Annotated in this window: 50 protein-coding genes and 3 pseudogenes (2 of these 53 only partly in view); 30 read left to right on the top strand and 23 right to left on the bottom strand. The window is 72.8% G+C overall.

Translation table 11 applies throughout. The annotated features are described in order from the left end of the window. The 9 genes from D9753_RS30665 to mug form a co-directional block, all read left to right on the top strand. On the top strand, window positions 1-122 hold the 3' end of the coding sequence (locus D9753_RS30665) for an ABC transporter ATP-binding protein (RefSeq protein WP_240468326.1). Its footprint begins 787 nt before the window's first position; only the last 122 of its 909 coding nucleotides appear in the window; its start codon lies off the left edge, out of view; the stop codon is at window positions 120-122. Window positions 123-125: 3 nt separating this feature from the next. Next, window positions 126-2693 carry an ABC transporter permease gene (locus tag D9753_RS30660; protein ID WP_121789949.1) on the top strand — a complete coding sequence of 856 codons (2568 nt, stop codon included), beginning with the start codon at window positions 126-128 and terminating at the stop codon, window positions 2691-2693. A 259-nt stretch (window positions 2694-2952) separates the two neighbouring features. After that, window positions 2953-3843, top strand: coding sequence for an LLM class F420-dependent oxidoreductase (locus tag D9753_RS30655; protein ID WP_121789948.1), 891 nt, complete (start codon window positions 2953-2955; stop codon window positions 3841-3843). 45 nt (window positions 3844-3888) lie between these two features. Beyond that, entirely contained in the window at window positions 3889-4314 is a 426-nt protein-coding gene (locus D9753_RS30650; RefSeq protein ID WP_121789947.1) for a GNAT family N-acetyltransferase, read from the top strand. Between the two features lie 186 nt (window positions 4315-4500). Then, complete coding sequence (locus D9753_RS30645; RefSeq protein ID WP_240468325.1) at window positions 4501-6012, top strand: hemolysin family protein; 1512 nt, start codon at window positions 4501-4503, stop codon at window positions 6010-6012. After that, window positions 6009-7028, top strand: coding sequence for a hemolysin family protein (locus D9753_RS30640; protein WP_121789946.1), 1020 nt, complete (start codon window positions 6009-6011; stop codon window positions 7026-7028). Before D9753_RS30645 ends, D9753_RS30640 begins: the two co-directional genes overlap by 4 nt. Before the next feature lie 104 nt (window positions 7029-7132). Then, complete coding sequence (locus tag D9753_RS30635) at window positions 7133-7921, top strand: SGNH/GDSL hydrolase family protein (RefSeq protein ID WP_121789945.1); 789 nt, start codon at window positions 7133-7135, stop codon at window positions 7919-7921. Between the two features lie 134 nt (window positions 7922-8055). Beyond that, entirely contained in the window at window positions 8056-9498 is a 1443-nt protein-coding gene (gene purB / locus D9753_RS30630) for an adenylosuccinate lyase (RefSeq protein ID WP_121789944.1), read from the top strand. Window positions 9499-9542: 44 nt separating this feature from the next. After that, a complete protein-coding gene (mug, locus tag D9753_RS30625) occupies window positions 9543-10106 on the top strand; it encodes a G/U mismatch-specific DNA glycosylase (RefSeq protein ID WP_163010971.1) in 564 nt (187 codons plus the stop codon). Here the strand turns inward: mug and D9753_RS30620 are convergent. Both D9753_RS30620 and D9753_RS30615 read right to left on the bottom strand, forming a co-directional pair. Further along, complete coding sequence (locus D9753_RS30620) at window positions 10067-10528, bottom strand: hypothetical protein (RefSeq protein ID WP_121789942.1); 462 nt, start codon at window positions 10526-10528, stop codon at window positions 10067-10069. The two genes, mug and D9753_RS30620, sit on opposite strands and share 40 nt — an antisense overlap. Before the next feature lie 175 nt (window positions 10529-10703). Beyond that, window positions 10704-11275, bottom strand: a pseudogene (locus tag D9753_RS30615) (ATP-binding cassette domain-containing protein); the annotation flags it as partial. Here D9753_RS30615 and D9753_RS38260 point away from each other — a divergent pair. The 3 genes and pseudogenes from D9753_RS38260 (at window position 11236) to D9753_RS30605 (ending at window position 13293) form a co-directional block, all read left to right on the top strand. Beyond that, window positions 11236-11364: a hypothetical protein gene (locus tag D9753_RS38260; protein ID WP_394346828.1), complete on the top strand. Its 129-nt coding sequence runs from the start codon at window positions 11236-11238 to the stop codon at window positions 11362-11364. The pseudogene D9753_RS30615 and the gene D9753_RS38260 overlap by 40 nt on opposite strands. A gap of 14 nt (window positions 11365-11378) precedes the next feature. Next, complete coding sequence (locus D9753_RS30610; protein WP_121789941.1) at window positions 11379-12035, top strand: response regulator transcription factor; 657 nt, start codon at window positions 11379-11381, stop codon at window positions 12033-12035. Between the two features lie 98 nt (window positions 12036-12133). Beyond that, window positions 12134-13293 (top strand): annotated as a pseudogene (locus tag D9753_RS30605) (ROK family protein). A 297-nt stretch (window positions 13294-13590) separates the two neighbouring features. On the opposite strand, the gene D9753_RS30600 reads toward D9753_RS30605, so the two are convergent. Further along, a complete protein-coding gene (locus D9753_RS30600) occupies window positions 13591-14352 on the bottom strand; it encodes a GntR family transcriptional regulator (protein ID WP_121789940.1) in 762 nt (253 codons plus the stop codon). 374 nt (window positions 14353-14726) lie between these two features. Between D9753_RS30600 and D9753_RS30595 the strand changes: the two genes are divergently transcribed. Next, window positions 14727-15965 carry an IS30 family transposase gene (locus D9753_RS30595; RefSeq protein WP_449455872.1) on the top strand — a complete coding sequence of 413 codons (1239 nt, stop codon included), beginning with the start codon at window positions 14727-14729 and terminating at the stop codon, window positions 15963-15965. A 35-nt stretch (window positions 15966-16000) separates the two neighbouring features. Here D9753_RS30595 and D9753_RS30590 read toward each other — a convergent pair whose 3' ends face one another. After that, window positions 16001-16885: an RNA polymerase sigma-70 factor gene (locus D9753_RS30590; protein WP_121789938.1), complete on the bottom strand. Its 885-nt coding sequence runs from the start codon at window positions 16883-16885 to the stop codon at window positions 16001-16003. Between the two features lie 180 nt (window positions 16886-17065). On the opposite strand from D9753_RS30590, the gene D9753_RS30585 reads away from it, so the two are divergent. The 3 genes from D9753_RS30585 (at window position 17066) to D9753_RS30575 (ending at window position 21185) form a co-directional block, all read left to right on the top strand. Further along, window positions 17066-17896 (top strand): alpha/beta fold hydrolase, encoded by an 831-nt coding sequence (locus tag D9753_RS30585; RefSeq protein WP_121789937.1) that lies wholly within the window; start codon window positions 17066-17068, stop codon window positions 17894-17896. Between the two features lie 130 nt (window positions 17897-18026). Continuing rightward, on the top strand, window positions 18027-19613 hold the full coding sequence (locus D9753_RS30580; protein ID WP_121789936.1) for an alkaline phosphatase D family protein: 1587 nt from the start codon (window positions 18027-18029) through the stop codon (window positions 19611-19613). A gap of 159 nt (window positions 19614-19772) precedes the next feature. After that, complete coding sequence (locus D9753_RS30575) at window positions 19773-21185, top strand: GNAT family N-acetyltransferase (protein ID WP_240468323.1); 1413 nt, start codon at window positions 19773-19775, stop codon at window positions 21183-21185. A gap of 258 nt (window positions 21186-21443) precedes the next feature. Here D9753_RS30575 and D9753_RS30570 read toward each other — a convergent pair whose 3' ends face one another. Then, window positions 21444-22703: a trans-sulfuration enzyme family protein gene (locus tag D9753_RS30570; RefSeq protein ID WP_121791370.1), complete on the bottom strand. Its 1260-nt coding sequence runs from the start codon at window positions 22701-22703 to the stop codon at window positions 21444-21446. 60 nt (window positions 22704-22763) lie between these two features. On the opposite strand from D9753_RS30570, the gene D9753_RS30565 reads away from it, so the two are divergent. The 6 genes from D9753_RS30565 (at window position 22764) to D9753_RS30540 (ending at window position 28914) form a co-directional block, all read left to right on the top strand. After that, the gene (locus D9753_RS30565) at window positions 22764-23249 is read left to right on the top strand and encodes an Lrp/AsnC family transcriptional regulator (protein ID WP_121789935.1); all 486 of its coding nucleotides are present in this window, start codon (window positions 22764-22766) and stop codon (window positions 23247-23249) included. Between the two features lie 51 nt (window positions 23250-23300). Beyond that, complete coding sequence (locus D9753_RS30560; RefSeq protein ID WP_121789934.1) at window positions 23301-24992, top strand: DUF885 domain-containing protein; 1692 nt, start codon at window positions 23301-23303, stop codon at window positions 24990-24992. A gap of 186 nt (window positions 24993-25178) precedes the next feature. Then, window positions 25179-25856, top strand: coding sequence for a hypothetical protein (locus D9753_RS30555; RefSeq protein WP_121789933.1), 678 nt, complete (start codon window positions 25179-25181; stop codon window positions 25854-25856). Window positions 25857-26015: 159 nt separating this feature from the next. After that, window positions 26016-26264 carry a ferredoxin gene (locus tag D9753_RS30550; protein WP_121789932.1) on the top strand — a complete coding sequence of 83 codons (249 nt, stop codon included), beginning with the start codon at window positions 26016-26018 and terminating at the stop codon, window positions 26262-26264. Further along, window positions 26254-27645, top strand: a complete 1392-nt coding sequence (locus D9753_RS30545; RefSeq protein ID WP_121789931.1) for an NAD(P)/FAD-dependent oxidoreductase — start codon at window positions 26254-26256, stop codon at window positions 27643-27645. Before D9753_RS30550 ends, D9753_RS30545 begins: the two co-directional genes overlap by 11 nt. A 33-nt stretch (window positions 27646-27678) precedes the next feature. Next, window positions 27679-28914, top strand: coding sequence for a cytochrome P450 (locus D9753_RS30540; protein WP_121789930.1), 1236 nt, complete (start codon window positions 27679-27681; stop codon window positions 28912-28914). A gap of 16 nt (window positions 28915-28930) precedes the next feature. Here the strand turns inward: D9753_RS30540 and D9753_RS30535 are convergent, their stop codons facing one another. Beyond that, window positions 28931-29407 (bottom strand): rhodanese-like domain-containing protein, encoded by a 477-nt coding sequence (locus tag D9753_RS30535; RefSeq protein ID WP_121789929.1) that lies wholly within the window; start codon window positions 29405-29407, stop codon window positions 28931-28933. Window positions 29408-29501: 94 nt separating this feature from the next. Here D9753_RS30535 and D9753_RS30530 point away from each other — a divergent pair, with 94 nt between their 5' ends. Then, window positions 29502-29948, top strand: a complete 447-nt coding sequence (locus tag D9753_RS30530) for an Lrp/AsnC family transcriptional regulator (protein WP_121789928.1) — start codon at window positions 29502-29504, stop codon at window positions 29946-29948. Here the strand turns inward: D9753_RS30530 and D9753_RS30525 are convergent. The 5 genes from D9753_RS30525 to D9753_RS30505 form a co-directional block, all read right to left on the bottom strand. Then, window positions 29945-32938, bottom strand: a complete 2994-nt coding sequence (locus tag D9753_RS30525) for an AAA family ATPase (RefSeq protein ID WP_121789927.1) — start codon at window positions 32936-32938, stop codon at window positions 29945-29947. The genes D9753_RS30530 and D9753_RS30525 overlap by 4 nt on opposite strands. After that, complete coding sequence (locus D9753_RS30520) at window positions 32935-34098, bottom strand: exonuclease SbcCD subunit D (RefSeq protein WP_121789926.1); 1164 nt, start codon at window positions 34096-34098, stop codon at window positions 32935-32937. The genes D9753_RS30525 and D9753_RS30520 overlap by 4 nt, the downstream gene beginning before the upstream one ends. 107 nt (window positions 34099-34205) lie before the next feature. After that, entirely contained in the window at window positions 34206-34832 is a 627-nt protein-coding gene (locus tag D9753_RS30515) for a YigZ family protein (RefSeq protein ID WP_121789925.1), read from the bottom strand. Between the two features lie 23 nt (window positions 34833-34855). Continuing rightward, a complete protein-coding gene (locus tag D9753_RS30510; protein ID WP_121789924.1) occupies window positions 34856-35431 on the bottom strand; it encodes a SixA phosphatase family protein in 576 nt (191 codons plus the stop codon). Then, a complete protein-coding gene (locus tag D9753_RS30505; protein WP_121791369.1) occupies window positions 35428-36168 on the bottom strand; it encodes a hypothetical protein in 741 nt (246 codons plus the stop codon). The genes D9753_RS30510 and D9753_RS30505 overlap by 4 nt, the downstream gene beginning before the upstream one ends. Before the next feature lie 142 nt (window positions 36169-36310). Between D9753_RS30505 and D9753_RS30500 the strand changes: the two genes are divergently transcribed. The 3 genes from D9753_RS30500 (at window position 36311) to D9753_RS30490 (ending at window position 39859) form a co-directional block, all read left to right on the top strand. After that, a complete protein-coding gene (locus D9753_RS30500) occupies window positions 36311-36718 on the top strand; it encodes a CoA-binding protein (protein ID WP_121789923.1) in 408 nt (135 codons plus the stop codon). Between the two features lie 215 nt (window positions 36719-36933). Continuing rightward, complete coding sequence (locus D9753_RS30495; protein ID WP_121789922.1) at window positions 36934-38571, top strand: APC family permease; 1638 nt, start codon at window positions 36934-36936, stop codon at window positions 38569-38571. Window positions 38572-38638: 67 nt separating this feature from the next. Then, window positions 38639-39859, top strand: a complete 1221-nt coding sequence (locus D9753_RS30490) for a 4-hydroxybenzoate 3-monooxygenase (RefSeq protein WP_121789921.1) — start codon at window positions 38639-38641, stop codon at window positions 39857-39859. A 25-nt stretch (window positions 39860-39884) separates the two neighbouring features. Here the strand turns inward: D9753_RS30490 and D9753_RS30485 are convergent, their stop codons facing one another. The 3 genes from D9753_RS30485 to D9753_RS30475 form a co-directional block, all read right to left on the bottom strand. Beyond that, window positions 39885-40442, bottom strand: coding sequence for a YbaK/EbsC family protein (locus D9753_RS30485; RefSeq protein WP_121789920.1), 558 nt, complete (start codon window positions 40440-40442; stop codon window positions 39885-39887). Between the two features lie 62 nt (window positions 40443-40504). Then, a complete protein-coding gene (locus tag D9753_RS30480; RefSeq protein WP_121789919.1) occupies window positions 40505-41077 on the bottom strand; it encodes a helix-turn-helix domain-containing protein in 573 nt (190 codons plus the stop codon). 131 nt (window positions 41078-41208) lie between these two features. Continuing rightward, a complete protein-coding gene (locus tag D9753_RS30475; protein ID WP_121789918.1) occupies window positions 41209-41973 on the bottom strand; it encodes an acyltransferase in 765 nt (254 codons plus the stop codon). 109 nt (window positions 41974-42082) lie between these two features. Here D9753_RS30475 and D9753_RS30470 point away from each other — a divergent pair, with 109 nt between their 5' ends. After that, the gene (locus tag D9753_RS30470; RefSeq protein WP_121789917.1) at window positions 42083-42610 is read left to right on the top strand and encodes a gamma carbonic anhydrase family protein; all 528 of its coding nucleotides are present in this window, start codon (window positions 42083-42085) and stop codon (window positions 42608-42610) included. A gap of 56 nt (window positions 42611-42666) precedes the next feature. Here the strand turns inward: D9753_RS30470 and D9753_RS30465 are convergent, their stop codons facing one another. Next, entirely contained in the window at window positions 42667-43311 is a 645-nt protein-coding gene (locus D9753_RS30465) for a DedA family protein (protein ID WP_121789916.1), read from the bottom strand. A 252-nt stretch (window positions 43312-43563) separates the two neighbouring features. Here D9753_RS30465 and D9753_RS30460 point away from each other — a divergent pair, with 252 nt between their 5' ends. Continuing rightward, window positions 43564-44592: a lysylphosphatidylglycerol synthase transmembrane domain-containing protein gene (locus D9753_RS30460; RefSeq protein WP_240468322.1), complete on the top strand. Its 1029-nt coding sequence runs from the start codon at window positions 43564-43566 to the stop codon at window positions 44590-44592. A 295-nt stretch (window positions 44593-44887) separates the two neighbouring features. Here the strand turns inward: D9753_RS30460 and D9753_RS30455 are convergent, their stop codons facing one another. Beyond that, complete coding sequence (locus tag D9753_RS30455; RefSeq protein ID WP_121789915.1) at window positions 44888-46903, bottom strand: ricin-type beta-trefoil lectin domain protein; 2016 nt, start codon at window positions 46901-46903, stop codon at window positions 44888-44890. 422 nt (window positions 46904-47325) lie between these two features. Further along, on the bottom strand, window positions 47326-47778 hold the full coding sequence (locus D9753_RS30450; protein ID WP_205614302.1) for a DUF4442 domain-containing protein: 453 nt from the start codon (window positions 47776-47778) through the stop codon (window positions 47326-47328). Window positions 47779-47906: 128 nt separating this feature from the next. Between D9753_RS30450 and D9753_RS30445 the strand changes: the two genes are divergently transcribed. Beyond that, window positions 47907-48920, top strand: coding sequence for a hypothetical protein (locus tag D9753_RS30445; RefSeq protein WP_121789913.1), 1014 nt, complete (start codon window positions 47907-47909; stop codon window positions 48918-48920). Window positions 48921-48959: 39 nt separating this feature from the next. Here the strand turns inward: D9753_RS30445 and D9753_RS30440 are convergent, their stop codons facing one another. From D9753_RS30440 to D9753_RS30425, 4 genes and pseudogenes are all read right to left on the bottom strand, one after another. After that, the gene (locus D9753_RS30440; protein ID WP_121789912.1) at window positions 48960-49805 is read right to left on the bottom strand and encodes a spermidine synthase; all 846 of its coding nucleotides are present in this window, start codon (window positions 49803-49805) and stop codon (window positions 48960-48962) included. Between the two features lie 83 nt (window positions 49806-49888). After that, window positions 49889-50797: pseudogene (locus tag D9753_RS30435) on the bottom strand (GTP-binding protein); the annotation flags it as partial. 352 nt (window positions 50798-51149) lie between these two features. Next, a complete protein-coding gene (locus D9753_RS30430) occupies window positions 51150-51377 on the bottom strand; it encodes a hypothetical protein (protein WP_121789911.1) in 228 nt (75 codons plus the stop codon). Beyond that, the gene (locus D9753_RS30425) at window positions 51361-51777 is read right to left on the bottom strand and encodes a hypothetical protein (protein ID WP_121789910.1); all 417 of its coding nucleotides are present in this window, start codon (window positions 51775-51777) and stop codon (window positions 51361-51363) included. Before D9753_RS30425 ends, D9753_RS30430 begins: the two co-directional genes overlap by 17 nt. A 401-nt stretch (window positions 51778-52178) precedes the next feature. Between D9753_RS30425 and D9753_RS30420 the strand changes: the two genes are divergently transcribed. After that, window positions 52179-52847 carry a hypothetical protein gene (locus tag D9753_RS30420; protein ID WP_240468321.1) on the top strand — a complete coding sequence of 223 codons (669 nt, stop codon included), beginning with the start codon at window positions 52179-52181 and terminating at the stop codon, window positions 52845-52847. Here D9753_RS30420 and D9753_RS36755 read toward each other — a convergent pair. Both D9753_RS36755 and D9753_RS30415 read right to left on the bottom strand, forming a co-directional pair. Then, complete coding sequence (locus tag D9753_RS36755; protein WP_163010834.1) at window positions 52844-53002, bottom strand: hypothetical protein; 159 nt, start codon at window positions 53000-53002, stop codon at window positions 52844-52846. The two genes, D9753_RS30420 and D9753_RS36755, sit on opposite strands and share 4 nt — an antisense overlap. Window positions 53003-53118: 116 nt before the next feature. Then, window positions 53119-56504 carry the 3' portion of an aggregation-promoting factor C-terminal-like domain-containing protein gene (locus D9753_RS30415; RefSeq protein ID WP_121789908.1) on the bottom strand. Its footprint extends 754 nt past the window's final position, so only the last 3386 of its 4140 coding nucleotides appear in the window; its start codon lies off the right edge, out of view; the stop codon is at window positions 53119-53121.

The raw sequence follows: 56504 nt of genomic DNA, 5'->3' as shown, positions 1-56504 counted from the left end.
ACGGCGCTCCGGGCCGGTCGGGCACCGACCCCCGCGGCTGCGGGGCTCCGGACCGGGCCGGTGCCGACCCCTGCGCGTCTCCGGGCCGGTCCGGCGCCGGCGGCACGACCGGGGAGGGCTGACCGGTGCTCAGGGCGACTCTGCGGAGCTTCCTCGCCCACAAGGGGCGGCTGGCGCTGTCCGCACTGGCCGTGGTCCTGTCCGTGGCGTTCGTCGCCGGCAGCCTGATCTTCTCCGACACCGTCACCCGCACGTTCGACCGGCTGTTCGCCTCCACCGCCGCCGATGTGACGGTCCAGCCGCGCGGGGACCTGCGGTCGGCCCGGGCGAGCGGCGCGGTGCAGACCGTGCCGGCCGCGCTGCGGGACCGGGTGGCGAGGGTCGCCGGTGTCGCGGCGGCCCGCGCGGACGTGTCGGTGCGGAACGTCGTGGTCGTCGACCGCCACGACAGGCCCGTCGGCCCGACCACCGGCGCCCCCACCGTCGCCGGTGCCTGGTACGCGACCGGCCGCAGCCCGGTGCGGCTGACCTCCGGCCACGCACCGCGCGGGGCCGGCGAGGCGCTGCTGGACGCGGACACGGCCGGCCGGCGGCAGGTACGGATCGGGGACGCCCTGACGGTGCAGGCGCAGCCGGGCACCTTCCGGGTCCGGGTCGTCGGCATCGCCACCTTCACCACGACCAATCCGGGCGCGGCGCGCATCTACCTGGACCCGGCGGTGGCCGGCCGGGAGCTGCTCGGATCGTCCGCGCGGGCCACCGGCATCTCGGTGGACGCGGCCGAGGGGGTGTCCGACGCGGAACTCCGACGGCGGATCGGAGCGGCGATCGGCACCGGGACGTACGCGCTGAGGACCGCCGGTGAGCAGGCCAAGTCGGCCGCGGCGGACCTCGGCACCTTCCTCGACGTGATCAAGTACGTGATGCTGGGGTTCGCCGGTGTCGCCCTGCTCGTCGGCGTGTTCCTGATCGTCAACACGTTCTCCATGCTGATCGCGCAGCGCACCCGCGAACTGGGCCTGCTCCGGGCGCTGGGCGCGGACCGACGGCAGGTACGGCGGTCGGTGCTCACCGAGGCACTGCTGCTGGGGCTGTTCGGCTCGACGCTCGGTCTGGCCGCCGGGATCGGGCTGGCCTTCGGACTGATCCGGCTGATCAGCGCGGTCGGGATGAACCTGAGGGGCACCGGGATGGTGATCGGCTGGGCTACGCCCGTCGCCGCCTACGTGGTGGGGCTCGGCGTGACCTTAGTGGCCGCCTATCTGCCGGCGCGGCGCGCCGCGGCCGTCTCGCCGATGGCGGCGCTCGCGGATGCCGAGGTCGCCGGCGTGGGCAGGTCGTTGCGTGGCCGGGCGATCGCCGGGGCGGTGGTCGGGGCCGCCGGCGCGGCGGCGCTGGCCGGATGCGCGGCGGCCACGCGGACCGCGCTGGCGGCCTCCCTGCTGGGGCTCGGTGTGGTGCTGACCCTCGTCGCGACGGTGGTCGCCGGGCCGCTGCTGGTGCGGCCGGTGATCCGGGTGCTGGGCTCGGCCTTCCCCGCGCTGTTCGGCCCGGTCGGCCGGATGAGCCAGCGCAACGCGCTGCGCAATCCGCGCCGTACCGGTGCCACGGCCGCGGCCCTGATGGTGGGCCTGGCCCTGGTGGGCGGGATGTCGGTGGCGAGCGCCTCGATGTCGGCGTCCTTCGACCGGCAGATCGACCGGACGCTGGGCGCCGACTTCGTCGTCCAGAGCGCCAACTTCACGCCGTTCACCGGGGAGATCGGCGACCGGGTGGCCGCGACGCCCGGTGCCGGGCTGGTCGTGGCCCAGCGGCTCACCCCCGTCGCCGTACGGCTGCCGGACGGCGAGCGGGTGAGGACCACCGCCACCGGGTACGGCCCCGGCCTGGACGACGTCGCGCACCTCACCTACGCGCGGGGCGGTTCGGCGGCGGCCCTGGCCGACGGGCACCTCGCGATGGACGCCGACTACGCCCGGGACCACGGCGTGCGGGTCGGCAGTGTGCTGCCCGTGGAGTTCCCGGGCGGTCGCCGGGCGGAGCTGACCGTCGGCGCGCTGACGGCCCAGCAGTCGGCCGAGTCCTTCGGCACCCAGGGCGGCGTCCTCCTCGGCCTCGGGACGCTGCGGACGTACATGCCGAACGGGCAGGACTCCGCTCTCTACGTGAACGCGGCCCCCGGTACGGGACCGGCGGACCTGCGGCCCCGGCTGGAGCGGGCGCTCAAGCCGTTCCCGCAGGTACAGGTGCGCAACCAGGCCGACTACAAGGAGCTGGTGCACAGCCAGATCGCCGTGCTGCTGTACCTCGTGTACGCGCTGCTGGGGCTGGCGATCGTCATCGCCGTGCTCGGCGTGGTGAACACCCTGGCGCTGTCGGTGGTGGAGCGGACCCGGGAGATCGGGCTGTTGCGGGCGGTCGGGCTGAGCCGGCGGCAGCTTCGCCGGATGATCCGGCTGGAGTCGGTGGTCATCGCGGTGTTCGGTGCGGTCCTGGGGCTGGCGCTGGGGCTCGTGTGGGGCGTGTGCATGCAGCAGGTGCTGGCGCTGCGCGGGCTGACGGCGCTGGCGATCCCCTGGGGCACGATCGTCGCGGTCGTGGTCGGCTCGGCGGTCGTGGGTGTGGTGGCGGCCCTGCTGCCGGCGCTGCGTGCGTCGCGGATGAACGTGCTGACGGCGATCGCCCACGAATGACCCCGTCGGCCGGCCGCTCGCCGATCCCTCACGCCCGCTGATCGCTCCGGTTGACCGTCCCGACGGACGACTCGGACGGATCACTGACGGGTGACCCGGACGGGGGGCGTGGCGGGGGCGTGGCGGGGGGGGGCGTGGCGGGCGGACTTGGAGGGGGGACTTCGACTGCTCACTACGGCTGATCGGTTCGACTGATCACTTCACCGCGGACGTGATGGAATCGGGACCGGCTCAAGTCGTTTTCTCCTGGGGAGAGTTCATGCCGCGCCCGTTCCGTTTCGGAGTCAACCTGCTCACGCCCGCGCCCGCCGCCGAGTGGCGCGCCAAGTGCCGCCGGGCCGAGGAGCTGGGGTACGACGTGATCCTCGTCCCGGACCACCTCGGCATGACCGCGCCGTTCCCCGCCCTGGTGGCGGCGGCCGAGGCGACCGAGCGGCCCCGGCTCGGCACGTTCGTGCTCAACGCGGGCTTCTGGAACCCGGCGTTGCTGGCCCGCGAGGTGGCGACCACGGACGCGCTGACCGGCGGCCGGCTCGAACTCGGTCTCGGCACCGGCTATGTGCAGACGGAACACGAGGCGGCCGGGCTGCCCTACGGTTCGCCGCGCGAACGGGTGGACCGCCTGCGGCACACCGTGGCGGAGCTGGACCGGCTGCTCGGCTCCCCGGAGCACCAGCCACGGCCCGCCCAGGACCGGGTGCCGGTGCTGATCGGCGCCAACGGCGACCGGATGCTGCGCCTGACCGCCGAACACGCCGACATCGCGGCCTTCACCGGAGCCCGGCCGGGGAAGACGCCCGGCTCACTGGATCCGCTCGGCGCCGGCGAGCTGGACGAGCGCGTGGCCCGCTACCGCGCGCTGGCCGCCGACCGGCCGGCGCCCGCCGAGCTGAACCTGCTGGTCCAGCAGGTGGCCGTCGCCGACGACCCCGAGCCCGCGCTGAGGCCCCTGCTGGAGCGGCAGCCCCGGCTGACCCTCGACGACGCCCTGGCCCTGCCCATCGTGCTGGCCGGTCCGCTGGAGGACGTGGTCGCCAAGGTGCGGGCGCAGCGTGAACGGTTCGGCTTCTCGTACGTGACCGTCCTGGAACCGAGCATGGAGGCGTTCGCGCCGGTGCTGGCCCGGCTGCGCGAGGAGGAGTCCGCATGACGGAAACCCCGGTACCGCCCGGACGGCGACCCGCACGATGATCGTATGAACGATTCGCGTATACGTGCCGCCGTGCCCGACGACCTCGACTCGGTCCTGGCCTTCTGGCGGACGGCCGCCGAGGGTACGAGCATCAGCGACGACCGCGCCGGGGTGGAACACCTGGTCGGCCGCGACCCCGGGGCGCTCCTCGTCGCCGAGCGGGACGGCGAGCTGGTCGGCACGGTGATCGCCGGCTTCGACGGCTGGCGGTGCCATCTGCACCGGCTCGCGGTGCACCCGCGGTGGCGGCGGCAGGGCATCGGCTCGGCGCTGCTGGCCGCCGCCGAGGAGCGCTTCGTACGCCTCGGCGGCCGGCGCGCGGACGCCATGGTGCTGGTCCGCAACGAGACCGCGCACCACACCTGGCAGGCCGCCGGATACGGGCCGGAGGAACACTGGCGGCGCTGGGTGAAGCCGCTCGCCGGCTGACGCGAGCGCCCCGGGGGAAGCCGCTCACCGAGCGGGACCGGACGCTTTTTTGCCCATCCTTTACTCTTGAGGGAGCACTCGGCCCACTATGAAAGGTTGTGAGCGTCCGCCCATGGGCGAGCCTCCCCGTGCGCGACCCCGCGCGTCCTCCCCTGCCCTGTCCGACCATGGGACGGGGGTGACCCGATGACCGAAGTGCTCCTCCTTCTGGTGGCGATCCTGCTGTCGATCGCCTGCGGCGCCTTCGTGGCGGCGGAGTTCTCGCTGACCACGGTCGAGCGGGGCGAGCTGGAGCGGGCCGCCGAGCGCGGCGAGCGCGGCGCCGCGGGCGCCCTGAAGGCCGTACGGAACCTGACCTTCCAGCTCTCCGGCGCCCAGCTCGGCATCACCGTCACCAACCTGGTGGTCGGCATGCTCGCCGAGCCGTCGATCGCGAAGCTGCTCGCCGGCCCGTTCCGGGCGATGGGTCTGTCCGCCGGCGCGGCGAGTTCCGCGGCGCTGCTGCTGGGCACCGCCCTGTCCACGGTGTTCCTGATGGTCGTCGGCGAGCTGGTGCCTAAGAACTGGGCGATCTCGTCGCCGCTGGCCGTGGCCCTGCGCGTGGGGAACGCACAGCGCTGGTTCAGCTCGGCGTTCCGGCCCTTCATCACCCATCTGAACAACACGGCCAACCATCTCGTACGCCGGTTCGGCTTCGAGCCCGCCGAGGAGCTGGCCTCCGCGCGCGGGCCCCAGGAGCTGGCCGCCCTCGCCCGGCACTCCGCCAAGGAAGGCTTCCTGGAGCCGGACACGGCCGAGCTGTTCGTCCGCACGCTGAACCTGGCCGACCTGACCGCGGAGAACGTGATGACACCGCGCGTCCAGGTCGTCGCCCTGGACCTCAAGGCGACCTGCGAGGACGTGGCGAACGCGACCCGGGCCACCGGCCTGTCCCGGTTCCCGGTCTACCGGGGCAGCCTGGACTCCGTCGTCGGCACCGCCCACATCAAGGACGTGCTGGCCGTTCCCGCGGACCAGCGGCGCCACCGCAGGGTCGCCCAGGTGATGCGCGAGCCGCTGCTGGTGCCCGAGTCCCTGACCGTCGACCGGCTGCTGGACCGGCTCGGCGGCCGGCGCACCATGGCCGTCGTGATCGACGAGTACGGCGGCACGGCCGGCGTGGCGACGCTGGAGGACATCGTCGAGGAGGTCGTCGGCGAGGTACGCGACGAGCACGACCCGCACGAGACGTCCGGTCTCGCCCCCGCCGGCGCCGACGGCGAGGGCCGGGCCCTGTACCTGGTCGACGGTGCCGCCCGCGCCGACCAGCTCGCGCGCGTGGGGCTGCGGCTCCCGGAGGGGCCGTACGAGACGCTGGCCGGCCTGGTCGCCACCGAGCTGGGCCGGATACCCGCGGCCGGCGACAGCGTGCACATCGGCGGCTGGCGGCTGGACGTGTCCGACGCCTCCGGCCGCCGGGCCGCCCGCGTACTGCTGCACGCGCCTCTGGACGACGAGAGCACCGCCGGGAGCACGAGCGGGAAAGCCGGCGCCCGGGCCGACGGGAGCACCGGCGGAAAAGCCGGGGCACGAGCCGACGGGAGCACCGGTGGGAGAGCCGGGGCAGGAAATGACGCGCGAGCCGACGGGCAAGCCGACGCACGAGCCGGCGAGAGGGCCGGCGGACGGACCGACGAGAGGCCGGAGGGGACCCGATGACCGTCCTGCAGCTACTGATCGGCCTGGCGACCCTCGTCGTCAACGCCTTCTTCGTCGGCGCCGAGTTCGCGCTCATCTCCGTGCGCCGCTCACAGATCGAGCCGCTCGCCCAGGAGGGTGACCGGCGGGCGCGGAGCGTGCTGTGGGGCCTGGAGCACGTGTCGGCCCTGCTGGCCGCCGCACAGCTCGGCATCACGCTGTGCACACTGGTGCTGGGTGTGGTCGCCGAGCCCGCGATCGCGCATCTGCTGGAGCCGGTGTTCCACGCGACCGGCGTGCCGGCGGGCGTCGGTCACGCCGTGTCCTTCGTGATCGCGCTGACGGTCGCGACCTACCTGCACATGCTGCTCGGCGAGATGGTCCCCAAGAACATCGCGCTCGCCGAGCCGGTGCGCAGCGCGCTGGCTCTCGGTCCTCCCCTGGTCGCGCTGTCCCGGGCGCTGCGGCCGGTGATCTTCACGGTCAACGCCTTCGCCAACGGTCTGCTGAAGCTGCTCCGGGTGGAGGCCAAGGGCGAGGTCGCGGCGACCTTCACCGACTCCGAACTGGCCGAGATCGTGAAGGACGCCAGTGAGGCGGGCCTGATCGACAACCGGGCGCAGGAACGGCTGCACGACGCCCTGGAGCTGGGCAGCCGCCCGGTACGGGACGTGGTGGTACCGCTGGCACGCGTGGTCTACGCGCGCGTGGGCGTCACCCCGGAGCAGGTGGAGCGGCTGTCGGCCGAGTCGGGCTTCTCCCGCTTCCCGGTGGTCGACGCGGGCCGCCGCATCGTGGGCTACCTGCATGTGAAGGACGCGCTGGACATGACACCGCGGGACCTGCCGTTCCGGCTGGGCGACATGCGGTCCATCGCGCGCGTACGGGAGCGGACCCCGCTGGACGACGTGCTCACCGCGATGCGGCGCGGCCGTACGCATCTCGCGGCCGTGCTCGGCGACGACGGCCGGCTGGCCGGCCTGGTGACCATGGAGGACGTGCTGCGCCAGTTGTTCGGCCAGCCGGCCCAGACCTGACCCCCGCCCCGGCCTGCCCCCGGCCCCGGCCCGGCCCCGCGCCCGGAGGCTGTGCCGGGCCGACCGACCGGCAGGTATGAGGCCGGGATACCATCGCTGTCGCCATGCAGACGAATCCCACTCCTCCCCCCTTCACCAGCCTGGTCGCCGTCGGTGACTCGTTCACCGAGGGCATGTCGGACCTGCTGCCCGACGGCTCCTACCGGGGCTGGGCCGACCTGCTCGCCGCGCGGATGGCCGCCCGCACCCCGGGGTTCCGGTACGCCAATCTGGCCGTGCGCGGGAAGCTGATCGGGCAGATCGTCGATGAGCAGGTGCCCCTGGCGGCGGCCATGAGGCCCGACGTCATCACCCTGGTCGGCGGCCTCAACGACGCCCTGCGTCCCAAGTGCGACATGAACCGGGTCCGGGATCTGCTCACCGAGGCCGTGGAGCGGCTGACGCCCTCCTGCGAGCGGCTGGTGCTGATGCGCAGCCCCGGCCGCCGGGGCCCGGTGCTGGAACGGTTCCGGCCGCGCATGGAGGAGCTGTTCGCCTGCCTGGAGGAGCTGGCGGACAAGCACGGTGCCCTGTTGGTCGACCTGTACGGGGCGCCCGCGCTGGCCGACCCGTGGCTGTGGGACGTGGACCGGCTGCACCTGACGGCGGAGGGCCACCGACGGGTCGCCGAGGCGGTGTGGCAGACGCTCGGCCACGAGGCGGAGGACGCCGAGTGGCATGTGCCCATGGCGCAGACGCTCCCGCCGGGCTGGGTGTCGCGCCGGGTCGCCGACGCCCGGTTCGCCCGTCAGCACCTGCTCCCGTGGATAGGCCGCCGCCTGACCGGCCGCTCGTCGGGCGACGGCCGCCCGCCCAAGCGCCCGGACCTGCTGCCGTACGAGGGGCGGGCGTAGCGTCCTGCTGCCGCACGAGAGGCAGGCGTAGCGTCCTGCCGCGGGAAACACGGGCGAGTGACGCGGGTCTCGTAGCTTCCGCCGAACACCCCCGTGGCGCTGGCCTGCACGAACCGCCAGTAGACTCTGGACACGTGACTTCTGCGCCCGCCAAGCCCCGCATCCCGAACGTCCTCGCCGGACGCTACGCCTCCGCCCAGCTCGCCACGCTCTGGTCCCCCGAGCAGAAGGTGAAACTGGAGCGGCAGCTCTGGCTCGCCGTGCTGCGGGCCCAGAAGGACCTCGGCATCGAGGTGCCGCAGGAGGCGATCGCCGACTACGAGCGTGTCCTCGACACCGTCGACCTGGCCTCGATCGCCGAGCGCGAGAAGGTCACCCGGCACGACGTGAAGGCACGGATCGAGGAGTTCAACGACCTCGCCGGGCACGAGCACGTGCACAAGGGCATGACCTCCCGCGACCTCACCGAGAACGTCGAGCAGTTGCAGATCCGGCTCTCGCTGGAGCTGATGCGCGACCGTACGGTGGCCGTGCTGGCGCGCCTCGGCAAGCTGGCCGGCGAGTACGCCGAGCTGGTCATGGCCGGCCGCTCGCACAACGTCGCCGCGCAGGCCACGACCCTGGGCAAGCGTTTCGCGACCGCCGCCGACGAGCTGCTCGTGGCTTACGGGCGCGTGGAGGAGCTGCTCGGCCGCTACCCGCTGCGCGGCATCAAGGGACCGGTCGGCACCGCGCAGGACATGCTGGACCTGCTGGGCGGCGACGCCGGCAAGCTCGCCGAGCTGGAGACCCGGATCGCCCGGCACCTCGGTTTCTCGCAGGCCTTCACCTCGGTCGGCCAGGTCTACCCGCGCTCGCTGGACTACGAGGTCGTCACCGCGCTGGTGCAACTGGCGGCGGGGCCGTCCTCGCTGGCCAGGACGGTGCGGCTGATGGCCGGGCACGAGCTGGTCACCGAGGGCTTCAAGCCGGGCCAGGTCGGTTCCTCGGCGATGCCGCACAAGATGAACACCCGCTCCTGCGAACGCGTCAACGGTCTGATGGTCGTGCTGCGCGGCTACGCCTCGATGACGGGCGAGCTGGCGGGCGACCAGTGGAACGAGGGCGACGTGTCCTGCTCGGTGGTGCGCCGGGTCGCGCTGCCGGACGCCTTCTTCGCGCTGGACGGCCTGCTGGAGACCTTCCTGACCGTCCTCGACGAGTTCGGCGCCTTCCCGGCCGTGGTCGCCCGTGAGCTGGACCGCTACCTGCCGTTCCTGGCCACCACCAAGGTGCTCATGGGCGCGGTGCGGGCCGGTGTCGGCCGCGAGGTCGCGCACGAGGCGATCAAGGAGAACGCCGTGGCCACCGCGCTCGCGATGCGCGAGCAGGGCGCCGAGCGCAACGACCTGCTGGACAAGCTCGCCGCGGACGAGCGGCTGCCGCTCGACCGCGAGCAACTGGCCGCGCTGATGGCCGACAAGCTGTCCTTCACCGGCGCCGCCGCCGACCAGGTCGCCCTGGTCGCCGGCCGGATCGAGGACATCGTCGAGCGGCACCCGGAGGCCGCCGGATACACCCCCGGAGCGATCCTCTGACCGCGCCCCGCACCCCCCGCGTCCCCCGCTTCACCCAGGCGGACCTGGAGGCCGCCCGCGACCGTCTCGTCCCTGATCTGGTCGCGGACGGTCTGCGGGTGCTCTTATGCGGCTTCAACCCGGGTCTGATGACGGCGGCGACCGGCCACCACTTCGCCCGGCCCGGCAACCGGTTCTGGCCGGTGCTGCACCTGTCCGGGTTCACGCCCCGGCTGCTGAAGCCGGCCGAGCAGCCGGAGCTGCTGTCGCACGGGCTCGGCATCACCAACATGGTGGCGCGGGCGACCGCCCGGGCGGACGAGCTGACCGCCGAGGAGTACGCCGAGGGCGGACGGCTGCTGACCGAGAAGGTGACGCGGCTGCGGCCGAGGTGGCTGGCCGTCGTCGGAGTGACCGCTTACCGCGCCGCCTTCGGTGACCGCACGGCCCGGGTGGGTCCGCAGGAACGGACGATCGGCGGCACCCGGGTGTGGGTGCTGCCCAACCCCAGCGGGCTCAACGCGCACTGGACGGCGGCCACGATGGCGGAGGAGTTCGCCCGGCTGCGGGAGGCGGCGGACACGGCCGGTCACGGCGGGTCGGCCTCCGTCACTATCCCGAGTAGCTGACAGGGCAGCTCCTTGTCCCAACGGGACACCCCGAGGGCGACCCAGCGGTCCGCCCCCGGGGCCCGCCACAGCTTGACGTCGGGGACGTGACCGCTGAGCCCGGCCCATGGCTCGGCGATGTCCTCGCCCGCCACCGTCCGGTCGAACACGCTGTACAGGCTGAGGTGATGCGGCTGTCCCCAGCGCTCGCCGAGCCGCTCGGCGAGGCCGTCCCGGTCGGCCTCGTACTGCGCCTCCGTCTCGTCCCGCTCGCTGCCGTCGCCGTCGCCGCCGTCCGCTCCGCCGAGGAGGTCCCCGCCCGTCCGTAAGGCGGCTATGTGATAGCCGGGCCCGCTCTCGCCGTGCTCCGTCCGGCCGCGCGCGGCCGGGAACTCCCGGGCGCACAGCAGGTCGATGAGGTCCAGACACGTCGCGATGTCCATGCCGTCCAGTAAAGCGGGCACCACTGACAATTGGCGGCCCGTCAGGCGGCCCCGCCGACCGTCAGGCGTCCCGGCGCCGCTGGCTCCACCCGCCCGCCACCAGGGCGGTCGCCGTCCACAGCGCGGTCACCGCGAGTCCCCTCCACGGACCGAGGGTGCCGTTCCAGGTGCTGTGCAGGCGGCCCCGGCCGAGGATCAGCAGGTGGTCGGCGAACGCGGCGGTCTCGCCCATCAGACGGCTGGAGACAAGGACCGTGCGGCCCTCCGCGGCCAGCCGGCGCAGCAGCGTCCGGATCCAGACGATGCCTTCCGGGTCGAGGCCGTTGGCGGGTTCGTCGAGCAGGACGACCTCGGGCTCCCCGAGCAGGGCGGCGGCGATGCCCAGCCGCTGGCGCATGCCGAGGGAGTACGTCCGTACCCGGCGCCGCGCCACCGGGGCCGGTCCGGTCTCCTCCAGGACGGTGTCGACACGACACGGCCGGCCGGGATGCGGTTACTGACGGCGAGGGCCCGCAGATGGTCGCGGGCGGTGCGGGAACCGTGCGCGGCGCGGGCGTCGAGCAGGGTTCCCACCCGGTGCAGGGGATCGCGCAGCCGGGCGCAGGCCTCGCCGCCGATCGTGGCGGTACCGGCGGTGGACCGGTCGAGGCCGTTCGGTCGCCGGCGGCACGCTCGCGCTGGAGGGCCGCAACCCGCTGCCCCGGCCGATGTCCGGCTCCGGGCGGGGCAGCGGTCTGCGCGGGACACGGGAACGGGACGCGCTGCTCGGCGGCACCGCCCGGAGCGGTCCGGACGAGGGCCACCGGCAGGTGCGCGCGGAGCTGCCCCTCGGCTGATCTACGCTGGCCGGATGCCGGTCACCGTTCTCCTCGTCGACGACGAACCCCTGGTCCGCGCGGGTCTGCGGGCCGTGCTGACGGCGCAGCCCGACATCGAGGTGGTGGGCGAGGCGGCCGACGGCGCGGCGGTCGTCCCGCTGGTCCGGCGACTGCGGCCGGACGTGGTCGCCATGGATGTGCGGATGCCTCTGCTGGACGGGATCGAGGCCACGCGCGCGGTGCTGCGCACGGTGGCCGAGCCGCCGAGGATTCTCGTGGTGACCACGTTCGAGGACGACGAGTACGTGTACGAGGCGTTACGCGCGGGCGCCGACGGGTTCCTGCTGAAGCGGGCCCGGCCGGCCGAGATCGTGCACGCGGTACGGCTCGTGGCGAAGGGCGGGTCGCTGCTGTTCCCGGCCTCCGTACGGCGCCTCGCCACCCGGTACGGCGACGGCCGCCGTCCGGCACGGGCCGCGCTGGAGCGGGCCCGGCTGACCGAGCGGGAGGCGGAGGTGCGGCGGCTGATGGCGCGGGGGCTGTCGAACGCGGAGATCGCCGCCCGGCTGTTCCTGGGCACCGAGACGGTGAAGTCCCACGTGAGTGCCGTCCTGGCCAAGCTGGGGGCGCGCGACCGCACCCAGGCTGTGATCGCGGCCTACGAGTCGGGCTTCGTGGAGCCGGGGTGAGCGAGTGGCGCCTGCCGCGGGCGGAAGCGGGCACTCGCCGGGGCGGACCGGGCCGAGTACGATCCGGCCAACACGGCCGCGAGCTGGGAGGACGGACGGTGGGGCAGTTGACCGGCGGCGATCCCTCGCTGCTGCGGAGGATCAATTCCGCGGTGGTGCTGCACGCGCTGCGCGCGACGGACTGCGCGACGCTCACCGAGATCACCCGCGTCACCGGGCTGTCCCGGCCGACCGTCGAGGGTGTCGTGGAGGGGCTCATCGAGGGTGGTCTCGTCGTCGAGGCGGCGGCCGACGAGGGTGGGCGCGCGCCGGCAGGGCCGGCCCGCCCGCCGGTTCCGGTTCCGGGCCGAGGCGGGGCATCTGCTGGGCCTGGAGATCGGGCCGCACCGGGTCGCCGCGGTGCTGTCCGCGCTGGACGGCCGGGTGCTGGGCGCGCAGGCCAAGGACGTCGACGAAACGGCCCCGGCGGACGAGCGGCTGGACCGGCTGCGCGGGGCGGTCGCGGAACTGCTGCGCCGGGCCGGCGTCGCGCGCGGTTCGCTGCGGGCGGTGGGCGTGGGCACGCCGGGCATCGTGGACGCGGACGGCACGGTACGGCTGAGCACGGCCCTGCCGCAGTGGACCGGCCTGAAGCTCGGCGAGCGGCTGAGCCGGTCCTTCAAGTGCCCGGGTGCTGGTGGAGAACGACGCCAACGCGGCGGCCGTCGCCGAGCACTGGAAGGGCGCGGCGAGCGAGTCGGACGACGTGGTGTTCGTGCTGGCCGGGCTGAGCCCGGGGGCGGGTGCGCTGATCGGCGGGCGGCTGCACCGGGGGTACGGCGGGGCGGCCGGGGAGATCGGGGCACTGCATCTGCTGGGCCGGGAGGCGACGCCGGAGACGCTGCTGTCCACCACCGACGAACCGCTGCACCCGTTGGACGAGCAGGCCGTCGCCGAGGTGTTCGCGCTGGCCCGCGAGGGCGACCAGCGGGCGCGGGCGGCCGTCGAACGGTTCATCCAGCGGCTCGTGCACGACGTCGCCGCGCTGGTGCTGGCGCTCGATCCCGAACTCGTCGTGATCGGCGGCTGGGCGGCCGGCCTGGACGGTGTCCTTGAGCCGCTCCGCCGCGAACTGGCCCGCTACTGCCTGCGTCCGCCGCAGGTGGCCCTGTCGCTCCTGGGCGAGGCGGCCGTCGCCACCGGGGCACTGCGCCTGGCCATGGACCACGTCGAGGAGCAACTGTTCGCGGTGGACGCCACGGTAACGGCCCGCCGCTGAGCGGCGCGGGGGCGCGGGCGCGGGGCGCGGCGCGGGCTGCGGGGGTCCTCGGGCCGCCGTGGCGCCGGGCGCGGTAGTCGGGCCGCCGGGATCCTCGGGCCGCCGGGACGGTGAGTGCTCGGACCGCCGGGGCCGCCGGGCCGCTGGGGCCGCCGGCGTGCTCGGCCGCACGGGCGCTGCGGGGCGAGCGTGCCGGTTGGGGGCGCCCGGCGGGGGCGCTGTCCGCTGGCTACGCGCAGCCCCGCGGGGACGCTGCCCCGGGCTGCGTACCTTCGAGCGCCCGGGGCGGATGGTGTGTCAGGACGCCTGGCGTTCCGGGTCGTGGTGTATCTCCACGCCCGTCGACTCGCCGAAGGTCAGCCGGCAGGTGTCGGCGCGGTAGGTCGCGACCGACAGGGCCGCCGTACGGCCCTGGGCGAAGAAGCGGGTGGTGACGACCAGGACGGGCGAGCCGGGGAGCCGGTCGAGTTCCCGGGCGTCCTCCGCCCGCGCGGAGCCCAGCTCGACGGCGCGGTCCTCCCCCTCCAGCGGCAGGTGCTGCAACTCGCGCAGCACCGCACGCGCGCGTGCCGTGCCGGACGGGGCGTCGATCGCGGTCAGGTCGGGCAGGGAGGCCGCCGGGATGTAGAGCAGCTCGGTGCCGACCTGCTGGCCGTGGGACATGCGGGAGCGGCGCACGATGTGGACGGTCTCGTCCGGGCCTGTCTCCAGGGCCGCGGCGACGGCGGCGGGCGGCGGCGCCTGGACGCTGTCCAGGGGCTGCCAGTCGTCCGCGGCGGCGCCGGGCCAGGTGTGCTGTTCGGTACCGACGGCCACGCCGACGCGCGGGGGCGCGACGGTCGTGCCCACCCCGCGGCGGCGTTGCAGCCGGCCCTCCAGCTCCAACTGCTCCAACGCCTGGCGGAGCGTCGCGCGCGCCACGCCGAAGCGGGCCGCGAGGTCACGCTCGTTGGGCAGGATCTCGCCGACCGAGAACTCCGAGTCCAGTGCCTCGGTGAGCACGGTCTTGAGATGCCAGTACTTCGGTTCCGGCACCGATTCGAGCTGAGTGGTCCCCACCCTGTCCTCCGCAAGAGCCGTGGTCCGGCGGCTTTTAGCGCCCTTGTTTATTAAAGGTTGTTGCACTTCTCTGCGACCATAGGGCTGCCGCCACCCTTGGTCAAGACCAATCCTCGGTCCGGTGGGCAACCCGTGACGGACCCGCCGCGGAGCGTTCACGAGCCGTTCGCGCGCGGCGGTGTGTGTGACATCGCGGCAAAACCCCTGTCGTACAGCGGAGTCACCACGGCACGGCAGAGCCCCCGCCGTGCCTTGGGTTCTACTGATCGTCGCAACACCCGAGGCACGGGAACGCGATGACCAACGGCGGTGCCTGGCGAGGGCGACCACGGATCGAAGCGCGACAGAAGTACTTCGACCTCGTTTGCCAGGGCGTGAGCAACGAGGAAGCTTGTCGCATTGTCGGCATTAACCCCAGAACCGGGCGTGAGTGGCGTAACGGACGCAGTGAGCGTTCGAGGGGCACCTCACGGCCGGGTAAGAGGACCAGGCCGGCGGTCCAGCCCCTCACGGGCGAGACGCGCATGTTCGTCCCGCACCCTCTCAACGGGGAGAGGGTGCGGCGGCCCGCGGTCTCTGGCCGCTACCTGTCCGAGGACGAGCGGAGCCGCATCGCCGACCTGCGCAGGGAGAAGCTCTCGATCCGGAAGATCGCCGCTGAACTGGGCCGCAGCCCTTCGACCATCAGCCGTGAGATCCGGCGCAACTGCAACCCCGACGTCAGCCCGCGCCACCCCGCCTACTACCGCCCCTTCGCCGCTCACAAGCGGGCTGAGACACGCCGCCGACGCCCCAAGCCGCGTCGGATCCACGGCACCCCGGAGCTGCGGGACTTCATCCAGAAACACCTGGACAAACGGTGGAGCCCCGAGCAGATCGCACACGTGCTACGGCGCCAGTTCCCAGGCCGGCCCGACATGCATGTCTCCCACGAGACGATCTACCGAGCTTTATACGCACAGGCCAGAGACGGTGTGTGGCGTGAGATCTCCCGGCGCCTGCGCACTGGCCGCTGCATGCGCAAGCGGCGCAGGCAGCCCGATCAGCGGCAGCCGCGATTCCTTCACCCGATGACCATGATCAGCCAGCGGCCCGCCGAAGCCGATGATCGCACCGTCCCGGGTCACTGGGAAGGCGACCTGATCATCGGTGCGAAGGGCCGCTCAGCGATCGGCACGCTCGTGGAGCGCAGCACCCGCTACACCTTGCTCGTCCACCTCCCGGACGGCTACATGCCCGGCCGCATGCGCGACGCCCTGCTGGATACCGTCAAGGCACTCCCAGCCAGCCTCAAACGCTCGCTGACCTGGGACCAAGGAGCCGAGATGGCCCACCACTACGCCTTCTCAGAAGCATCCGGAGTGCCCGTGTACTTCTGCGAGCCGCGAAGCCCGTGGCAGCGCGGCTCCAACGAGAACACCAACGGACTGCTCAGACAGTACTTCCCGAAAGGCACCGACCTTTCCAGGCACACCCGTGAGGACCTGGAGGCCGTGGCCACCGAACTCAACAACCGGCCCAGGAAGGCGCTCGACTGGGAGACCCCAGCCGAGCGCCTGAACGAGGCACTGAACACCGATCACAACCACTCACGTGTTGCGTCGATTTGTTGAATCCGCCTGCGACGGGGGCTCGTGGAGGGGCCGGTTCAGCGGGCGGCGAGGGAGCGCAGCTTGTCCGGGTTGCGGACGACGTACACGGCCGTGACCCGGTCGTCGGCTATGTCCAGTTGGAACAGGCTGTCGGGCCGGTCGTCGCTGATGATGAGCACGGCGGGGCCTCCGTTGGTCTCCACCAGCCGGAAGGCGAGTCCCGGCGGGCCGGACCGCGAGACGCCGACGAGGAAGCGGCCGACCTTGTCGGCGGTGTGCAGGATCCGCAGCGGCGCCTTGGCCTTTCCGCCGCTGTCGCCGACCAACTGGACGTCCGGGGCGAGCAGGGACATCAGCCCCTCCAGGTCGCCCTCGACCGCGGCGGCGATGAAGCGTTCGGTCAGGTCCCGGCGCCGGGCGGGGTCGACGTCGTAGCGCGGGCGCCGTTCCGCGACGTGCCGGCGGGCGCGCCCGGCGAGCTGCCGTACCGCCGCCTCGCCGCGGTCGAGCAGCGTGGCGATCTCGGCGTACGGATAGCCGAACGCCTCCCGGAGCACGAAGACCGCCCGCTCCAGCGGTGAGAGCGATTCCAGGACGACGAGGACGGCCAGGGACACGGTGTCGGCGAGCACTGCACGGTCGGCGGAGTCAGGTGCGGTGTCGCCGAATTCGGTGAGGTACGGCTCCGGCAGCCACGGCCCGACGTACGCCTCGCCGCGCGACTGCACCTGCCGCAGCCGGTCGATGGCCAGGCGGGTGGTGATGCGCACCAGGTAGGCACGCGGTTCGCGGACGTCCGTGCGGTCGGCCCGGTACCAGCGCAGCCAGGCGTCCTGGACCACGTCCTCGGCGTCGGCGACGCGACCGAGCATGCGGTAGGCGACGCCCATGAGGAAGGGCCGGTGTTCTTCGAAGACGTCGGTGGCGAGGTCTGCGGTCACGGCCCCATCTCATCCGACACATCTGCCGGTGTCCACCCGGAATGATCTGCTCCGGGAGTGGGGCGGGTGCGGGCGGGCTCCCGGGTGCCGGGCGGGAGGGACACCAGGGGCTACCCGCCGGTAGTAATTGCTGACAAGCTGTCTACGGATCCGTCAGCAGCCCAGACGAGGAGCACCCCCATGTCCGCCACCGTCTCCTTCCCGGTCCCCACGCCGCACGGCCCGCGGGACGTGACCGTGTCCTACGCGCGCGTGGGCCGCGGCGAGCCGCTGGTCCTGCTGCACGGCATCGGCCACCACCGGCAGGCCTGGGACCCGGTCGTGGACATCCTCGCCACCGAGCGCGACGTGATCGCCGTCGACCTGCCGGGCTTCGGCGCGTCCCCGGCCCTGCCCGACGGGCTGGCCTACGACCTGCCCACCACCCACACCGTGCTCGGCTCCCTGTTCGAGGCGCTGGAGCTGGACCGGCCCCACGTCGCCGGCAACTCGCTGGGCGGCCTGCTCGCGCTGGAGCTGGGCCGGGAGAAGCTCGTACGCTCCGTCACCGCCCTGTCGCCGGCCGGGTTCTGGACGGAGGCCGAGCGGCGGTACGCGTTCACGGTGCTGCTCACGATGCGCGGCATCGCCCAGCGGCTCCCGCTGCCCCTGGTGGAGCGGCTGGCGCGTACGGCGGCCGGCCGGACGGCACTGACCAGCACCATCTACGCCCGCCCCGGCCGCCGTTCCCCGGAGGCGGTGGTCGCCGAGACGCTCGCGCTCGTGGGGGCCGCCGGCTTCGAGGCGACCCTGCGGGCGGGCTCCACCGTCCGGTTCGCCGACGCTCTGCCGGGCCTGCCGGTCACGGTGGCCTGGGGGACCCGGGACCGTATTCTCGTGCGCCGCCAGGGCGTCCGGGCCAAGCAGCTCATCCCGCACGCCCGGCTGGTCCGGCTGCCCGGCTGCGGGCACTGCCCGATGAACGACGACCCGGCGCTGATCGCCCGGGTCATCCTGGACGGCAGCCGCTGAGCCACCGGACCGGACGAGCGACGGCCGGCCGGCGCGGGCCGTTGTTCACCCGGCGTTCGCGCGCGCGCCGCGGCGCCCCAGTAGGTGTGGCTCTGCACACCGGCCGGATCCCGTCCCTGGAGGCGCAGCCATGTCCCACCGCCCGCTCCCCGGCCGCCGCAGTGTTCTGCGCGGCTCGCTCGTCACGTCGGCGGCCCTGACCCTGCCCGTCGGCCTCGGCGTGGCACCGGCGTTCGCCCGCTCCGGACGCCCCGGGGCGGGCTGGGGCGTGCAGACGGGTGACGTGACCGCCGACTCCGGTCTGGTATGGGTGCGTTCGGACCGGCCGGCCCGGATGGTCGTGGAGACCTCGGCCACCGAGTCGTTCCGCGACCCGCGCAGATGGCACGGTCCGCTGCTGGACGCCGGCACGGACTTCACCGGCACCACCCGGCTGCACGGCCTGCCGTCCGGCGAGCAGATCCACTACCGGGTGCTGCTCGCCGACCCCGACGACCCGCGCCGCACCGGCGAACCCGTGACCGGCACGTTCCGCACGGTCTCCCGGCGCCGCCGGGACGGCGTGCGCTTCCTGTGGTCGGGCGACCTGGCAGGCCAGGGCTGGGGCATCAACCCCGACCGCGGCGGCTACCGCATCTACGACGCGATGGCGAAGCTGGACCCCGACTTCTTCCTGTGCAGCGGCGACGCCATCTACGCCGACGGGCCGATCGCCGCCACCCAGGCCCTGCCCGACGGCAGCACCTGGCGGAACGTCACCACCGAGGAGAAGTCGAAGGTCGCCGAGACCCTCGACGAGTACCGGGGCAACTTCCGCTACAACCTGCTCGACGCCAGCCTCCGCCGTTTCAACGCCCAGGTACCCTCGATCGTCCAGTGGGACGACCACGAGGTCCGCAACAACTGGTACCCGGGCGAGATGATCGCCTCCTCCGACACCCGGTACACCGAGAAGAGCATCGACGTCCTCGCGGCGCGGGCCCGGCGGGCGTTCAGCGAGTACGCCCCGGTCTCCACGCTGCGTCCGGGTGCCCGTGAGGGCCGCGTCCACCGGGTACTGCGTCAGGGCCCGCTGCTGGACGTGTTCGTACTCGACATGCGCACCTACCGCAACGCCAACTCGCCCGACGACCAGACCGTCGACCCGCAGGGCATCCTGGGCCGCGAGCAACTGGAGTGGCTCAAGCGGGAACTCGCCCGGTCGCGCGCGGTGTGGAAGGTGATCGCCGCCGACATGCCGATCGGGCTGGTGGTGCCCGACACGACGGAGAACCGTCCCGATTTCGAGGCGGTGGCCCAGGGCGACCCGGGCGCCCCCCTCGGCCGGGAACTCCAGATCGCCGAGCTGCTGCGGTTCGTGAAGCACCGGCGGATCACCGGCACGGTGTGGCTGACGGCTGACGTGCACCACACCTCCGCCCAGCACTACCAGCCGTCGCGGGCCGCGTTCACCGATTTCGAGCCGTTCTGGGAGTTCGTCTCCGGACCGCTGAACGCCGGCGCGTTCCCGGCGAGCGCGCTGGACGGCACCTTCGGCCCGGAGCGGGTCTTCGTGAAGGCACCGACGGCGTCGAACGTCTCACCCGCGGGCGGCTACCAGTTCTTCGGCGAGGTCGACATCGACGGGGGCAGCGGCGAGCTGACGGTGCGGCTGCGCGAGCAGGACGGCGCGGTGCTGTTCACCCGCACGTTGCGGCCGGGCCGGGTCGGCCAGTAGCGGCGCACGGGCAGGCCGCACGAACGACGGGCCGGTCGGCGGTGGCCGGCCGACTGTAGAAACGGCAGCAAATAGGACGGAGCATGCTTTACCCATCGGTCACAATCAGTTCGTGATCACGCAACACCGTTCCTTCACAGTGGCTGCATGACTCCAGACATGCCTGACGTGACCCGGGCGAAGCACGGACGGCCCGTGCACCACTGGCGGCGGGACGTCGTCGAACTCGCCGCGCTCTTCACCGCCGTCGCCGTCGCGGACGCCACGGCGAACCTGATCGGACACGGACCGGACGGACCGGCCCTGCTGGTCTTGTCGGCCGTCGTGCTGGCCGCGACGGCGGGCTTCCACGTGTGGTGGTCACGCCGCCACGGACACGCGCCGCCCGTCAGTGATACCGGCGCCCGGCCGGCCGCCGCCGCGCGGCCGGCCGGGCACTCGACACAGCCCGGCACCACGGCCGACGAGGTCGCCGCCCCCGGCACGCTGTGGCGGATGCGTACGACGGTGCAGGACGAGCCCGGTTCGCTGGCCGTGCTGTGCACGGCGCTGGCCGAACGGCGGGTGGACATCCTGAGCCTCCAGACGCACCCGCTGGCCGACGGCACCGTGGACGAGTTCCTCCTGCGGTCCCCGGGCACGCTGGCCGCGGCGGAGATCACCCGGGCGGTCGCGCTGGCCGGGGGCAGGGCCACCTGGATCGAGCGGGCCGACGCCCACGACCTGGTCGACGCGCCCACCCGGGTGCTCGGACTGGCCGCCCGCACCGCCCTGGACGCCGCCGAACTGCCGTTGGCGCTACGCCAGTTGCTGGGCCGCTGCACGATCCGGTCACTGCCCGGCACGCCGGTCGGCGGGGGCCGCGGCCCGGAACCGGTGCCGGTCGGGGGCGTCCTGGAAGACACCGTGATGCGGCTGCGGGCACCGGAGGGCGGTGTGCTCACCGTGGAACGGCCGTATCTGCCGTTCACCCCGACCGAGTTCGCGCGGGCACGGGCGCTGGTGGAGCTGGACAGCCGGCTCGGGCCGCGGATCCCGCGCGGTCAGGACGTGCTGACCCTGCCGGAGGGCAACGACATCACCGTGCGCCGGGTCGACACCGGTGACCTGGCCGCGGCCCGGGCGATGCACGAGCGGTGCTCGCCCCGCACCCTCGGCATGCGCTACCACGGCCCGGTCGGGGACGCGAACCGCTATCTGACCCACCTGCTCAGCCCCCGCTTCGGCCGTACGCTGGCCGCGCAGACCGCGTCCGGCCGGATCGTCGGCCTCGGGCACCTGCTGTGGGACGGCGACGAGACCGAGGTCGCGCTGCTGATCGAGGACGACTGGCAGCAGCGGGGCATCGGCGGGGAGCTGCTCGGCCGGCTGGTCGCGCTGGCGGTGGAGGCCGGCTGCGAGAGCGTGTACGCCGTGACGCAGGCCTCCAACACCGGCATGGTCGCCGCCATGCGCGGCCTCGGCCTGCCCCTCGACTACCAGATCGAGGAAGGCACCCTGGTCATCACGGCCCGCCTGGACACCACGGCACTGACCACGACCCCCCGAACCCACCCACCGCACCTCGGCTGAGAGCGGGGCGGACGGCAGGGCCGCCCCGCCCCGACGGGAGCCACCACCCCCGGCCGGAGTCGCCGTGACCGCGTTCGTCGTGGCCAGTCATCGCGGCGGTGACCGGGGATCCCCAAGTACGGGCGGGGGCCGATACGCCAGGCGCGGGCCGTTCCACCACGCGCGGGTCCGAGGGCGAGCGGCCCCCGCGCCACGCGTCTCCCGGGGGCGCCCCGCCGGACCGTGTCGGTGTACGGGGGCCGTGGGCCGCCGGTGCCGTCAGCGCACCGCCTCCGGTACCGCCTCCCGCAACACCCCCGGCACCGTGTCGTGTACCGGCTTCCGCGTCGTCTCCCGCGAGGGGCCCGGTCCGCCGACGGGGCCGCCCAGGGCCTGGTTCAGGTCGGCCCACAGATCGTCCACGTCCTCCAGGCCCACCGACAGCCGCAGCAGCCGGTCGCTCACCCCCGCCCCGCGCCGGTCGTCGGCGTCGACGATGCGGTGGCTGATGGACGCGGGATGCTGGATCAGCGTGTCGACGCTGCCGAGACTCACCGCGGGGGTGACGAGCCGGACCCGGGAGATCACCTCGTGCGGGTCGCCGTACACCTCGAAGGCGATCATCGCGCCGCCGAGCCGCGGATAGTGGACGCGGGCCACGCGGGGATCGGCGGCGAGCCGGCGGACCAGCTCGGCGGCGTTCGCGGAGGCGGCCCGGACCCGCACCGGAAGGGTGGACAGCCCCCGCAGCAGCAGATATCCGGCCAGCGGATGGAGGACTCCCCCGGTGGCGAACCGTATCTGCCGCAGCCGGCCCGCGAACTCCTCGTCACAGGCGACGACCCCGGCGAGCACGTCGCCATGGCCGCCGAGGTACTTGGTGGCGCTGTGCAGCACCAGCCGCGCGCCCTGCTCGGCCGGGCGCTGCAGCACGGGCGTGGCGAAGGTGTTGTCGACGAGCAGCGGCACCGGGCCGCAGGCGTCCGCGACGGCCCGCAGGTCGAGTTCGGCGAGGGTCGGGTTGGCCGGGGACTCGACCAGCACCAGGCCGGTGTCCGGGCGCAGCGCGTCGCCGATGCCGGCCGGGTCGGTCCAGGTGACCTCCGTACCGAGCAGTCCGGCGGTCAGCAGGTGGTCGCTACAGCCGTACAGGGGCCGTACCGCGACCACGTGCCGCAGGCCCGTGCCGGGGAGGGCGAGGAGGACGGCGCTGAGCGCGGCCATGCCGCTGGCGAAGGCGACCGCGGACTCGGTGCCCTCCAGGCGGGCGAGGGCGGTCTCGAAGCGGGCGACGGTCGGGTTGCCGAGGCGGCCGTAGACCGGCGGTCCGACCGGATCGGCGCCGTCGGTGGCGAAGGCGTCGATCCGGGCGGCCTCGGCGCGGCTGTCGTACGAGGGGTAGGTGGTCGACAGGTCGATCGGCGGGGCGTGCAGGCCCTGGCGGGCGAGATCGTCGCGGCCGGCGTGCACGGCCTCCGTGGCCAGGGCTCTCGATGCGGCGCGTACGTCGTCGTAGGCGCCGGTGCTCGCTGTGTCCATGGCCGGAAGGGTGAACAGTGAACGGTTCATCGGGCGCAGTCACCGTGTTACGTTCGGCCCATGGCCGATTCAGTCGTACTGGATCCGGTGGACCTGCATCTGCTGCGGCTGTTGCAGAACGACGCCCGGACCACCTATCGCGACCTCGCCGCGCAGGTGGGCGTGGCGCCGTCGACCTGCCTGGACCGGGTGACCCGGCTGCGCCGCTCGGGCGTGATCCTGGGGCATCGGCTGCGACTCGATCCGGCCAAGCTCGGGCGCGGGCTCCAGGCCCTGCTGTCGGTGCAGGTGCGTCCGCACCGGCGGGAACTGGTGGGGCCGTTCGTGGAACGCGTACGGGCGCTGCCCGAGGCCCGGTCGGTGTTCCATCTGACCGGGCCGGACGACTATCTGGTGCATGTGGCCGTCGCGGACATGGCCGACCTCCAGCGGCTGGTGCTGGACGAGTTCACGGCGCGGCGCGAGGTGGCGCGGGTGGAGACCCGGCTCATCTTCCAGCAGTGGGAGTGCGGGCCACTGCTGCCTCCCGGCCACGCCCAGAGCTGAATCCCCCGTACGTGGTGACGTGGGGATCATCCTCGTACGAGGATGGACCGCATGTCTGAGACCAAGAGCCTGCTGCCCCGTCAGGTCGCCGACGCGTACGTGGACGACCTCATCGCCCTCGACCCGGTCACCGGTACGTATCTCGGCGTGCCCGAGAGTTCGCGGCGGCTGCCCGACTACTCACCCGCCGGTCAGCAAGCCCTGGCGGCGCTGATCCGCACCACGCTCGCCCGGCTGGACGAGGCGGAGCGGCAGCCCGGCGCGGACAGTGACGCGGAGCGGCGCTGCGGGCGGCTGCTGCGGGAGCGGCTGACCGCCGAACTCGCCGTGCTGGAGGCGGACGAGCAACTGCGCGCGGTAGGCAACATGGGCACGGCCGGCCACTCGGTGCGGGACGTGTTCACCGTCATGCCGGTGACGACGGACGAGGACTGGTCGGCGATCGCCGAACGGCTGCGTGCCGTGCCGGAAGCACTCGCGGGCTACCGCGCGTCGCTGGAACTGGGTCTGGAGCGCCGGCTCTTCGGGGCGCCCCGGCCGACCGCGACCTACATCCAGCAGTTGACCGAGTGGGTGGACACCGACGGCTCGGGCCGCGGCTGGTACGAGGACTTCGCCGCCGCCGGTCCCGAGGCGCTGCGCGCGGAACTGGACGAGGCGGCGCGGGCGGCGACCGGCGCCCTGCGGGAGCTGCGGGACTGGATGCGGGACGTGTACGCGCCGGCGGTCGCGGACGCCCCGAACGTGGTCGGCCGGGAGCGGTACGCGCGCTGGGCCCGCTACTACAACGGCACCGACCTGGACCTGGACGAGGCGTACGCGTACGGCTGGGCCGAGTTCCACCGGCTCCTCGCCGAGATGCGGAAGGAAGCCGAGAAGATCCTGCCCGGCGCCGAGACGCCGTGGGTGGCCCTCGCCCACCTCGACGAGCACGGCCGGCACATCGACGGCGTCGAGGAGGTCCGTGCCTGGCTACAGGGCCTGATGGACAAGGCCATCGAGGACCTGGACGGCACGCACTTCGACCTCGCCGAGCGGGTGCGGAAGGTGGAGTCGCGCATCGCCCCGCCCGGCGGCGCGGCGGCTCCCTACTACACGGGACCGTCGGAGGACTTCTCCCGGCCCGGCCGCACCTGGCTGCCCACGATGGGCCAGACCCGGTTCCCGGTCTACGACCTGGTCTCGACCTGGTACCACGAGGGCGTGCCGGGGCACCATCTCCAGCTCGCGCAGTGGGCGCACGTCGCGGAGAACCTCTCCCGCTACCAGGCGACCGTCGGCGGGGTCAGCGCCAACCTCGAGGGCTGGGCGCTGTACGCGGAACGGCTGATGGACGAACTGGGCTACCTCACGGACCCGGAGGAGCGGCTCGGATACCTGGACGCGCAGATGATGCGGGCGATCCGGGTGATCATGGACATCGGCATGCACCTGGAGCTGGAGATCCCCGCGGACTCGCCCTTCCACCCCGGTGAGCGGTGGACGCCGGAGCTCGCGCAGGAGTTCTTCGGCGCGCACAGCAGCCGGCCGGCGGACTTCATCGAGAGCGAGCTGACCCGGTACCTGACGATCCCGGGCCAGGCGATCGGCTACAAGCTGGGCGAGCGGGCGTGGCTGCTGGGCCGGGAGAAGGCGCGCGAGCGGCACGGCGACGCGTTCGACCCGAAGGCGTGGCACATGGCGGCGCTGTCACAGGGTTCGCTGGGCCTTGACGACCTGGTGGACGAGCTGTCCCGGCTCTGACGCCCGGGAGGGCCGAGAGCCGGGTCCGCGTCCGGCCCGCGTCCGGAACGCGAACCCGGCCCGGCCCAGCCCGGCCCAGCTCGGCTCACCTCCGCCCGGCTCGGCCGTACGGACGTCCTGCGGTGGCGCGGGCGGGTTGGACGCGGCTAGCTGATGCCGGGGGCCGATGCGGAAGGCGGGCCGGGCATGCGCGAGAAAGGGCCGGGGCAGCGGGCGCTGGAGACACCGCGGGCGGCGGCGCTGGCCGGAGTCGCCTTCGCGCTGCTTCTGGCGGCGGCGATCGTCCTGGTCCGGCTCAGCATCCCCGGTGGGGCCGACGCGGTCGCCGCGCCGGGGTTCACCGACCCCGGGCGGCGCGACGCGCTGCGCACGGCCCTGGCGCTGGTGCCGTTCGCCGGCATCTTCTTCCTGTGGTTCATCGGCGCGGTGCGCGCGCACGTCGGCGACGCCGAGGACAGGTTCCTCGCCACCGTCTTCCTCGGCAGTGGACTGGTCTTCACCGCCATGATGTTCGGCGCCGCCGCGGCGGCGGGGGCGGTGCTCGCGGTCGCCCACCCCTCCGGCACGGCGCCGGCGCCGGCCACCTGGGACTTCGGCCGCCACTTCGCGTACACGCTGATGACGGGGTACGCCATGCGGATGGCGGCCGTCTTCGTGTCCTCCCTGTCGGTGATCGGCCACCGCCTCGGCGTCCTGCCGCGCTGGCTCACGGTCCTGGGCGTCCTCACCGCGCTGGCGCTGCTCTCCCTGTCGTCGAACGTGCCCTGGGCGGAACTCGTCTTTCCCGCGTGGTCACTGCTGATCAGCGTGTACATCCTCGTGGCCGGCCGCCGTGACCGGCCCCGGCCCGCGGCGGCCCGGTGACCTCCGCCCCCGGGCGACACTCACTCGATCGGCGTGCCCGGCGCGCGGGTACCCCGGCCCCGCTCCCATGCTGGCTCGGGGGACGACCGCCGTCCGGAGCCGTCCGCGCGAGCCGCGTGGTGCGCACCGGACCTGGCCACCGGGAAGGGCGGAGCGTCGATGAGGCTCGTCGTCGATCTCAACAAGTGTCAGGGGTACGCGCAGTGCGCGTTCCTCGCGCCCGACGTCTTCGCCATGCACGGCGAGGAGTCGCTGATCTACAACCCGCGCGCGGACGAGGAGCAGCGGGAACGACTGGCGCGTGCCGTCGCCGCGTGCCCGGTGCAGGCGATCACGGCGGACGGCCTGGACGGCTCCGTGGGTGAGCCGGTGACCGGTTCCGCCGGGGAGGCCTCCGATGCCCGCTGACCATGTGGAACGGCTCAGGCGCGAGGGCCGGATCGTGATCGTGGGCGCCTCGCTGGCCGGCCTGCGGGCCGCCGAGACGCTGCGCGCCGAGGGCTTCGCCGGGGAGCTGACCCTGATCGGGGACGAGCCGTACGAGCCGTACGACCGGCCGCCGCTGTCCAAGTCGGTGCTGCTGGGCAAGGCGTCCCCGCTCCACACCGAGCTGCCGCACCGCTGGGAGGTCGACGCCAAGTGGCGCCTGGGCGTGGCGGCGGCCGGACTGGATCTGACGGCCGGGCGGGTCCGGCTGGCCGACGGCGACGAGGTGGAGTACGACCGGCTTCTCATCGCGACCGGCGTCCGCGCCCGGCCGTGGCCGAAGGAGGAGGAGGCCCGGCTGGACGGCGTCTGTCTGCTGCGTACGCGGGAGGACGCGGCCGACCTCTACCGGCGGCTGAGGGCGGGGCCGCGCCGGGTGTTCGTCATCGGTGCGGGGTTCGCCGGTTCGGAGGTCGCCTCGGCGTGCCGGGAGATGGGCATTGCCGTCACCGTGGCGGAGCGTGCGGGCGCGCCGCTGGTGGGCGCGCTCGGCGGGGTGATCGGTGCGGTCGCCGCCGGCCTCCAGACCGAGAACGGCGTCGATCTGCGCACTCATGTCACGGTGACCTCGCTGGAGGGTGACCCGGTCGGCAGGGTGCGGGCCGTCCACCTGTCGGACGAGAGTGTCGTCGAGGCGGACGTGGTCGTGGTCTCGCTGGGGTCGCTGCGGAACACGGAGTGGCTGGCCGGGTCGGGGCTCGGTGCCGGGCCGCGGGGCATCGCCTGTGACGCGGGGTGCCGTGCCTTCGACTTCCGGGGCATCGTCACGGACGACGTCTTCGTGGCGGGTGACGTGGCGCGGTCCCCGCACGCGCTGTTCGGCTACCAGTTCCTCTCGCTGGAGCACTGGGGCAACGCCGTCGCCCAGGCGGAGACGGCCGCGCACAACATGATCTGCCACGGCGCCGAGCGGCGCCCGCACCTGTGGATGCCCGCCTTCTGGTCCTCGATGTTCGGAGTGAACATCAAGTCGGTCGGGGTGCCGCCCATGGGCGAGCAGCTCATGATCACGCAGGGTTCGCTGGCCGAGCGCCGGTTCGTCGGGGTCTACGGCCACCAGGGCCGCATGATCGCCGCCGTGAGCTTCGACAACACCCGGTGGCTGGAGTTCTACCAGCGGCAGATCGAGCGGGGCGCGCCGTTCCCGGTGGAGTTCCCGACGATGGACCGGCGTCCCGAGGGCCTGCGGCCGGTGGCGGCCGACTTCCCCGACCCGTCCCTTCCGACCCACGGCCCCACGGTGACCCTCAGCGGCTACTCACCGGCCGACCAGCAGCTTGTCTTCCACCCCGCCCGGCACTGACCGCCACCGGCCCCGACGCTCCAAGGACCTGTCATGACGCAAGCCTCGCTGGTGCGCCAGATCACCGACTTCGCCAACCGCGCCGACCCGTATCCGCTGTACGAGGAGCTGCGCAGGACGCCGGTCCTGCACGAGGAGGAGGGCGGCCCCTACGTCATCAGCTCGTACTACGACATCGAGGGCCTGCTCCACGATCCCCGGATCAGCTCCGACGCCGCCAACCTCGCCGCGGCGGGGGAGGACGACATCTCGCAGGCGGAGAACACCGGGCTGCCGCCGTCCTTCCTGCGGCTCGACCCGCCCGAGCACGACCGGCTCCGGCGCATCGCCAACAGCGCCTTCGGGCCGCCGCACCGGCCGCGCCGGGTGGAGAACATGCGGGGTGAGATGGCGGGCATCGTCACCGAGCTGATCGACGGTCTCGCGGACACCCGGCAGATCGACCTGGTCGACCAGTTCGCCTACCCCTTCCCGGTGACGGTGATCTGCCGGCTGCTCGGCGTGCCCCGGGACGACGAGCCGCGGTTCCGCTCCTGGGTCGATCCACTGGTCGCCACCCTCGACCCCGAGACGCGCAAGACGGCGGACGCCGAGTTCGTGAAGGCGGCCCAGGAAGCGCGGATGCAGCTCGGCATGTACCTGGCCGGTCTGGTCGAGGAGCGCACCAAGGAACCACGGGACGATCTGCTGTCCGACCTGGTGCACAGCCAGGGCCCGGACGGCTCCATGACGATGATGGAGGTGCTCAGCACCGCGGTGCTGCTGCTGATCGCCGGCCACGAGACGACGGTCAACCTGATCACGAACGGCATGCTCACGCTGCTGCGCCACCCGGACGTCCTCCAGCGGCTGCGCACGGAGCCGGGCCTGTCGGTGAGGATCGTGGAGGAACTGCTGCGGTACGAGCCGCCGGTGCAGATCGTGCCGCAGCGCACCTGCATCGCCGACATCGAGGTGCGCGGGGTGACCATCCCCAAGGGCTCACGGCTCTGGCTGGTCCTGGCCGCGGGCAACCGTGACCCCGAGCGTTTCAAGGAACCCGGGCGCTTCGACCCGGACCGCGAGGACATCCAGCACCTCGGTTTCGGCAGCGGCATCCATAGCTGTTTCGGTGCCCCGCTGGCCCGGCTGGAGACCCAGATCGCCCTGACCGAGCTGGCCCGGCGGCTGGAGAATCCCCGCCTGGCCGAGGATCCGCCGCCCTACCGGCAGAACGCCGTGCTGCGCGGCCCCCGGCATCTGAACATCACCTTCGACGCCTGGCGTTGACCCTCGACGGCGGGCGTCAGCAGCCGCACTCGCCCGCCACGGGTGCCGTCAGCGGGTCGGGGTCGCGGCGGGCCGGCCCCTGCCGGGTCTCGTAGGCGAGGCCCTCACGCGCCCAGTACTCGAAACCGCCGAGCATCTCCTTGACCCGGTAGCCGAGTTCCGCGAGGGCGAGGGCGGCCCGGGTGGCGCCGTTGCAGCCGGGGCCCCAGCAGTACGTCACCACCGGCACGGACCTGTCGAGGAGCTGTCCGGCCCGCTCGGGGACGAGCGCGGTCGGCAGGTGGACCGCGCCGGGGATGTGACCCTGGTCCCAGGACTCGGTGGAACGGGAGTCGACCACGACGAAACCGGGGTCGCCGCCGGCCGCGAGCGCCTCAGCCACGTCGGCGACGTCGGCGTGGTGGGCGAGGCTCGCCCGGAAGTGGGCGGCGGCCTCGGCGGGGGCGGCGGGCGGGACGCGCAGGACGGGGTTCTCGGAAGCGGTGTGGATCATGACGGGCAATCTACGGTCCGTGAGCCGCTGCCTGAAGGGACGATCCACGGGCCCGCCCTTGCCCGGCCGGGGCTTCCCCTGCTATCCATCCCTGATGACCGTGTATTCCCCGGACGCCACCGACTGGCGCATTCTCGAGGTCCTCCAGCGCGACGGACGGGCCAGCTACGCCGAGCTGGCGCGCGCCGTGTCGATGTCGCCGAGTGCCGTCACCGAACGGGTGCGGCGCCTGGAGGAGGCGGGCGTCATACAGGGCTACGCGGCGGTGGTCGACCCCGAGCGGCTGGGCCTGCCGATCCTGGCGTTCGTCCGGCTGCGCTACCCCAACGGCAACTACCGGCCGTTCCACGACCTGGTGGCCGCCACGCCCGAGATCCTGGAGGCGCACCACGTGACGGGCGACGACTGCTTCGTCATCAAGGTCGCCGCGCGCTCCATGTCCCACCTGGAGGAGGTCTCGGGCAGAATCGGCTCCCTGGGCTCGGTCACCACCAGCGTCGTCTACTCGTCCCCCCTCCCCCGACGCCCGCTGGGCCGTTAGTCCACTCCGTGCAGGCGCAGGGTGGAGCCCGATCTGCCCTTGACGACCTCCAGTTGGGCGTGGATGCGGCGGCGCAGGTCGGCGACGTGGCTGACGATGCCGACGCTGCGGTCGCGTTCGCGCAGCGAGTCGAGGACGTCCAGGACCTCGTCCAGGGTCTGGTCGTCCAGGCTGCCGAAGCCCTCGTCGATGAAGAGGGTGTCCAGGCGGACGCCGCCCGCCTCGTCGGTGACGACGTCGGCGAGGCCGAGGGCGAGGGCGAGGGAGGCGAAGAAGGTCTCGCCGCCGGACAGGGTCGCGGTGTCGCGGGCCCGCCCGGTCCAGGCGTCGACCACGTGCAGCCCGAGCCCGCTGCGCCCGCGTCCGGCGCGGTCGTCGGAGTGGACGAGGGTGTAGCGGCCGGACGACATCCGCTGGAGGCGGACGGTCGCGGCGGCGGCGACCTGCTCCAGCCGGGCCGCCAGGACGTACGACTCCAGGCGCATCCTGCGTTCGTTGTCGGCGGAGTTGCCGGCGGTGAGCGCGGCGAGCCGGGCCACCCGGCCGTACTCCTCGCGCAGCGGGGCGAGGCGGCGTACGGCCTCGGTGGCGCGCGCGGAGAGGCGGTCCAGCTCGGTGCAGCAGCGGGCGGCGGCGTCGCGGGCTGAGGCGGCCTCGCGCAGCCGCCGTTCGGCGCCGGCCGCCGTCCGCTCGGCGGTTACCGGGTCGGCGGGCGGCTCTTCGGCTGCCGCCGCGGCGCCGGGCTCGTCGAGGACCGCGCGGACGGCGGCCTCCTCCTGCTGCCAGGCGTCCAGGCGGTGTTGCAGCTCCCGGTGGGCGGCGGCGTCCAGCAGGGCCGCCGCCGCGCCCTGCGGGGTGTCGAAGCCGGCCCGGTAGGCGGCGTCGGCGAGGCGTGCGTCTGCGTCCTTCAGCCGCTGGGCGGTGTCCTCGGCGATGCGTACGGCGTCGGCGGCGCCGGTGAGCCGTGCCGCGAGCCGCTCAAGCTGCGCGGCGCGCGCGGCCACGCTGTCCGAGGTGCCGCGCGCCTGCGTCAACTCGGCTTCCAGGGAGGTCTGTTCACTTTCCAGGGTGTCTCGCCGGGTGAGCCGGGAGGCGGCCCGCAGGGCGGCCTGCTGGCGGTCGGCGAGGCGCTGCTCGCGTTCCTGTCCGGCGCGCCGCAGCTCCTCCTGGGCGGCGTGCAGGGCGGAGGCCGCGCGGCGGGTGCGGGCGTACTCCTCCTCCAGTTCACCGGCCTCGGCGGCGAGCCGGTCGGTGGGCGTCTCGCCGGCCTCGGCGGTGGCGGCGGCCAGCGCCTCGCGGACCTCGCCGAGGCGCCGCTCGTCCTCGGTGTGCTGCTCCTCGGCCCGCTGGTACGCGGCGAGGGCCCGGTCCTCGGTGTCCCGGTCGACGTGTCCGACGGCCTTGCGGGCGGGGGCGGGGTGCGCGGTGGCTCCGCAGACCGCGCAGGGCCGGCCGTCGGTGAGGTGCGCGGCGAGTTCGGCGGCGATGCCGTTCAGCCGCTGCTCCTTGAGGTCGAGCCAGTGGGTACGGGCGTCGAGGGCGCGCCGCGCCGAGGCCTCCGTGCGCTGCCGGGCCTGGGCCACGTCGGTGGTGAGCCGGTCGCGGGTGCGGGCCGCGTCGAGCCGCCGCTGCATCGGGGTGCGCTGGACGGCGAGCTGTTCGGCGCGGGTGGCGGCTTCCTGGGCGGCGTCGACGCGGGCCTGGAGTGCCGCGCGGGTGCCGTCCCAGTCGGCGAGCCAGGCGTCGGCCTCGCGCAGGACGTCCTCGTCGGCGCTCTCCTGCCGGTCGAGTCCGGCGCGCTCCTCGGTGAGTTCGACGAGCCGCCGTTCGGCGCGCCGGGCCGCGTCGAGGCCGCCGAGTTCCTCGGCGGTCCGGCGGGCGGCGGCGGCGAGCCCGCTCGCGTCGGCGCCCGCGTGCGCGCCGGTGAGCTGCCCGCGCGCTTGGGCCTCGGCCGCGGCGGCCCGTCGGTGGTCCGCCCCGGCGGCGTCGCGCAGCTCCAGCGCGGGCGCGACGGCCTCGGCCTTGCGGGCCCGTTCCATGCGTTCGCGTGCCTCCCGGCGGGCGCCGGCGCTCTCCTGGAGGCGTTCGGCACGCTGTCGGGCCTCGGCGAACCTGGTCTGGAGGCGCGCGCGTTCGCGTATGTCGTCCAGGGCGCGGCGGGCCGCGGCGTGGGCGGACTCGGCGGCGGCGAGACGGCAGTGGGCGACGGTGAGGCGTTCGCGGGCGGTGCTGCGGGCGGCGGCGGCGGCACCGAGGACGGCCTCGGCCAGGTCCGGGTCGCCGGGGGCCAGGCCGGGCAGGTCCATGGCGTCGCCGGCCGCCTGCTGCATGCGGTGGGCGTCGGCGAGGAGTGCCGCGTCGCCGTCGCGCACGCGCGCCTCGGTGGCCTTGCGGCGTTCGGCGAGGCGCTTCTCGACGTCGGCGAAGCGCCGGGTGTCGAAGAGGCGGCCGAGCAGCTTGCTGCGGGCCTCGGCGTCGGCGCGCAGGAAGCGGGCGAAGTCGCCCTGGGGCAGCAGGACGACCTGGCAGAACTGGTCGCGGCTCATCCCCAGCAGGTGGGTGATCTCCTCGCCCGTCTCCTGGTGGGAGCGGCTGCGGTCCTGCCAGACACCGGCCGTGCTGTCGTACTCGCGAAGCCAGGTCTGGGCCTTGTCGACGGTGGTGCCCTTGCCGCGCAGCTTGGGCCGCTCCCAGGGGGGCTGCCGGGTGATCTCCAGCCGGCGTCCGGCGACGGTCAGGTCGAGGCGGACCTCGGTGCGGGTGCCCGGCGGGGCGTGGTCGCTGCGCAGGTGCGCGCCCTGGCCGCTCTGCCGGGCACCGGGGACGGAGCCGTAGAGGGCGTAGCAGACGGCGTCCAGGACGGAGGTCTTGCCCGCACCGGTGGGTCCGTGGAGCAGGAAGAGGCCGGCGGCGGACAGGGCGTCGAAGTCTATGGTGCGGGCGCCGCCGAAGGGGCCGAAGGCGGTGATGTCGAGCCGGTGCAGCCTCATCGTGCGACCTCTCGTACGGCGTCGTCGGCGCGGACGGCGTCGAACGCGTCGCGCAGCACGGCCGTCTCGTGCTCGTCGGGTCCGGTGCCGCGGACGTGGGCGACGAAGTCCTGGGCGATCTGGTGGTCGCTGCGGCCGGCGAGGCGCCGGGCGTACGACACGTGGGGGTCGTCGGGGGCCCGCTCGGGGTCGAAGACGAGGCTGAGGGTGTGCGGGAAGCGTGCGGTGAGGCGGGCCATGGGGTCGGCCGGGCGGGCCGGGTCGGTGAGGGTGGCCTCGATCCAGGCTTCCTCGTGGCGGGTCAGCTCCGGGTCGGCGAGGAGCGCGTCCAGGGTGCCGCGGATGCGGGCGAGCGGGCGCGGCACCGGGCAGTCGACGCGATCGGCGGTGAGCGAGCCGTCCGCGTCCAGGTCGACCAGCCACATGCTCTTGCGGTGGCCGGCCTCGGAGAAGGAGTAGGCGAGCGGGGAGCCCGAGTAGCGCACGCGCTCGGTGATGGTCTGGCAGCCGTGCAGATGCCCGAGGGCCACGTAGTCGACGCCGTCGAAGACGCCGGCCGGTACGGCGGCCACCCCGCCGACGGTGATGTCCCGCTCGCTGTCGCTGGCCTGGCCGCCGGTGACGAAGGCGTGGGCGAGGACGACGGAGCGGGTGCCGGGCGAGCGGGTGGCGAGGTCGGCGCGGACGCGGTCCATGGCGGCGCCGAGCACGGCCTCGTGTCCGGCCTTGTCGACGGCGAACTCGTCCTTGACGAGGGCGGGTTCGAGATAGGGCAGGCCGTAGAACGCGACGTCGCCGTGGGTGTCGTGGAGCACGACGGGGGTGCCGGCGGCGGCCGGTTCGGTGCGCAGGTGGATGCCCGCGCGGCCGATCAGTCCGGCGCCGACGCCGAGGCGGCGGGCGGAGTCGTGGTTGCCGGAGATCATCACCGTGGGCACGCCGAGGTCCGCGAGGCGGTGCAGGGCGGTGTCGAACAGCTCCACGGCGGCGAGCGGGGGGACCGCCCGGTCGTACACGTCGCCCGACACGACCACCGCGTCCACGGCGTGCTCACGCACGGTGGTGACGAGGTGGCCGATGAACTCGGCCTGGGCCACGAGCAGGTTCGCCCGGTGGAGGGCCCGGCCGAGATGCCAGTCGGACGTGTGCAGCAATCTCATGGGCCCCGAGACTATCGGCCGGGTCCGACATCACGGGCGGTCACTCCTGTACCCACCCGTCATGACCCGCCCCCGCCAGGGGCGCTATGCCCGTTTCGCCGCATTGGTCAGGCATCTCCGTAGGCTTCACCGCCCAGTTCGAAGCCGGCCGTGCCCGCCGTCACATCGGCGAGCCACGCGCGGAAGGCGTCCACGTCGGCGTCCGGGAGGCCGATCTCGAGGGTGACTGCCTCGCCGTAGCGGACGTCCCGCACCTCGCGTCCGGTGGCCCGCAGGTCGTTCTGGACCTTGCCCGCGCGCTGGTGGTCGACGGTCACCGTGGCCAGCCGGAAGCGGCGCCGGGTGCGGGTGCCGAGCGTGTCCAGGGCCTCGCCGACGGCACCGCCGTACGCGCGGATGAGTCCGCCGGCACCGAGCTTGACCCCGCCGTAGTAGCGGGTGACGACGGCGACGACGTAGCGCATGTCACGGCGCAGCAGCATCTGGAGCATGGGGACGCCGGCGGTGCCGCCCGGTTCGCCGTCGTCGCTGGCCCGCTGCACGGAGGCATCCGCGCCGATGACGTACGCCCAGCAGTTGTGGGTGGCGGCCGCGTGCTCCCTGCGGACGGCCGCGACGAAGTCCTGCGCCTCCCGCTCGGTGGCGGCCGGGGCGAGCGCGCACAGGAAGCGGGAGCGGTTGATCTCGGTCTCGTGCACACCCGCGCGGGCGACGGTGCGGTACTCGTCCTGCATCCCGTCAGCCTATGCGCAGCACGTCACCGGCCCGCCCTCGCGTCAGCGCGGCCCCTCTCCCCCTTCGCGCCGCGCGCCACCGTGAACGAGGTCAGCAGGGCCGTGCCCGGGGCCAGCGCCGGCCAGCCGGTGCCGCGCCAGGCGAGGACGGCGATCGCGGCCGTCGGAAACTTCACCCGCACCCGGTCCAGGGTGTCGTCGAGGCCGTCCGCGGCGAGCGCCCGCACCAGGTCGGCCAGGCCCGGGTTGTGCCCGACCAGCAGCAGCGTCTCCACCTCCGGCGGCACCTCGTGCACGACCTCCAGCAGCTCCGGCACGCCGGCCGCGTACAGCCGCCCGTCCAGGCGCACCGGCGGCGGGGTGCCCCACTCGGCGGAGGCCAGCTCCCAGGTGCGGCGGGCGCGGACGGCGGTGGAGCACAGGGCGAGCCCGGGCAGGGAGCCGGAGTCGGCGAGGGCGCGTCCGGCGGCCGGGGCGTCCCGCAGCCCGCGCGGCGCGAGTGGCCTGCGGTGGTCCTCGACGCCCTCGGGCCAGGCGGACTTGGCGTGCCGCAGCACCACGAGCCGGCGCAGCGGGCCCGCGCCCGCCCGTTCGATCACGCCGGGTTCCCGAGGTCGCGCAGGAGATCGAGGGCGAGCAGCCGGTCGGCGTGGGCGTAGGTCTCGAAGCGGGCGCCGTCGGGCAGGTCCGGGGCGTGCTCCACGTCCCGCAGCACGGCGAGCGACCCGGGCAGGTCGAGGTCGTCGTCCCAGGCGGCCCGCAGCCGCGTCCGGATCTCCTCGGGCACCGGCCGGGAGGGCCGCCGGGCCCATCCGGCCACGGCCCGCCGCCAGTGGGCGAGCTGTCCGGCGGCCCGGTCCAGGGCGGTGGCGTCCAGCCGTGCGGTTTCGCGCCGGGGCACGGAGAGCAGCGCGAGCCGCAGGGCGGCGGGGTCGGCGAGGAGGACGGGCAGGGGCGGCTCGGGGCCGGTCCAGGCGACCGGTGCCACGGCCGCCACCGGTCCCTCGGCGCGGACGGTCGCGGCGTGGGGCCCGGTGACGTGGATCACTTGGGCCTCGCCCAGCCCGGAGGCGAGGTCCCGGTCGTCCTCGAAGGGGCGGATGGCGAGGTGGGTGGCGGCCGTGCGGAGCTCGGGCTGTTCCCGGGGGGCGGTGAGGATCGTCCAGACCGGGGTGCCGCCCAGCTCCAGGGCGCGGACGAGCAGGTCGGCGGTGAGCAGCACCCGCAGGGCCGTCGGGTCGAGGCCCGAGGCGTGGGCCTCGACGCGGGTCAGGCCGCGGCGGGCGGGCGCGGCGGCGACGGGCTCACCGGTTCGGACATCGAGGATGCGCAGCACGGGGCGAGCGTAGGCGGACGCGCGGCCGGATGCGGGCAGCTTGCGCCGATTCCGGTCATCGTGGCGGGGTACGGCGGGAATCCGCACCCGTGGGGACGCTGTTGCCCCCACGTTCTGTTCCCGCAGCCCGAGGAGGCGGCCGATGTACGGCGACGACGCGACGATCCGCAGGATCCTGACCGAGCTGGGCGACACCTGGGCCGTGGTCGGCCTGTCCGCGAACCGGAACCGGGCCGCGTACGGGGTGGCGCGGGTGCTCCAGCGGTTCGGCAAGCGGATCGTGCCGGTGCACCCCAAGGCGGAGACGGTGCACGGCGAGCGAGGGTACGCCTCCCTGGCGGACATCCCCTTCGACGTGGACGTGGTCGACGTCTTCGTCAACAGCGCGCTGGCCGGCGCGGTGGCCGACGAGGCCGTGGCGCGGGGCGCGAAGGCGGTGTGGTTCCAGTTGGGGGTCGTCGACGCTGACGCGTACGAGCGGACGGGGGCGGCGGGTGTCGAGATGGTCATGGACCGGTGCCCGGCGATCGAAATTCCACGCCTGAACTAGCCCGCCTCCTCTCCTGTCTCACTTTCTTCTCACAATTCGACAGTGAATATTGACATTCGGAGTTGATCTCTGACCTGTGTGAACGCTGTTCCCAAGACCGACAAGATCCTGGGTCAAGTTTTGGGAAACAGTCTTCTGTAGATGCGGAAAGTGTTTCTAGCCTGTGGCGTCCTTGCTTGTTTGTTTCGTGTTCATGAACTGAGAGGCCACCTGACATGGTGAAAGTCGACCATGCCGTGCCACAGGCCACGACGGAGTCCGGCGGCCTGCGCCGCGATGTCGGACTGATCGGTCTGATGTGGGCCTCCGTCGGCTCCATCATCGGCTCCGGCTGGCTGTACGGCGCCGAGAAGGCGGTCGTCGTGGCCGGCCCCGCGGCGATCATCTCGTGGGTGATCGGCGCGGTCGCGATCGTGCTGCTGGCGCTCGTGCACGCCGAACTCGGCGGCATGTTCCCGGTGGCGGGCGGCACGGCCCGCTACCCGCACTACGCGTTCGGCGGCCTGGCCGGCATGTCCTTCGGCTGGTTCTCCTGGCTCCAGGCGGCCACCGTGGCCCCGATCGAGGTCGAGGCCATGATCGGCTACGCCGGTCACTGGGAGTGGGCGCAGGGCCTCCAGCACGCCGACGGGACGCTGACGCCCGTCGGTCTCCTCACGGCCGTCCTGCTGATGGCGGTCTTCGTCGGGGTCAACTTCTTCGGCGTCCGGGCCCTGGCGCACACCAACAGCGCCGCCACGTGGTGGAAGATCGCCGTCCCGCTCGGGGCGATCTTCATCATCGCCGCGGGCAACTTCCACGCGAGCAACTTCACCTCGGAGGGCTTCGCGCCGTTCGGCGCCAAGGGCATGCTCGGCGCCATCAGCTCCAGCGGCATCATCTTCGCGCTGCTCGGTTTCGAGCAGGCGATCCAGTTGGCGGGCGAGAGCCGCAACCCCAAGCGTGACCTGCCCCGGGCGACCCTCGGCTCGGTCGCGATCGGCGCCGTGATCTACATCCTGCTCCAGGTCGTGTTCATCGCCGCACTGCCGCACGCCTCCTTCGCGCACGGCTGGGCCAAGCTGGACTTCCCCGGCATCAGCGGCCCCTGGGCGGGCCTGGCGACCGTCGTGGGCCTGGGCTGGCTGGGCTGGGTGCTCTACATCGACGCGATCATCTCCCCCGGTGGCACCGGCCTGATCTACACCACCGCCACCTCGCGCGTCTCCTACGGTCTGGCCAAGAACGGCTACGCGCCGAAGGCCTTCGCCAGGACCGACAAGCGCGGCGTGCCGTGGTTCGGTCTCCTGATGTCGTTCGTCACCGGTGTGATCTGCTTCCTGCCGTTCCCGAGCTGGCAGGAGCTGGTCGGGTTCATCACGTCGGCGAGCGTGCTGATGTACGCGGGCGCGCCGCTGGCCTACGGCGTCTTCGCCGACCGGCTGCCGCACCACGAGCGCCCCTACCGGCTGCCCGGCGGAAAGATCATCTCGCCGCTGTCGTTCGCGGTCGCCAACCTCATCATCTACTGGGCCGGCTGGGACACCCTGTGGCGGCTGGGCTTCGCGATCCTGCTGGGCTACGTGCTGCTGGGCTCCTACGCCTGGTACGCCACCAGCAAGCGCCTGCCCGACGCTCCCCGGCTGGACTTCAGGGCCGCGCAGTGGCTGCCCGGCTACCTGCTCGGCCTGGGCCTGATCTCCTGGCTGGGCGGCTTCGGCGGCCGGGGCGTCATCCCGCTGTGGTGGGACATCCTGGTCGTCGCCGCCTTCTCGCTGGGCGTCTACCACTGGGCCAGGGCCACCGCGTCCAGCCCCGAGGCGATCGAGCGCAGCATCGAGGAGGTCGTGGTCACGGACGCGCCCGCGCACTGAGCGTCCTCGCGCGTCCCCGTGCGGTGTCCCGTCGGCTTGTCTGACGGGACACCGTCATAATGCTCGGGTGACGTCTCCCTCCCCCCACTCCGACTCCCCTGCCGTGTCCCGCCGTCCGGTCGTCATCGTGGGCGCCGGCCCGGCCGGGCTGACCGTCGGGAACATCCTGCGGGCCGCCGGCGTCGACTGCCTGGTCCTGGAGGCCGGCACCCGCGCCTTCATCGAACAGCGGCCACGCGCCGGGGTCATCGAGGAATGGGCGGTACGGGGCCTCGAACAGCGCGGCCTGGGGGGCAACCTGACGGCGCGCGCCCAGCGGCACACCGAGTGCGAGTTCCGCTTCGACGGCCGCGGACACCGCTTCGACTACGGCGGACTGACGGGACGTCACCACTGGGTATACCCCCAGCCGTGGCTGGTCACTGATCTCGTGCACGAGTACGCCGACGTGCGCGGCGGCGCCATCCGCTTCGGCGTGCGCGACGTCCGCCTGCACGACCTGGACTCCGACCGGCCCTCGGTCTCGTACACCGACCCGGACAGCGGCGAACGACAACTGGTGCGCTGCGACTTCGTGGCGGGCTGCGACGGCGCCCGCGGGGCGAGCCGGGCGGCGCTGCCCGAGCGCGCGCGGATCTCGCGGCACGACTACGGCATCGGCTGGCTGGCGCTGCTCGCCGAGGCCCCGCCGTCCTCCGACTGTGTGCTCTTCGGCATGCACCCCGACGGGTTCGCCGGGCACATGGCCCGCGGCCCGGGGCTGACCCGGTACTACCTCCAGTGCCCGCCGGGCGACGACCCGGACGACTGGCCGGACGAGCGGGTCTGGGACGAACTCCAGCGACGCCTGCACGCCGCGGACCGCCCGCCGCTGACGCGGGGGCCGCTGCTGGAGAAGCGCGTGCTGGACATGCACAACTACGTGGTGGAGCCCATGGTGTACGGCCGGCTCCTCCTGGCCGGTGATGCCGCGCACCTCGTCGCGCCGATCGCCGCGAAGGGCATGAACCTGGCCCTCAACGACGCGTTCCTGCTCGGCGACGGCCTCGTCGCCCACCTGACCGAGGGCGACGACACGGGCCTGGACGGCTACGCGGAGGCCTGTCTGCGCCGGGTGTGGGACTACCAGGAGTTCTCGCAGTGGCTGTCCGAGATCTACCACGGCCTGTCCCACGGCGACCCCTTCCGGGCCGGCACCGCCCGGGCCCGCCTGCGCCGGCTGTTCACCTCACCGGCAGCGGCGGCGGCCTTCGCCGAGCAGTACCTCGGCACGGCGGGCGCGTACTGAGCGACGACGGGCCGCCGCTCACCGGTCAGGCGACGCCCAGGCCCTCCCGTACGACCGCGCCCGGCAGTTCGGCCAGGGCCTTGCCCGGCACCAGCAGTTTGCCGCGCCGCCGGCCACTGCCGAGCAGGACGTAGGGCAGGTCGACGACGGCCGCGTCCACCAGCACGGGCCAGCCGGTGGGCAGTCCGACCGGGGTGATGCCGCCGTACTCCATGCCGGTCTCGCCGGTCGCGGTCTCCATGGGGGCGAACGATGCCTTCCGCGCGCCCAGTTGACGGCGTACGGCGCCGTTGACGTCGACCCGGGTGGTGGAGAGCACCACGCAGGCGGCCAGCGTGGTCATGCCGGCCCGCTTGCCCGCGACGACGACGCAGTTCGCCGAACACTCCAGCAGGTCACGGCCGTAGTGCTCCACGAAGACGGCCGTGTCGGCCCACCGCGGGTCGGTGTCGACGTAGAGGATCCGGTCGGCCGGGACGGCGCCCTGCCAGTCGCGTACGGCATCGGCGACGGGCGCGGTCAGCTCGTCCAGGCAGTCCCGGGCGGGGGTGGCGGTGTCGAAGTCTCCGATGGGTGGGCGCATGGCCGCACGCTAGCAAGACCCGCCCGCGCGCCGTACCGGCGTCTCAGCGGACGGGCGGCGTCTCAGGGCACGGGCGGCACGGACACCGCCATCACCATTTCCATCGGCAGGTCGCCCCGGTTGGCGTACCGGTGCGGGACGGCGGCCTCGAAGGAGGCGCTCGCGCCCGCCGGAACGCGGTACTCCGTCCCGTCCACGACAAGCGTCAGCTCGCCCGCGATGACGTGCACCAGCTCGACGGTGCCGCCGGGGTGCGGCTCGGAGGGGCTGCTCTCGCCGGGCATCAGCCGCCAGTCCCACATCTCCAGCGGTCCCGGCGCCTCCGTGCCGGCGAGCAGCCGGTTGTAACTGCCGGCTTCCGTGTGCCACAGCCGTACGGCCCGTTCGGCGGGGACGATCCGGACCGTGGGGCCCTGTTCGTAGTCGAGGAGCGTGGTGACGCTGACACCGAGCGCGTCGCCGATCTTGACGACCGTGCCGATGCTGGGGTTGGTGCGGGCCTGCTCGATCTGGATGAGCATGCCGCGGCTGACACCGGCCCGGGCGGCGAGCACGTCCAGCGTGAAGCCGCGCACGGCACGCCAGTGCCTGACGTTGCGCGCCAGTGACTGGGTCAGGAGTTCGAGGTCCGACACGTGGTGTCCAATATCCGGGAAGTCCGAGGTGACGCATAGCGCGGTGCCGACACCGCACTACGGTGCGGTGCACCCGAGCGTTCACCGCACTGTACTGCGAGGCCGGCCGTGCCGGTGGCCGGCCGGTCGCGTCAGGCCTCCGGTTCGAGTGCGGCGAGCCGGGCGACCACGTCCTCGTCCAGCTCCCCCAGCGCCCGCAACTGCTCCGGCGTCGTCCCGTCCGGGATCGGCACCGGGGCCGGGGTCCGCAGGGGCGGCTGCCAGCCGTCGCCGGGCGTCCAGCGCCGTACGACCCGGGCGGGCGCCCCCGCCACCACCGCGTGGTCGGGCACCGTGCCCCGGACCACCGCGCCGGCCGCCACGACCACGTTCCGGCCGATCCGGGCGCCCGGCAGGATCACCGCGCCGGTGCCGATCCAGCAGCCCGGCCCGATCTCGACGGGCTCCATCCGCGGCCACTGCCGGCCGATGGGCTGGTGCGGGTCGTCGTAGGAGTGGTTGGTGGAGGTGACGTAGACGTACGGGCCGAAGTAGCAGTCGCTGCCGATGCTGACCGTGGTGTCCGCGATGACATGGCTGCCGCGGCCGAGGACCACGCCGTCGCCGATGCGCAGAATGGGGTCCGGGCCGAGGTCCAGGTCCGGCATCAGACCGGCCGTGAGCGTGACCTGTTCGGCGATGATGCAGTGGGAGCCGAGCCGGATCCAGGGCTCACCGAAGACCGTGCCGAGCGGGAAGGCCAGCCGGGTGGCTTCGCCGATCGAGCCGAAACGGTAGCCGCCGGGGTGCTCGGCCGTCACCGAACCCGCGCTGCGCACCCACGACCAGCCCGCGTGCACGGCGCGCTGCGCCAGCCGGCGCCGCCAGGATGAGAACGTGTTCTTGCGCTTCGACACGGGCTCACGGTACTCACCGGTCGCCCGGGGGCAGCGTGCGGGCCGCTGTGATCTTCGCCCCACCCGGTGTCGTACCGTGCGGTGCACTGCCGACACGAGGAGACGGGTGATGACGCACAAGGCGCTGATCGTGGGTATCGGGGGCAAGGAACCCCGGGTGGATCCAGGGGCGTTCGTGGCGCCCACGGCCTCCGTCATCGGGGATGTGACGCTGCACGCGGGGGCGAGCGTCTGGTACGGGGCGGTCCTGCGGGGGGACGTCGAGAGCATCTCCGTGGGCGCGCGGGCGAACGTGCAGGACAACGTCACGCTGCACGCCGACCCCGGCTTCCCGGTCACCGTCGGGGAACGGGTGTCGATCGGGCACAACGCGGTGGTGCACGGGGCGACCGTGGAGGACGACTGCCTGATCGGGATGGGCGCGACCGTGCTCAACGGGGCGGTGATCGGGGCCGGGTCGCTGGTCGCCGCGCAGGCGCTGGTGCCGCAGGGGATGGTGGTGCCGGCCGGGTCGCTGGTGGCGGGGGTGCCGGCGAAGGTGAAGCGGGAGCTGACCGCGGAGGAGCGGGAAGGGGTCACCCTCAACGGCACCCTGTACGCGGAACTGGGCAAGGCCCACCAGGACGTGCACCGGTAGGACCGGGTGCGGTCCTTGTGCGGGGGCGGGTTCCGGGGGCGGGTGCGCGGGAGCGCTCACTCCCCGGCGGTCACGGGTTCCGGCTCCGGCTCGGCGTGCTGCGCCTTCTTCGCCTTGCGCTTCAGCACCAGCACCGACACCAGACCGATCAGCAGGGCCACCACCAGGCCCAGGTAGGAGAACCGCTTCAGCCAGTCCTCGGCGACGAGGCCGACGTAGTAGATGACGGCCGTGGTGCCGCCGGCCCAGCAGATGCCGCCGAGGACGTTGGCGATCAGGAACTTCCAGTACGGCATGTGCAGGACGCCGGCGAGCGGGCCGGCGAAGATGCGCAGAAGGGCGACGAAGCGGCCGAAGAAGACCGCCCACATGCCCCACTTCTGGAAGGACCGCTCGGCGGTGGCCACATGGCCCGCGCCGAAGTGCCTCGGGAACCTGGCGCCGAGCCAGGCCAGCAGCGGGCGCCCGCCCCTGCGGCCGATCGCGTAGCCGATGGAGTCGCCGATCACGGCACCGGCGGTCGCGCACACACCGAGGACGACCGGGTTGACACCCGAGTGCTGGGAGGACATCAGGGCCGCGGAGACCAGGATGATCTCGCCGGGCAGCGGTATGCCCAGGCTCTCCAGACCGATCACCAGGGCCACCACGGCGTAGACGGCGGCCGCCGGCACCGAGTCGAGCCATTCCTGGACGTGCACCGCCGGTACCTCCCCTGTCGCTGTCCTTGCCCTCCGGGTCGCCGCATGCACAGCAGGCCCCGAGGGAAGGCTACCTGGTCGGCGGTGAACGGCTGCCTGATCGCGCCGCCCGGCCGCACGGCCCCCGTCCCCGCCCCTTACGTTTCCGGACACCGCGATGTCCCACGGCGGGGGAAGACTTCCCGCGGTCCCGCCCGGCCCTCCTCCCCCGGGTCCCCGCCGCGGGGCCCACTGCGGAAGGACGACGTCCCCGTGTCCTCACCGGCTCCTCCCACCCCGCTGTCCGCCGCCCGCCCACCCCGCGCGCAGCCCCCGTGCCCCGCGGCCACGGCCCGCCCGGCCTCGCGCACACCGCCCCGGCCACTGCGGCTCGCGCTGTCCCTGGCTCCCCTGCTCCTCGCCGCCGGCTGGGCCACGGCCCACCGGTCCGTGCTGTACGAGGGAGCCCGGCGGCTGGTCGCGGCCGACCCCCGCTGGCTGCTGGCCGGCGCCGGCCTCACCTGTCTGAGCTGGGTGGCCGCGTCCTGCGTACGACAGGGCGCACTGCCCGAGCGGCTGCCGCCGGGGCCGCTGCTGGCCTCCCAGTTCGCCGCCGGCGCCGCCAACCACGCCCTTCCCTGCGGGCTCGGCGCCCACGCCGTCACCCTGCGCTTCCTGCGCGGCCGGGGCGTCCCGCTGGAGCGGGCGACCGCCTCGATCGGCCTGTACTCGCTGGTGAGGTCCACCGCGAAGACACTCGTACTGCTGGTCTTCCTGGCCGTATCACCGGCCTGGCGGCGCCTGGGTGCCCTGGCCCCGCCGGGACGGGTCCTGGTGCCGCTCGCCCTCGCGGCGGGCGGGGCGGTCGCACTGGCCGGGGTGCTGGTGACGGTCGTACGGCCGGTGCGGCGGCCGGTGGCCCTACTGCTGCGCTCCGCCCTGACCGACGTACGGGTCGTGCACGCGCGGCCGAGCCGGGTGCTCGCCCTGTGGGGCGGGGCGGTCGCGATGCCCCTGGTACAGGCGGGCACTCTGGCCTGTGTCGGGGCCTCGCTCGGGCTGGGACTGCCGTGGGAGCAGGTGGTGCTGGCCTGTCTGGCGGCGGGCACGGCCGTCGGGGCGGTACCCGCGCCGGGCGGGCTCGCGGTCGACGCGGCCCAGGTGTGGACACTGGTCGCCTTCGGCGCCCCGCCCGCGCCGGCCACGGCGACGGTCGTCGGCTACCGCCTGCTGACCGACTGGCTGCCGCTGCTGCCGGGCGCCCTGACGTTGTCGGCGCTGATCCGCGCCGGCGTGCTGTGAGGGACGGCGGCCGGGAACGACGGTCGTGATCGCGAGCGGCGACCGTGGCAGCGGTGCCGCCGGCCGGTAGGTGCGGCCGGGCGCGGGGGATTGCTGTGCGGCCCGGCACAGCAGACCCCGATGCGGCCCGGCGCAGGGGGATCCGGATGCCGCCCGGCACAGCAGAGCCCGATGCCGCTCCGCACAGCAGGGGCCGGGGCGGCCCGGCGCAGGGGCGTCCCGGAATGTGGCCGCGGCCGGGGCGGTGCTCACGGGGGCCCGGCGGGGACGACCCGCCGGGTGGCCCCGCCGCCGATCAGCCGACCAGCGCCCGTACGGCCTGTGATCCCGCGTCGGCGGTGCCGGTGAGCAGCGAGGTCGTCCGGGAGCCGGCCGGTGGGGTGGGCGTGCCCGCGAACGGTCCGGCGGCGGTCCCCGGTGTCCGCACCACGTCCCCGAGCACCACGTCCACCAGAACCGTGTCCGCCAGCACCGCATCCGCCGTGCGGCCCGCGCGGCCGGCACCGCCCCGGCGCGGGCCCTCCTCGGCGTGCACCTGGGCGATCCGCGGCTCGGTCCCCTGCCCGGCCACCGCTCCGCCGCGGTCCGGTTCCCCGCGTGGCGCGTCGCCGTCCCCACGTCGTCCGGAGTCCGGTCCGGCGCCGGCCGGCGACGACGCCTCCGATCCCGCCCGGGCGGTACCGTCGGACGGCCCCTGCCCGTCCGGCGCGCCGGGCACCCCGGACGCCTCGGACGCACCCTCGCCCTCCGCGTCCGCACCGGAGCGCGACCGGGGCATCTCGGCGGTCCCCGGTTCCAGCACCCACCGCTGCTCCGGTGAGCCGTCGCGTTCCGCCACCGCCACCCGCGTGGTGGAACGACCGGAACCCGGCGTGAGCGCCAGGCCCTTGCGCCGGCGGAGCAGGATCTCGCCGCGGACCGTGACGTCGTACGACACCTCGCCGGTGGGAGCGTGACAGCCGGCCAGCTCGACGCGCCGCGTTCCGGGGTCGGCGGTCAGGCAGAGGGAGGGGGCCGCGGCGCTGCGCAGGAGTCCGTCGTCCCGGTACGACCACTGTTGCGAGGCGGCCGAGGAGCACGGCGCGAGCCGGACGCCCGCGCCCGCGGCGACCCGGTTGCCGCGCACGTCCAGGCAGAGCCGGGAGCCGAGGCCGCGCAGGGCGCCCTGGGCGATCTCCGCGGATTCACCGGCGGACGCGGCGGAGGCGGTGGAGGGCGGTGCCGCGGAGCGGGTGCCGGTGCCGCCCGGCCGTGCGGCGTCGCCGCCTGGGGCGCCCCAGGTGGCGCCGGAGGCGGGGACACCGTTGTCATCGGACCAGCTCCTGGCCGCGAGGACGGTGGCGAGCAGTGCGAGGGACGTCAGTCCGACCCCGACGGCCACGGCCGTGCGGCGGTGGTTCTCCGGCCCGGTGCGGTGCCGGCCGCCGGTCACCGGCGGCGCGGGCCGCGCGGCCGGCGGGGGTGGCCATTCGCCGGGGGCGGCGCGGCCCGGACGGGAGTCGAGGTAGCGGCGGGCGCCCCAGCCGAGCACGGTCTCGGCGAGCAGGAGGTGCAGACCGCCGTCGAAGTGACCGAGCTGTTCGGCGGCGTACCGGCAGTGATCACAGGCCGTCAGATGCCGGCGGACGTCGGGCGGCAGGGTGCCGCCGCGGCGGATCGTGACGTCGAGGAGGCGGTTGTGGAGACGGCATTCGCTGGAGGGCGCGAGTTCCCGGTGGGCCCGTACGCAGGCGGCGCGGAATTGCTCGCGTGCCTGTTCCAGGGCGGCGATCGCGGTGGCCGGGTCGATCCCCAGCAGACCTGCCGGTATGTTTATGGGTTCGGCTTCGACCTCGGTGTGCCAGAGAAGGCATTGCGAGGCGCCGGGAAGAGCCTGGAATGCGCGTGCGGCGAGCTGCCGGCTTTCCGGCGTTTCGGGGTTCGTCGCGCGAAGGCCCCGGCCGCCGGTGGGTTTGCGCAATTCCGGCAGGGCGATACGCGCCGCCTCGTCGGCGGCCCAGGAGCGGACGGTGTCCCGTACGGCGACGAGCAACTGCGGCCGGAGGGCGCCGCCGAGCACGCCTCCCGCCATGCGGCCGAGCACCTGATGGAAAGCAGCGGTGGCCACCAGTTGGGCGGCGTATCCGGCGGAGGCCAGGCAGATCACGGCATGGTCGCGGGTGGGCCGCCAGTGCCGGGCCAGCAGCAGGGCGACGGCGTGATGGCGGGCGTCACCGGGGCCGGTCAGCCGGGCGACGAGAGCACGGTCGGACTCGCCGGACGGAGCGGGTGGGGGCGGGAACGGCGGGCGTGGGGGGTGAGGGGACGGCACGGAACCATTTCCTTTCCAGCCGCAGGAACGCAGGCGCAGCGCATCCTGTCGGAAAGCAGTACCTGATAGGTACGTACCTGATAGGTACGTACCTGAGAGCCGGCCCTGACATCGGCGTCTGCCTTTGCCCTCCCGCGGGGAGGCTCACCTTCGCACACGCGGCACACGGGAAACAAGAAGTGCGAATACCCCCGACGCCGACGTCGTTTTATTGCACAGTGGTTACCACCGGTATCCCCAGGACGGGTCTTGTGGCAACGGCCAACTCGGCTGACATAAAAAGCGTATGGCGCACGAAATTTCCAACTTCCGGCATCTGCCTCGCGGTCGGCCGGCACCCCGGAGCCGGCCGCCGGACCCCACCCCTCCCCGGCGCCGCCGTCGGTGCGCCGGGGAGGGGGTCGCGGTCGCGGATCGTCCCGTCAGCCGTTGGGCCGCAGCGTCCAGACGACGGTCATCTCGCCGGTCACGGCGCCGTCCGCGCGGCGGATCTCGATCGCCACCGGGAACTCGGGGCGCTGTCCGGCGTCCAGCTCGGCGACGACGTCGGCGGCCGGGCGGCCCAGCGTCGCCGTCGCGGTGACGGCGCCCATCGCCAGCTTCCGGTAGGCGATCTCGGCGCGCACGGCGAGCGGCACGGCGCGCGAGAGCTGGTCCCCGAAGGCGGCCAGGACGATGGCGCCGCTGGCCGACTCCCCGAGGGTGAACATCGCGCCGGCGTGCGGTCCGCCCACGTGATTGTGGTACGCGCCCTGGTCCGGCAGGGACACCACGGCCTTGTCGGCGGTGGTCTCCTGGAACTCCAGGTTCAGCGTCCGGGCCATGGGCACGGTGGCGGCGAGCATCTCGCCGATCGACATCTGGTCTGCGCTCATGCCGTCATGTTACTCACGAGTAGCAGAGGCTGGCCAGAGATGGTGTCCGCCGTCACCGCGCTTTCGCCACGATCCTGACGAACACCGGTGACCGAACCGTGTCCCGTTCCGCACTAGGGTTACTGGCCATGTGGCCAGATCAGCAGCCGCCAGGGGGCGCGCAGAACCCGCAGCACAACCCGTACCAGCAGCCGGGTTACCAGCAGCCGAACCCGTACCAGCAGCCCGGGTACCAGCAGCACCCGCAGGCCGGCCCGTACGAGCAGCAGCCGCCGTGGGGACAGTTGCCCGCGGCGCCCTCGCCGCAACCGCCGCAGGGCGGGGGCCGCAGTACGAAGCTGGTCGCGATCGTCGCGGCCACGGCCGTGGTGGTCACCGCCGCCGTGACCGGCTACCTCGTACTGGGCGGCGGCTCGAAGGACGACGAGGCGGACAACGGCAAGGGCGGACACAGCACGGCCTCGTCACCGCCGGCCGTCCCCTTGGACCCACCGGCCTCGTCCGCGACCGACAACCCGCGGACGAGCGGGACCGAGAAGCCGACCGTCGCGGGCTGGAAGCTCGTGGTGAATCCGAAGTACGGCACCGCGTTCGACGTGCCGGCGGGCTGGGAGGTGGAGCGGCCCGGCAGCTTCTCCTTCTTCGAGGACCAGCAGAAGGGCGACGGCTCCCCGTACATCGGCTTCTCCGGTTCCACGTACCTGAAGCCGGACCACTGCACCTCCGAGAAGGGCGGCACCAAGGAGTCGCACGCGCTCGTGGCCAGCGGCACGAAGGGCGAGAACGGCGCGAAGGACACCGCCGGGATAGCCCGCGGCGACTCGGCCGCGTTCGTGTTCGGCGGCTACACCGACCAGTCGGACGCCGCCAAGAAGTACCTGCGGATCGGCAAGGCCAGGAAGTACACGACGGCGTCGGGCGTCAAGGGCAGTGTGGCGACGTCGTACGTCGTCGGCGTGCCGAAGAAGGACAAGTGCGACACCGACGGGAAGGCCACGACGTTCGCCTTCAAGAATTCCAAGGGCAGCTTCGTGGGGTGGACCCTCTACGGCGCCAAGGGCGTCAAGGACGAGATCCCCGACGCCACCGTCGACAAGATCCTCGCCACCGTACGGCTGCACGGCGACCCGATCGTGGAGTGACCGCGAGCGCCGGCCCGGCCCCCGGCCGCCCCCGCCGCGTCAGCCGATACCGAAGGCGCCGGCGGGGGGCTCGGGTGACGGTACGGCGCCGGCGTCCTCGACCGGCCGGGCCGAACCGATGAACTCCCTCACCGAAGCGCCGTGTTCGACCCGCGCCGGAAAGGCGTCCGCCGCGCTGCGCCGGGCCATCGTGGCGATGTCCAGCGGCCGGTGCGAGGCCACGACCACCGCGTTGCCGAACCGCCGGCCACGCAGCACCGCCGGCTCGGCGATCAGCGCGAGTTCCTCGAACACGGCCGCCAGGTTGGCGAGTTGGGCCCGCAGGAAGCCGAACGGCGCCGCGTCGGCGAGGTTGGCCAGATAGACCCCGCCGGGACGCAGCACCCGCTCGGCCGCACGGGCGTAGGCGAGCGTGGACGTCTGGGCGGGAATCCGGGACCCGCCGAACACGTCGGCGACCAGTACGTCGGCATGGTCGTCCGGAGCCCCCTCCAGCCAGGCCCGGGCGTCGTCGGCGTGGGTCACGACACCCGAGCCCCGCGGCAGCGGCAGGTGCTCGGCGACCAGCTCCAGCAGCCCCCGGTCCGCCTCGACGACGTCCTGCCGCGAGCCGGGCCGGGTCGCCGCCACGTACCGGGGCAGCGTGAGGGCGCCCCCGCCGAGGTGCACCACGTCCAGCGGCACACCCTCAGCGGCGACGGCGTCCAGCGCGAACCCCAGCCGGCGGGCGTACTCGAACTCCAGATACGCCGGGTCGTCCAGATCGACGTACGACTGCGGCGCCCCGTCGACCGTGAGCAGCCAGGCCCGCTCCCTGTCGACGTCGGGCATCAGCTTGGCGGTGCCGTGATCGGTGGTGCGGGACACGGGTATCTGGTCGGTCACCCGTTCATTGTGACGTGCCCCGGAGCACCGCGGGACCGTACCGGTACGGCCCCGCGGCCGTCAGCGGCACCGGACGGCACCGTTCATCCCACGGCGATGACGGTCCCCGCGCCCACGGTCCGTCCGCCCTCGCGGACGGCGAACCCGAGCCCCGGCTCCAACGGCACCTCCCGTCCCAGCTCCACGCCCATCTCCACCGTCTCCCCGGGCCGGGCGACACCCGCCCCGCCCAGGTCGACGCGCCCCACCACGTCCGCCGTACGGATGTAGAACTGCGGCCGGTAGCCGGTGGTGACCGGGGTCGTACGGCCCCCTGCGCTCCCCTGCAGCACGTACACCCGCGCCGAGAACCGCCGCGCCGGCACCACGCTTCCCGGCGCCGTCACCACGTACCCCCGGCGGACGGCGTCCCGGGGAACGCCCCGCAGCAGCAACGCGACGCTGTCCCCGGCCTGCGCGCCGGTCATCGGCCTGCCGAAGGTCTCCAGCCCGGTCACGACCGTCCGGACGTCCGCGCCGAGCACGTCGACGCGGTCACCGACCCGCACCACGCCCCGTTCGACGGCACCGGTCACGACGGTCCCCCGCCCGGTGATGGTCAGCACGTTCTCGACGGGCAGCAGGAACGGCGCGTCCAGATACCGTTCCGGCGTCGGCACATAGGTGTCCACCGCGTCGAGCAGTGCCTCGACGGACGCCGTCCAGCGCGGGTCACCCTCCAGCGCGCGCAGTCCGGAGACGCGGACGACGGGGACGGCGTCGCCCGGGTACCCCTGGGCGGTCAGCAGGTCGCGGACCTCCAGCTCGACCAGGTCGGTCAGCTCCGCGTCCCCCGCGTCGGCCTTGTTGAGCGCGACGACGATGTGGTCGACGCCCACTTGCCGGGCGAGCAGCACGTGTTCGGTGGTCTGCGGCATGATCCCGTCGAGCGCCGAGACGACGAGGATCGCCCCGTCGAGCTGCGCGGCGCCGGTGACCATGTTCTTGACGTACGTGGTTTGCGCACCCTGTCATGACTTTATCGTCGCAGGTAGGAGCACGCAAGAAAGCCCCGCTCACCTTCGACGGGGGGCGTCGGTGAGCGGGGCCGTCCGCCACCCCGGACGTCTGGCGAGACGTCCGGCCGAGGGTGGCAGTCTCGTCCCCCAAGAAAGGGCTGTAACAGGGGGACGAGGGTTCAGAGCCTCACCCATGGGCCGGCAGGCGGGCAAACCCATGGGTGAGGCTTAGGACGCTGACGGGGGCTGGGGAGGGGCCGACCTCACATCGAGCCTCAACCCAACCACCCCCGTCGCGCCCTCCGCGGGCCGGACGCACGGGCGCCCAGCACGCGGGTCTAGGGGGCTAGAACACAGGCACGTAGCCAGGTCCCCAGTACTTGATGCCGCGCAACTTCTCCCCGACGAAGATCGGCGCGGAGTGCACGACGTCGTGCGGGTTGCAGGAGTGCGGCTCCGAATCGCAGGTGACTTCGACGCCGGCGAATGTCTCCGTAAATCCCTGTCGACGAAGCACCGTCGGATCGCTGGGGTACGTCCAGGTGGCGCCGCAGATCTCACGTAGCGCGCTCATGACGCACCTCCGCCCCGGACGTTGCGCGCCAGTAGTGCACCTCAGCCGCCCTGCCGTCGCGCAGGACCCTGCCGGCGTGGTCCAAGCCGTCGCTGTGCGCCTCCAGCTCGCAGCGCACGACGCCGCTCTCCAGCGCGTCCATGGCGCGGCACTGCGGTCCTACGAACGGCTCCGGTACCGGGGGACCAGGGCGCAGGCTGAACCGCTGGATCGTGACGATGCGGAACCGGTTGTTTGCCGGCGCGCGCTCCAAGAGCTGCCGGGCCACGGCCACGGGGTCGTCGTCCTCTTCGAGGGCTATCTGACGCAGGTGACCGGCGATCTCCAGGTAGGCGAGATACGGGAGTTCGTCGAGTTCTTCCTCCGACGAGATCTCCGGGTACGGCCGGCGTTCCGTCATGACCGGTTCTCCTGCTCCCGGTGCCTGGCCATCTCGACACGGAGATCAGTTGCCCTCGACGGGTCGTACCCCGAACCGTGAGGATCATCGGCTCGCTTGATCTTCTGCATGAAGGTGTCGCATACCTTGCAACCCGGCTTGGGCCGGGGAGGCTGGTACGTGACCAGATCCAACATCCGTAACGCCATCCCTCGTCACCTCTATGCGTTGGCGTGATGACGACACAGATGGTCATCCGTCACACGAGACGTTTGAACCACCAACTCACGGACACCCGGGCCGCCTGCGCGCTATCGTCCTAAGTGGCCCAAACGTCCTCGGGGGATGCCTTGAACACGGACCTACAGCGCGCTATGGACGAGGCGCAGATTTCGCGCAGTCGCCTCGCCCGTACAGTCGGAGTGACCAGTAAGACGGTCGAACGATGGGTGGCGGATCCGAACCGTGCGCCGCATCCGCGCACGCGGGAGGACGTCGCGAGGGCGTTGGGAGTGAGTGCAGCCGTGCTGTGGCCTAAGTCGATCCGTAGCACCCTGAAGACGGGGCCAGACCGGGAGATCATCGCAGCCTACCCGTACCGCAACGCATGCTCTACGTCGGTGTGGGCTCGTCTGATCGACGGTGCGTCAACGTCCATCACCTTTGCGGGGTACACGAACTACTTCGTTTGGCAGGAGCATCCGCGACTAGCGGATCGGCTAGCGGCCAAGGCCGCATCCGGCTGCGTCGTTCGATTCCTCGTGGGTGACCCTGATTCGGAGATCACACGGCGTCGGGAAGAGATCGAAGGCGTCCCGCTCACCGTCAGCACGCGTATCCGAATCACACTCGACGCTCTGAGCAAGATCGAGGGCAGGGGTGTGGAGGCCCGTTACTCTGACGGACACATTGCTCTGTCTGTGTTCACCTTCGATGACGAAATGCTCGTGACGCCTCACCTCTCCAGTTTGCTGGGGCACGAGTCACCAATGCTCCATCTGCGCCGGCTGGGAGAGAACGGCCTCTACGACCGGTTTGCCAGCCACGTAGCGGCACTGTGGGAGGAAGGGCGTCCCGTCTCGTCGGCCTAGAGCCACCCGGCGCTACGCATGCGCGTCCGCCAGGCCAGGCCGTGCGACGGCCGGCAGTAGCGGCGCACACGTCCGACGCCAGGAACCTGCGGGATTTCAGTGCCGCAGTGCAGGCACTGGACGGCCTGGCCCTTGGCGCCCTTGGTGTAGTCCATCGTGCTCCTCCTGAGGTAATGGGAACGCCCCGCGGCCCATGTCGGGATCCGCGGGGCGGGGGATGTTGGTGTGCGGGCCGCCCTCGTCCCTGTCGGAGAGGGCGGCCGGGTGTGTGTCAGATGACGATGCGCCCGTTGTTCAGGCTGGTAGCAACCTCGCCGTCGTAGAACTCAATGCGCTTGTCGACCATGCCGCTCAGTTCCTGGCCGTCAAGGACCGTGGTCGACTCCACGTTGATGGTCACGGGTCGGCCGGCTCCGCGGGCAGCCCTGATGTCATCCCACTGCGTCGACGTGAACACAGGTTCTGGGCTGCCAGTTCCGTTGGCGACGAGGGAGAGACCGGGCGGGAGGTACCCGCCGTCGTCGTACCAGTGGGGATGACGGTTCAGCCATCTCCCGTAGGCCGCGGACGGAGATCCGTAGTCGGCCCGATTCTTGATGTAACCCATGCCCCACTGGATCTGTGTCGCTGGGTTCGTCCGCCAGTCCGGACCGGCCGACGCCATCTTTGAGCCGGGCAGAGCCTGCGGAATACCGAAGGCACCGGAGCTGGGGTTCTCAGCGTTCCACCTCCATCCGGACTCGCCCGTCCAGAGACGGTCCAGCGACGGCCATTCGCCGGGGCCCCAGCCGAAGTAGTGCAACTGGGACTTGGCGAAGTTCTTCGCTGCCGCGATGGACTGGGAGACCTTGCCCCCGGTGCGGATGCTTTCCAGGTACGGCATGGGATCGACGGCTCGTCCTCCCACCCGCGCCTCCAGGTGGAGGTGAGGGCCGGTGACGTTGCCGGTCGCGCCCGACAGGCCGACGACGTCGCCCTGGCCCACCACCTGACCCAGACCCGCGAGGATCTCGGACATGTGGGCGTACAGGGAGACGAGCTTCCCACCGTGGTCAATCTCCAGGTGGTTGCCGTACGGGCCGGCAGTACCGACGCCAACGATCGTGCCACCGTCGACCGCGTGGACCTGAGTTCCAACGGGTGCCGGGAAGTCTAGGCCCGTGTGGTGGCCGGAGGACCACATGCGACCGGGGACGCCGAACCTGGTCCCGTAGGGGACGTTGATGGGCTTGACCCACTGGCCGACTCCGCCTCCGCCGCTGAACATGTTCGTGACAGCGTTGACCAGCATGTCTTTCAGCCCGCCGACCATCCGCTTCGGGATGCCGGTGATGACCTTGCCCATGGGGCCGTCGCCGACGCCGTCCTTGACGTGATCCATCGTCGGCCTGATGAGTCGGTCCCAGACCTTGCCCGGGTGGATCATCAGGTCGCCGGTCGTCTTCGCCCAGTCGCCGACGGTGCTGAACACGTCCTTCGTCCAGTCCCACGCTCCGCCGATAACGCCACCGGATTCAAGGAGCTGAGTCCCTGCGGAGGCGTGAAGCGCCTTCGCGCGGCCCCGGTATTTCGGATCCGTCGGGATGACGTATTCGGGGTAACGCGGGTCTCCCTCGCCGACGATTGCCGTCGGACGATTCGTCTTCATCGGACGAGCAATGCCCCATCCTTCGCCGATCGTTCCGCCGGCTTCGAGGAGCTTAGGGTTCTCAGGCAGAAGCTTCGGGGCTTTCGGGAGTTTGTCCAGTCCGACGAATCCAGCGACCTTGTCCCACACCGCCTTGATTCCATGGGTGTACACGAAGTCAATGACGAAATTGACAGGCTTCGCCACAATGCCGGCGACCTTATCCCACGCCGACTTGATCGCCTTCCGCGCACCATCGAAGGCGTCCGCCACGAGGCCGACTGCGGACTTGATGCCGTCGAATGCCGGCTTCAGGCCTTTGTAGTACAGCCAATCTCCGGCGTTCGCCACATCGCTTACCACCGGCTCCACGTAGTCGTTGTAGAGTCCGTGGAATGCGCCACCGACTGAACTCAGCCCGCCGCGGATGGACTTGAACGTCGGAGCCAGTGCCTTGTTCCAGAGCCAATCGGCCTTGTCAGAGATCCAATCTGCGGAAGGCTTTACGGCGTGATTGTAGAGCCAAAGGAACGCGTCACCGACGCCCACGACTTCGCCCTTTATGGCCGACAGGGCGGGGTACAGTGCCTTGTTCCAGAGCCACAGTGCCAGCCCCGCTATAGCGTTCCACGTCGGCTCAGCGCAGTCCGTCCAGAGCCAGCCGAACAGCAATCCAAGTGCGTGAACTGCGACGATGATCGGAGCGACGACGAGAGTGACGATGATCGCTGCGGCGTACTTCGCCACCGTCACCATGCCGGTCCAGGCAGGGGCAAAAACGTTTCTCCAGAGCCATACAGCCGCGCCCCCGACGCTCTGGATTGCGCCCCAGATCAGGGCGAAGACAGGCTGTAGAGCGCTCCGCCAGGCCCACTCCGCGGCCGTCGCAATGCCATGCCAGGTGGCGTCTACGACGTCGCGGAACCACCCGAAATGCTTGTACGCGTAGATTACCGCTGCTGCGAGGGCAACGAGTCCTACGATTACCAGGACAATCGGGTTCGCTGCCATGACGAGGTTGAATGCTGCTACGGCAATCGTCCACAGTCGGGTAGCAACCCATACGCCGTAGATGAGCCGAATCAGCCACGGCAGGGTGTCAGCCACAGAAGCTATTCCGACCGCGACTCCGCTGATAACTTTCAGCAGGGGGCCGGATATCGGCGAGAGGGCCGATCCTATTGACAGCACAGCGCTGGCTATGTCGCTCACGGTTTGGGCGACAATTGGGCCATGCTTCCCGGCGTAGGACAAGAACTTCTCGAAGGCGGGACTGCCCTTGAGCTTCGTCCCCCAATCGGCGAACCGTTCGGTGTCCTTCTGCATTCGGCTCGATATACCATCCATGTGCGGCAGGAAGGCGTCGACAATGCCCGCCATGCCCTTTAGGACGTTACCGAATGCGACACCCAGACCGACAATCGCCGGCTTCGCGTTGTCCTGGATATCCTTTTTGAAGCCTTGCCAGAAAGGCGTCTTCAGTTGCTTCGACGCCCGGTCCATCAATTCTTTGACGGCAGACGCGGAATTCCTTACCAGTGGCGTGAACGCGGGCAGTGAGTTCTTCGCCGAGTTCACGCCTCGCGTGAATAGCGGCAGGACGTCCGGCTGAAGCGACGTCGACCAGTCCTTGAACGCCTTCGTCAGCCCCTTCGGGCCGGCGAGGGAATCGTAGAGATCCCGTTGTTCAGGCGTCAGCTTCGCCAGTGCCTCGCGGTACGTGTCCGCCTTCGTGGTGGCGGTCGTCGTGGTGTCGATGCTCGACAGGCGAGCCGACTCGACGCCGCGCTCCGCGGACTCGATGGACTCCGCAGCCGTTACCTGAGTGGTAGCAGCGTTCTTGACGGCGTCGGTTAGGGAGCGCTGTGCGTCAGCCACCTGCTGCGCGGCCTGAACCTCCGCCTTCGCGGCGTCACTGTGAGCCTGCGCCAGAGCCTCGACCTGGTCACGGACGTTGCGCTGAGCGTCGGCGACATCCTGAGTGGCCTTTTTGACCTGCTCGTTACCGTTGACGCCCTCCTTCTTCGCCT

Source organism: Streptomyces dangxiongensis, assembly GCF_003675325.1.
GTDB classification, from domain to species: domain Bacteria; phylum Actinomycetota; class Actinomycetes; order Streptomycetales; family Streptomycetaceae; genus Streptomyces; species Streptomyces dangxiongensis.
Note: the sequence above shows the minus strand (reverse complement) of the source record. Positions and strands in the feature narration are given on the sequence as shown.

Excerpts from the sequence above, each read along its gene's own strand:
- D9753_RS30655 (WP_121789948.1), top strand. The coding sequence starts at position 2,953 with ATGCCGCGCCCGTTCCGTTTCGGAGTCAACCTGCTCACGCCCGCGCCC.
- D9753_RS30650 (WP_121789947.1), top strand. The coding sequence starts at position 3,889 with ATGAACGATTCGCGTATACGTGCCGCCGTGCCCGACGACCTCGACTCG.
- D9753_RS30645 (WP_240468325.1), top strand. The coding sequence starts at position 4,501 with ATGACCGAAGTGCTCCTCCTTCTGGTGGCGATCCTGCTGTCGATCGCC.
- D9753_RS30640 (WP_121789946.1), top strand. The coding sequence starts at position 6,009 with ATGACCGTCCTGCAGCTACTGATCGGCCTGGCGACCCTCGTCGTCAAC.
- D9753_RS30635 (WP_121789945.1), top strand. The coding sequence starts at position 7,133 with ATGCAGACGAATCCCACTCCTCCCCCCTTCACCAGCCTGGTCGCCGTC.
- D9753_RS30620 (WP_121789942.1), bottom strand. The coding sequence starts at position 10,528 with ATGGACATCGCGACGTGTCTGGACCTCATCGACCTGCTGTGCGCCCGG.
- D9753_RS38260 (WP_394346828.1), top strand. The coding sequence starts at position 11,236 with ATGTCCGGCTCCGGGCGGGGCAGCGGTCTGCGCGGGACACGGGAACGG.
- D9753_RS30610 (WP_121789941.1), top strand. The coding sequence starts at position 11,379 with ATGCCGGTCACCGTTCTCCTCGTCGACGACGAACCCCTGGTCCGCGCG.
- D9753_RS30585 (WP_121789937.1), top strand. The coding sequence starts at position 17,066 with ATGTCCGCCACCGTCTCCTTCCCGGTCCCCACGCCGCACGGCCCGCGG.
- D9753_RS30580 (WP_121789936.1), top strand. The coding sequence starts at position 18,027 with ATGTCCCACCGCCCGCTCCCCGGCCGCCGCAGTGTTCTGCGCGGCTCG.
- D9753_RS30575 (WP_240468323.1), top strand. The coding sequence starts at position 19,773 with ATGCCTGACGTGACCCGGGCGAAGCACGGACGGCCCGTGCACCACTGG.
- D9753_RS30570 (WP_121791370.1), bottom strand. The coding sequence starts at position 22,703 with ATGGACACAGCGAGCACCGGCGCCTACGACGACGTACGCGCCGCATCG.
- D9753_RS30565 (WP_121789935.1), top strand. The coding sequence starts at position 22,764 with ATGGCCGATTCAGTCGTACTGGATCCGGTGGACCTGCATCTGCTGCGG.
- D9753_RS30560 (WP_121789934.1), top strand. The coding sequence starts at position 23,301 with ATGTCTGAGACCAAGAGCCTGCTGCCCCGTCAGGTCGCCGACGCGTAC.
- D9753_RS30555 (WP_121789933.1), top strand. The coding sequence starts at position 25,179 with ATGCGCGAGAAAGGGCCGGGGCAGCGGGCGCTGGAGACACCGCGGGCG.
- D9753_RS30550 (WP_121789932.1), top strand. The coding sequence starts at position 26,016 with ATGAGGCTCGTCGTCGATCTCAACAAGTGTCAGGGGTACGCGCAGTGC.
- D9753_RS30545 (WP_121789931.1), top strand. The coding sequence starts at position 26,254 with ATGCCCGCTGACCATGTGGAACGGCTCAGGCGCGAGGGCCGGATCGTG.
- D9753_RS30540 (WP_121789930.1), top strand. The coding sequence starts at position 27,679 with ATGACGCAAGCCTCGCTGGTGCGCCAGATCACCGACTTCGCCAACCGC.
- D9753_RS30535 (WP_121789929.1), bottom strand. The coding sequence starts at position 29,407 with ATGATCCACACCGCTTCCGAGAACCCCGTCCTGCGCGTCCCGCCCGCC.
- D9753_RS30530 (WP_121789928.1), top strand. The coding sequence starts at position 29,502 with ATGACCGTGTATTCCCCGGACGCCACCGACTGGCGCATTCTCGAGGTC.
- D9753_RS30525 (WP_121789927.1), bottom strand. The coding sequence starts at position 32,938 with ATGAGGCTGCACCGGCTCGACATCACCGCCTTCGGCCCCTTCGGCGGC.
- D9753_RS30520 (WP_121789926.1), bottom strand. The coding sequence starts at position 34,098 with ATGAGATTGCTGCACACGTCCGACTGGCATCTCGGCCGGGCCCTCCAC.
- D9753_RS30515 (WP_121789925.1), bottom strand. The coding sequence starts at position 34,832 with ATGCAGGACGAGTACCGCACCGTCGCCCGCGCGGGTGTGCACGAGACC.
- D9753_RS30500 (WP_121789923.1), top strand. The coding sequence starts at position 36,311 with ATGTACGGCGACGACGCGACGATCCGCAGGATCCTGACCGAGCTGGGC.
- D9753_RS30495 (WP_121789922.1), top strand. The coding sequence starts at position 36,934 with ATGGTGAAAGTCGACCATGCCGTGCCACAGGCCACGACGGAGTCCGGC.
- D9753_RS30485 (WP_121789920.1), bottom strand. The coding sequence starts at position 40,442 with ATGCGCCCACCCATCGGAGACTTCGACACCGCCACCCCCGCCCGGGAC.
- D9753_RS30470 (WP_121789917.1), top strand. The coding sequence starts at position 42,083 with ATGACGCACAAGGCGCTGATCGTGGGTATCGGGGGCAAGGAACCCCGG.
- D9753_RS30450 (WP_205614302.1), bottom strand. The coding sequence starts at position 47,778 with ATGAGCGCAGACCAGATGTCGATCGGCGAGATGCTCGCCGCCACCGTG.
- D9753_RS30445 (WP_121789913.1), top strand. The coding sequence starts at position 47,907 with ATGTGGCCAGATCAGCAGCCGCCAGGGGGCGCGCAGAACCCGCAGCAC.
- D9753_RS30430 (WP_121789911.1), bottom strand. The coding sequence starts at position 51,377 with ATGAGCGCGCTACGTGAGATCTGCGGCGCCACCTGGACGTACCCCAGC.
- D9753_RS30425 (WP_121789910.1), bottom strand. The coding sequence starts at position 51,777 with ATGACGGAACGCCGGCCGTACCCGGAGATCTCGTCGGAGGAAGAACTC.
- D9753_RS36755 (WP_163010834.1), bottom strand. The coding sequence starts at position 53,002 with ATGGACTACACCAAGGGCGCCAAGGGCCAGGCCGTCCAGTGCCTGCAC.